Genomic DNA, 57671 nt, shown 5'->3' with positions numbered 1-57671 from the left:
TTTACGCTCTCTGGCGACGATCCGGAAGGCGTATTCCCGGCGGTACTTGGCCATGAAGGTGGCGGCATTGTGGTTGAAGTAGGCGAAGGTGTCACCAGTCTGAAACCGGGCGATCATGTGATCCCGCTGTACACCGCAGAGTGCGGCGAGTGTAAGTTCTGTAAATCGGGTAAAACCAACTTGTGTCAGGCCGTACGTGCGACCCAGGGCAAAGGTCTGATGCCGGATGGCACAACGCGCTTCTCGTATAACGGTGAGCCGATTTATCACTATATGGGCACCAGCACCTTCAGCGAATACACCGTTTGCGCGGAGATCTCTCTGGCGAAGGTTAACCCGCAGGCCCCGCTGGACAAAGTGTGTCTGCTGGGTTGTGGCGTGACCACCGGTATCGGAGCAGTCCATAACACCGCAAAAGTGAAAGAAGGCGACACCGTCGCCGTATTTGGTCTGGGCGGTATTGGTCTGGCGGTAATTCAGGGCGCGGTGCAGGCGAAAGCCGGGCGTATTCTGGCCGTTGATACCAATCCGGAAAAATTTAAGCTGGCAGGTGAAATGGGCGCGACCGATTTCATCAACCCAAAGGATTACGACAAACCGATTCAGGATGTGATCGTTGAGCTGACCGACGGCGGCGTGGATTTTAGCTTTGAATGTATCGGCAACGTTAACGTGATGCGCGCGGCACTGGAATGTTGCCATAAAGGATGGGGCGAAAGCATCATCATTGGCGTGGCGGGAGCAGGGCAAGAGATCAAAACTCGTCCGTTCCAGCTGGTTACCGGGCGTGTCTGGCGCGGTTCCGCGTTTGGCGGTGTGAAAGGGCGTACTCAGCTTCCTGGCATGGTTGAAGAAGCAATGAGCGGGAAAATTCAGTTGGATCCCTTTATTACCCACCGTTTACCGCTGGAGCAGATTAACGAAGCGTTCGATTTAATGCACCAGGGTAAGTCCATCCGTACCGTTATCCACTTTGGCGATAACTGATTCATTGGCCAGCGGATTTAACCGCTGGCACTTTCCTGAATTTTTTAGAATTATGTTGTGAAAGTGTGACGAATCCGGCGCTTTTCACGGTAAGTAAACTTCCCGGATTGCCGATGACTATCTAACGGGCGTGTTTTCACGCATAAACCCTACAAGAGAGTCGACGGTCATGGACAACACTACATCGATGCAAGCCCAGCATAAACTGGGCTTTCTGCATCAAATCCGGCTGGTTCCGCTGTTTTCCTCCATTCTCGGTGGCATTCTCCTGCTGTTCGCCCTAAGTTCTGGGCTGGCAAGCTATTTTCTTATGCAGGCCGATCGCGATCAGCGCGACGTGACCGATGAGATTCAGGTCAGGATGGGGTTATCTAACAGCTCTAACCATTTACGTACCGCACGTATCAACATGATCCACGCCGGCGCGGCGAGCCGTATTGCCGAAATGGATGACATGAAGGCCAATATTGCCGAGGCCGAAAAACGGATCAAGCAGTCGCAGGACGGTTTCAATGCTTATATGTCACGCGCGGTAAAAACGTCTGCCGATGAAGCGTTAGATGCTGAACTGAGCGCCAGCTTCAAAGCCTATATCGATGGCTTACAGCCTATGTTGAAGTACGCTAAAAACGGCATGTTTGAAGCGATCATCAACCATGAAAATGAACAGGCCAGACCGCTGGATACTGCTTACAACAAGGTATTGTTGAAAGCGATCGACATCCGTACCGCAAGGGCGAACCAGTTAAGCGAACAGGCGCATCAGCGTACACAACTCGGCATGGCTTTTATGCTGGGCGCATTTGTCCTGGCGCTGGCGCTGACCGTAATGACGTTCATTGTTCTGCGCCGCACGGTCATTCACCCTCTGCTACGCGCGGCCAAGCGTATTGAGCAAATTTCCGCGGGCGATCTGACGATGCAAGATGAACCGACCGGGCGTAGCGAAATTGGCCGTCTGAGCCGTCACCTACAGACAATGCAACGATCGTTGGGGAAAACGGTGGGTACGGTACGTCAGGGTGCGGAAGAAATATACCGCGGTACCAGTGAGATTTCGGCGGGTAATACCGATCTGTCTTCACGTACTGAACAACAGGCCGCAGCGATTGAACAAACGGCAGCCAGCATGGAAGAGCTGACCGCCACGGTGAAGCAAAACGCCGACAACGCGCATCACGCAAGCAAACTGGCGGAAGATGCTTCCGGTAAGGCCAGCCGCGGCGGTCAGATGGTTTCTGGCGTGGTGAAAACCATGGGTAATATCTCAACGAGTTCGAAGAAAATCTCCGAAATCACAGCCGTGATTAATAGCATTGCTTTCCAGACCAATATCCTGGCGCTGAACGCGGCGGTTGAGGCGGCGCGGGCAGGAGAGCAGGGGCGTGGATTTGCCGTGGTCGCTAGTGAAGTCCGTACGTTGGCCAGCCGCAGCGCTCAGGCGGCAAAAGAGATTGAAGGATTGATCAGCGAATCGGTCCGACTGATTGACCAGGGCTCCGGAGAAGTCGTCGCGGCGGGCAATACGATGACGGATATTGTCGACGCGGTAAAACGCGTGACCGATATCATGCTGGAAATTGCGGCGGCCTCTGATGAGCAGAGCCGGGGTATCGTACAGGTGAGCCAGGCGATATCAGAAATGGATAAGGTTACGCAGCAAAATGCCTCGCTGGTTGAAGAAGCATCGGCTGCGGCGGCCTCTCTCGAAGAGCAGGCGGCGCGCTTAACGGAAGCCGTAGGTACATTTCGCTTAACGGGAACGAGTGCAATTAAACGCCCTCCCGTAAGCACTACGCCTGACCAATCGCGTCCGCAGACGGCAACGGCCAGTGGCGATAACTGGGAAACGTTTTAACAATAAATTAAGGGACCTGATGGTCCCTTAATATTTGGCATCAAAACGGTACGGTTTTGCGTATTGCGGCGATAAGGATTTGCGCGGCCTGAGAGAGTTGCACATCGACACGGGTAAGAATACCGATGGGTTCACCCGCACCGTGGGTTGGTATCGGCAACGACACCAGCGTCGCCTGGCGTAAATCCTCTCTAACCGCACCTGAAGGGACAAACCACACATAGTCGTAATCAACCGTCAGCTGGCGGGAAAGCGATGCTGACAGCGTTTCAATGCAGCCTGGCGGCATTTTACAACCCTGACTTTGCAACAATGCTTCTGCGTGCTGGCGAGGCGCGGTTCCTTTTGGCGAAACCACCACCGGCCACTCCATTACCCGACTTAACGTGATGGTTTCCTGCAACAGCGGATGGTTAGGGCGCACGACCAGTTTAAGTGATTCCAGAAACAACAATTCATAATTCAGACCGACCATCAATTCCGGATCGGCCATGCGACCAATGCCAAGGTCGATTTCCCCGGATTTTAAACCTGCCAGAATCATCGGATTGCTCATGGTGGCGACCTGTAGCGTGGTCTCCATTTGCTGCTTGTGGAAAGGACCAATTACCGCAGGCAGAATGCCCAGTGCCGCGGTGGGTAAGGCCCCGATCCGTACGACATCAGTCTGCGACTCTTCGCGCTGATTTAACGCTTGTCCGGCGGTATTGAGCGCATCCAGCACTCTTACCGCGTGGGTAAGAAACTGTTCTCCGGGCAGCGTTAACTGCGCGCCAAGGCGGCCACGCTCAAAGAGACGGGTACCGGTCAGTTGCTCCAGTTCATTTAGCGTTTTGGAGAGAGCCGGTTGGCTCAGGTTAAGGGTCTCAGCCGCGCGCCCCAACGTTCCCTGCTGTGCAACGGCGACAAAAGTATGAAGGTGGCGCAAGCGAATGCGCTGATTGAACAGAACATTTTTTTCCATAAGCGATGTTAAAAACAGAGCCGTATCGGTGACAAGTAAAGTTGTTTGTTTTTGATAACCTGATAGCAAAATATTATTAACATTTATCATGTTTTACTTACAACTGATTTATTTTGCTTATGTTTTGTACAGCATTGCTGGGTGGTGGGATCATGGAAGGGAGTGTGGCCAGTCGTTATACTTTGGTGATTGTTTACTTTTGAACGATTTCTCTTCACAAGGCACTGATGAATGATACATGTAATAGGGCACCTTAATCCCGATAGCGATGCCATCTGCACCGCCGCAATGACGGCGCGTTGGCTTAGTTTACGTGGCCAGCAGGCGACGGCATGGCGTTTGGGCGAGCCTAACCGCGAAACGCAGTTTATCTTTGAGCATGCGGGGCTGACGATGCCTGAACGGTTGACGTTTGAACTGACCGATCGTGATGTCTGGCTGGTCGATTTCACCGAGCCGGCCCAGGGACCGGAATCGTTAACAGAAAGTAACGTGGTGGGAATTATCGATCATCACCGACTTGGTGGGTTAGTCACCCGTCTGCCACCGGAAGTGTGGGTGAAGCCCGTCGGCAGTAGCGCAACCCTGCTGTGGCAACTGATGACGGAGGATCAACGCAACCAGTTATCTTCCGCTGAGGCTGTTTTACTGCTCGGCGCCGCATTGAGTGACACTGTCACGCTTCGTTCACCAACGACCACCTCTGACGATCGCCTGGCGGTTGATGCGCTGGCTCAAAAAACCGGAGTGGATCTTGACGCTTTCAGTCGCGACCTGCTGTCAGCTAAAACAAGTGTGGAAGGGATGAGCGCCCGGGAACTTTTGCAGAAAGACATTAAAACCTTCACCATCCATGGACATTCAGTCTGTGTAGCGCAGCTCGAACTCTATGCGCTGCAACAGGTGGATGCGGTGCTGGACGATCTCCGTCAGGAAATGGCGCGCTATGCAGAAGAAAAGAACGCTGCGTTAGTCGTGCTGATGCTCACTGACATCAATCTGGGTGATACCAGCTTATGGTTTGCTGGATCAGAACTTTCAGACATCCCGCAGCCTTGCAAGGTCGAAGGTATGCTTAGCCGTAAAAAACAGATGCTGCCCTGGCTGGAAAGTCATTTGAAACCACGCCAGTAGGTACTGTTCATCTTTTGTATGGGTGGGAAGTTTACGCGGGTCACACTTTGTAAATTCTTCCCACCGGAGTCAGCGGCGTTTTCTACACTCCAGGTAATATTCACTGGAGGCATGACATTATGGCGAACACCATCACGGCAGATGAGATTCGGGAACAATTTTCGCAGGCAATGTCAGCAATGTACCAGCAGGAAGTCCCGCAGTATGGCACGTTGCTGGAACTTGTCGCTGATGTGAATCTGGCGGTACTGGAAAATAATCCGACGCTGCATGAAAAACTGGCGAATGCGGATGAACTGGCCCGGCTAAACGTTGAGCGTCATGGCGCCATTCGAGTGGGTACCGCGCAGGAGCTTTCTACGCTGCGCCGGATGTTTGCCGTTATGGGCATGTATCCGGTGAGTTATTACGATCTCTCCCAGGCGGGCGTCCCCGTACATTCTACAGCCTTTCGTCCCATCGACGATGCCTCGCTATCGCGCAACCCGTTTCGGGTATTCACCTCGTTATTACGGCTCGAACTAATCGAAAACGCCGCGCTGCGGCAAAAGGCCGCTGAGATCCTCGCGAAACGCGATATTTTCACTCGCCGTTGCCACGAACTACTGGATGAATTTGATGCGCAGGGCAGTTTTACATCTGAACAGGCGCAAGAATTTGTGCATGAAGCGCTGGAAACATTCCGCTGGCATCAGCACGCCACGGTCGATGAAGAGACCTATCACGCATTACATAACGAACACCGGCTGATTGCTGATGTAGTGTGCTTCCCCGGTTGTCATATCAACCATCTGACACCGCGAACGCTGGATATTGACCGGGTGCAGTCGATGATGCCGGAATGCGGCATTGAGCCCAAAATACTGATTGAAGGGCCGCCGCGCCGCGAGGTGCCGATTTTATTACGTCAGACCAGTTTCAAAGCGCTGGAAGAGCCGGTGTTGTTTGCCGGTGAAATGCGTGGCACTCACACGGCACGTTTTGGTGAAATCGAACAGCGCGGCGTGGCCCTGACGCCGAAAGGCAGAGCGTTGTACGACGAATTGCTGAATAAAGCGGGAACGGGGAAAGACAATCTGACGCACCAGCTACACCTTCAGGAAGTATTCAAGGCCTTTCCGGACAGCGAATTCCTGCTGCGCCAGCAGGGGCTAGCCTGGTTCCGCTATCGTCTGACGCCATCGGGTGAAGCGCATCGGCAGGCGATTCGCCCTGATGACGATCCGCAGCCGCTTATTGAACGGGGCTGGCTGGTTGCGCAACCCATCACCTACGAAGATTTTTTACCGGTGAGCGCCGCAGGAATTTTCCAGTCCAATTTGGGCAATGAAACACAGGCTCGCAGCCACGGAAATTCCAGCCGCGACGCGTTTGAACAGGCGCTGGGTTGCGCGGTTTATGATGAGTTTGCGCTGTATCAGGAGGCTCAAGAGCGAAGTAAACGTCGGTGTGGTTTACTTTAATGGAATTTACATGGGATTCGGTCTGTTCCCATCGACATAAAATATTTTCGATTTTGTACAGATAATCGGCGACCAACAATTGGATTATTAATGAATTTTGTCTAGAGTGAGCGGTCAGAAATGTGCACTCTCTTGCCGCTGATTTTGACCGGCGCGGGACCATTTACACGACCAGAAGGACTCACTTTCAGGCATGAATCGCAGACGATTTATTAAAGGTTCAATGGCAATGGCCGCCGTGTGCGGAACCAGTGGTATTGCATCACTCTTTTCCCGCGCCGCCTTTGCGGCAGAGTCTGACATTGCAGACGGAAAAACCGTACGTTTTGATTTTTCCGTTCTGCAATCGATGGCCCATGACTTAGCACAGAAGCCCTGGGGCGGCGCACCGCGCGCGTTACCGGAAACGCTGGCGAAACTGACGCCGCAGGCCTACAACAGCATTCAATATGACGCAGAGCAGTCTCTGTGGAACAATGTTGAAAATCGTCAGCTTGATGCGCAGTTCTTCCACGTGGGAATGGGCTTCCGTCGCCGTGTACGCATGTTCTCGGTTGATGGTAGTACGCATATGGCGCGTGAAATTCACTTCCGTCCGGAACTGTTTAAATACAACGACGCGGGTGTGGATACCAAACAATTGGAAGGGCAGACTGACCTCGGATTCGCTGGATTCCGCGTGTTTAAAGCGCCAGAACTGGCCCGCCGCGATGTCGTTTCTTTCCTGGGCGCCAGCTATTTCCGCGCCGTGGATGACACCTATCAGTACGGTTTATCGGCCCGTGGTCTGGCGGTAGATACCTACACCGACAGCAAAGAAGAGTTTCCTGATTTCACCTCTTTCTGGTTCGAAACGGTTAAACCGGGCGCAACCTCCTTTACCGTGTATGCGCTTCTCGACAGCCCAAGCGTAACCGGCGCATTCAAGTTCGTGATCCACTGCGAGAAAACGCAGGTGATTATGGATGTACAAAACCACATCTATGCGCGCAAAGACATCAAGCAGCTCGGCATTGCGCCGATGACCAGCATGTTCAGCTGCGGCAACAACGAGCGTCGGATGTGCGACACTATTCACCCGCAAATCCATGACTCCGATCGTCTGGCGATGTGGCGGGGCAATGGCGAGTGGATCTGCCGTCCGCTGAATAACCCGCAAAAGCTGCAGTTCAACGCCTATACCGATAACAACCCGAAAGGGTTTGGCTTGCTGCAACTCGATCGCGACTTCTCCCATTATCAGGACATCATGGGCTGGTATAACAAGCGCCCAAGCCTGTGGGTCGAACCGCGCAACCAGTGGGGCAAGGGGACCATCGGTCTGATGGAGATCCCGACGACCGGCGAAACGCTGGATAACGTTGTCTGCTTCTGGCAGCCGGACAAGAAGATCAAAGCTGGCGATGAGCTGGAATTCAAATATCGCCTGTACTGGAGCGCTCAGCCGCCGGTGCGTTCACCGCTGGCTCGCGTGATGGCGACCCGGACAGGCATGGGCGGTTTCCCGGAAGGATGGGCACCGGGCGAGCATTACCCAGAAAAATGGGCGCGTCGTTTTGCCGTTGACTTCGTTGGTGGCGATCTAAAAGCGGCTGCGCCGAAAGGCATTGAACCGGTGATTACGCTCTCCAGCGGTGAAGCGAAACAGATTGAGATCCTCTACGTGGAGCCTATCGACGGTTATCGCATTCAGTTTGACTGGTATCCGACCTCTGACTCAACCGATCCGGTAGATATGCGTATGTTCCTGCGTTGTCAGGGTGACGCCATCAGCGAAACCTGGCTGTATCAGTACTTCCCGCCAGCGCCGGATAAACGTCAGTACGTTGACGACCGCGAGATGCGTTAAGCCCCCCCTTTACGGCTCTCCTGATGGGGAGCCGTATCTGCATTCATCCTCATAACGACTCTGTACACTATTTACTCGATCCTGTTCGCATTTTTCTGTATGGCAAATGGGTACTCTGTGGGTGTGTATTTCTTATACACGTTCTTGTCCACTAACAGGGAGAAAGTATGTTTCCAGAATACAGAGACCTTATTTCCCGACTGAAATCCGAGAACCCTCGCTTTCTGTCCTTATTCGAAAAACACAACAGCCTTGATCATGAGATCTCCAGACTGGAAGGTTCGGATGGTCGGGGGTATAGTTTGGACATTGTTCGTCTTAAGAAACAGAAACTCCACCTGAAGGAAGATCTGCTCAAAATATTGCAAAAAGAGAGTGTCAGTGAGAGCTAAGTAGAACGGCGCTTGCTGTGTAAAAGGGCTTCCTGCGAGAAACGGAAGCCCTTCCTGTTTTAGGTGTTAATCGACCATCACGCGTTTGTTCGTCGCCCCCCAGAGGATCGACATTTCAGTGAACAACGCGCCGCTAATTTCTTCGACTTCTTCTGCACTAACCTGCGCATTTCCCTGTTTACCGAACAGCACCACTTCATCACCGGATGCAACCTGCGGCAAATCGGTTACATCGACGATCACGGTATTCATGGATGTTTTACCCAGTACCGGAACCCGCTGGCCGCGGATCAGCACGTGCCCCGCATTACTGAACACACGCCGATAACCATCGGCATAACCTGTCGGGATATTGGCCAGAACGGAATCACGTTTAAGGGTATAGGTTCTGTCATACCCGACGGTGTTTCCTTTGGGGTAATGGTTTACCGACGCGATGGCAGATTTAAACGTCATGACGCGTTTGTATTCGGTGCTGGCGATGGTATCGCCATAGAAAATACCGCCAACACGCACCATGTCGAGCCAGGATTCTGGAACGGTCAGGGTAGCGAACGTATTCGCGACATGCAGGGTGACATCTTCGCGCTTAAGCCCGGTAATTTTCAGTACCTGGGCTGATTGCGTATTGAAACGGGCCAGATCGCGTTTTACCACTGCCGCATCTTCTTCCGGGAAATGCGACATGATGCCGACAATTTTCAGGCCGGGTAATGCGGAAATAGCGCGTGCTTCTTCCAGACCTGCAGCGGTACTGACTTCCAGACCGTTACGCGACATACCGCCAGAGTTCAGCGCCAGATGGATACGAATAGTTTTACCTTTCTCTTGAGCGATTGCACTTAGACGCTTAGCCATATCCAGATTACCAATAAGCTCTTCGGTATCGAAATCCGCCGCCTGGTGCATCTCTTTTTCCGTCGCGTTACGCACGCGCATGAGCTGCGATGTATAGCCTGACTGGCGAACGGTACTAATCTCCTCGTTGCTGGCGATGCCAATACATTGTACGCCGTTTTGCATCATCACCGGTGTTACCAGTGAGAGATCGTGGCCATACGCGTCGCCTTTAAGAATGGCGCACATCCGGGTTTTATCTCCCAGCAGTTGCTGAACTTTATGAATGTTATATTCCAGCGCGCTACGGGAAATTTCCAGCGTGGTATTATCCACGACCTGTTGCTTATTGACGGCAAAGGGAACGGGGCCCGCTTGCGTGGTAGAAACAGGTTGGTGACAGGCGGTAATCAGTAAAAGCGGAATAAGTGCTAAACGACCCAAAGGTGCTGCCATGCTTGCTCCTTAGCAATAGAATGAAAGTGTTATTGTCATCATTACGGTCTATCCATGAGGGGATACCCGGATCACCAGAGTAACGGGTTCCACGCCAGAGATTCTTTCTAAGTGATTGCTGTTACAGCATAAAAATAAGACATTCCCGGCGCTAAACAGAGTAATATCGGCTACTGCCAGTCAGAAATGCCCCGTTTACGATCGCAAAGGAGATAAACATGTCAGAAATAATTATCGTTAGTGACGCGCTGGAACTGCGGGCGGTAGAAGAACACCACGTCACCCCTCTGCATCAGTTGGTGCTTAAAAATAAAACCTGGCTCCAACAGTCACTGAACTGGCCGCAGTTTGTCGAATCTGAGGACGACACGCGTAAGAACGTGCAGGGGAATATGATGTTGCACCAGCGCGGCTACGCCAAAATGTTCCTTATTTTCGAACAAGGGGAGGTGGCTGGCGTTATCTCGTTTAACCAGATAGAGCCGCTGAACAAAGCCGCTTATATTGGTTATTGGCTGGGTGAAGAGCTCCAGGGCAAAGGCATTCTGTCTCAGGCGCTACAGGCAATGATTCATCATTATGCGCAGCGCCAGGAGATTCGCCGCTTCGTGATTAAATGTCGTGTAGATAACGTCAAGAGCAACCAGGTTGCACTGCGCAATGGCTTCCGACTGGAGGGATGTATGCAACAGGCGGAGTTCCTTAATGGCGATTACCATGACGTGAATCTCTACGCCCGCATCATTGATGGCTCTTCAGAATAAACCGGCGATAGGGGTGCGCGTGATACGTTGTTCGCCGTTGATCACTTTTGGCCCGCGCAGATGGATCGCATCGCCATCAAAGGCTTCAACTTGGGCCTGATCGGTTATCTCAATATGATGCTCGATCAGCACTTCACCCAGAATACAGGCATAGCCTTCAATCAGGATGTGACCGTCAAGCTGGAGCGGTCCGCCACGTAATTGCGCATGCCCCCCAACCAACACGTGGTGTTTCAGCACGCAGTTACCTTCAACCACCGCGTGTTCCGCCACCTGCGAGCTGTAGCGCAGGGTAGGAATGGCGTCTTCATCCGTTCCGGCGATGACGCGTGCATGCCCATAGACTTTGGCGCAATCGCAGATCCAGACATTATTCTCTTCGTTGCCTTCTATCCGTGCAAAATCAAAAACTTCAGCCCGATGTTCTATAAAGGCATAATTGATCATCGCATCGCCATAGATTTGCGCCTGATGCACCACGCGTGAATTGCTGACTGCCGCACGCTCGTAAATTTGCAGGAGCTGGTCGCTTTCACGGGTTAACCCTCTGGCTGCAATGATTTCAGAGTCACACACAATGCGTGCATCACCGCAGATGAGGCACTCACCGCGAACAACAGAATCCTGAATGGTGACGTTGTCACGTATTTGCGCGTTATGGCTGATTTCTGCTCGGTCAATCCAGACGGCATCACCAATCTGCGCTCCATCTCTGACCACGCTTGCCTGTGTAATACGGGCGTCTCCGGTTATCGTCGCGCCGCAAAACGCGAGCGCATTCTCATCGTATATCCAGCAATTACCGCTTTGCGACAGAACGCTTTCATCATCAATCCAGCCACCGAGCGTACCGGATCTAACATCATTAAAATCAATGAGTGCGATGATTTGGCGTAGTAATACACTTTTTTTATTGCCATTATCCAGGTAACTAAAGGAGCGAGATTCATCGCTTAGACGGTATTTGGTCATAGCTCATTTCCATGTTGCGCACCTTAGTTAAACGTAGCAAAGTTTTCTGCACTGGCTAAACCGGCAGATATTCCATAAAATGCATTTCAAATATACTTTAAAAAATAAACAAAATGAGTAAGAACAAACAGAGTGAACGGGTCCTCAATCTTCCGGCCGGTTATTTTGGCATGGTACTGGGTACAATTGGGATGGGATTTGCGTGGCGTTACGCCAGCCAGGTGTGGCCGGTGAGCCACTGGATTGGTGATGGCTTAGTCATCCTTGCAATGGTCATCTGGGGATTGCTGACGCTGGCCTTTCTGAGCCGTTTACTGCGTTTTCCGCATAGCGTACTGGCGGAAATTCGTCATCCGGTGATGAGTAGCTTTGTCAGTCTGTTTCCGGCCACCACGATGCTGGTCGCGATTGGATTTGTTCCGTGGTATCGACCGCTGGCGTTAGGATTGTTCAGCATTGGTGTGGTGATACAGCTCTCATACGCCGCCTGGCAAACGGCAGGGCTGTGGCGTGGGGAGCATCCGGAAGAGGCCACCACGCCGGGTCTGTATCTGCCGACCGTTGCCAATAACTTTATCAGCGCCATGGCCTGTGGTGCACTTGGGTTCAACGATGCCGGGTTGGTGTTTTTAGGCGCCGGGGTATTTTCCTGGCTCAGCCTGGAGCCGGTGATTCTGCAGCGTTTACGTAGCTGCGGTGAACTACCGACGGTTTTACGTACTTCACTTGGTATACAGTTGGCACCCGCGCTGGTGGCCTGTAGTGCCTGGCTTAGCGTCAACGGCGGCGAGGGGGATACGTTAGCTAAAATGCTATTTGGTTATGGTCTGCTGCAACTTCTGTTCATGCTACGCCTTATGCCGTGGTATTTGTCACAGCCATTTAATGCGTCATTCTGGAGCTTCTCGTTTGGCGTGTCTGCGTTGGCGACAACGGGATTGCATCTTGGACACGGCAGTGAATCAGGATTTTTTCATACGCTGTCTATCCCACTGTTTATTTTTACCAATTTTATCATTGCATTATTACTGATACGTACGTTTGCATTGCTGATGCAGGGGAAACTGCTCATCCGCACGGAGCGTGCTGCATTACTGAAATCTGAGGATAAATAATGACCCTTTGCGACGAAAACTACTTTACTGAAAAATATGATTTAACCCGTACGCATTCCGATGTCGTTGAAGCGGCAAAAGTGGTTGCACCAGGTAAAACGTTAGATCTGGGCTGCGGTAACGGCCGAAACAGCCTGTACCTGGCGGCAAACGGCTATGACGTTACTGCATGGGATAAAAACCCCATGAGCATCGCTAACCTTGAGCGCATCAAAGCGGCTGAGGGGCTGACCAACCTGAACGCGAAGGTCGCTGACCTTAATGCGTTACGTTTTGAGGGTGAATACGATTTTATTCTATCTACCGTTGTGTTGATGTTCCTTGAAGCCAAAACAATCCCTGGCCTTATTGAGAATATGCAACGTTGTACTAAACCGGGTGGATACAACTTAATCGTCGCGGCGATGGATACCGAAGATTTTCCGTGCACCGTTGGTTTTCCGTTTGCGTTTAAATCTGGAGAATTACGTCGTTATTACAGCGGGTGGGATCTGCTGAAATATAACGAAGACGTAGGTGAACTTCATCGTACAGATGAAAACGGTAATCGAATTAAACTGCGCTTTGCCACCATGCTGGCACGCAAAACTTCCTGAACCTCCCGTTTGGGTTAACTCTTTCTGCGTTCAGCATTTTTTGTGCTGAACGCAGAGATAAAATTGTGCGGTGCTTACCATTTTTAGTACATCCAAAATGAAACTGTTTTGCTATCCTTTTTAGGCATCATTGCGAAAACTAAAGGGATCGTTTCATGCGTACTCAAACTTTATTTAAAGTTGCAGTGCTTACTGGCTTGTTGGCATTATCCGGCTGTGCGTCAAAAGTGACCGAGCCGGATAAATATTCTGGGTTTTTAAAAAATTACTCTGATCTGAAGGAAACAAAATCAGCATCGGGACAAACGGTACTCCGTTGGGTTGATCCGAGCTACAACGAATCCAAATATGACAACATCGTGTATAACCCGGTAACGTATTATCCGGTTCCTAAACCTACTACACAGGTAGGGCAGCAGGTTCTTGATCAATTACTGACCTATACCAATACACAGTTGAAATCCGCCATCAGCAAGCGTAAGCCTCTGGTTACGACCCCTGGACCGCGTAGCCTGATTTTCCGCGGGGCGATTACCGGTGTAGCGACCAGCAAAGAAGGACTGCAGTTCTATGAAGTGGTCCCGGTTGCACTGCTCGTTGCGGGAACGCAAATGGCGACGGGTCACCGTACCATGGATACCAACCTCTATTTCGAGGGTGAGTTGATTGATGCAGCGACCAATAAACCGGTGATTAAAGTTGTACGTAAGGGTGAAGGTAAAGACCTGAACAACGAAAGCACGCCGATGGCGTTCGAAACGTTGAAGAAAGTTGTTGATGACATGGCGACCGATGCCTCCATGTTTGATGTGAACAAAAAACCACAATAAAAATGATGAACGCACCATCTCAGGATGGTGCGTTTTTTTATGCCACACGACGACGATAGAGTAGTTTACCCATCAGCGCTTCCGGTCGGGCAAACATCACCAGATTTCCCAGTAAGATCAACACCAATCCGGCAATCGCATTAACTTGCCAGATGTATCCTTCATACAATGTTGACAGCGTCAGCGCCACCAACGGGAACAGCAGCGTGCTGTATGCCGCCTTACTGGGACCAATGCGACCTACCAGCGTGAAATAAGCGCCAAAGGCAACCACTGAGCCGAAAATAGCCAGATATAACAGCGCGCTAAGATAGCTGAATGTCCACTGTGGCGTGAAGTTGTCGCCGCGCACCAGCGCAATGGCCGCGATCAGCAATGTGCCGTACAGCATGGCCCAGCTGTTGGTCGTTAACACTTCTAACCCTTTTTTCTGGTGACGCAGACTGATCATATTTCCCAGTGAGAAGCCGAAGGTTCCCAGAGCGCTCAAACCGATGCCCAGTAACAGTGAATGATTAAACCCGCTGTTGAGCAAATCCTGCCAGAACAGAGTCACGATGCCCGTCAGTCCCAAACCCGCTGCAATATAGAAGCGCAGCGGTGGTTTTTGCCCAAAAAAGATGAAGCTATTGATTGCATTGAACAGGACGGCCATCGAGAAAATCACCGACTCCAGGCCGGTATTAATCCACGCCGCAGCCGTATAAAAACACCAGAAGTTGAAGCAAAAAACGCATCCGCCCTGTAACAGACAAAACAGATGATCGCGGCCAGACAGTTTGCGTAATTTACCGCTTAGCAACAGGATCACTATCATCACCGAGCTGGCAACGGCGAAGCGCCAAAAGATAGAAACCGGTGCAGAAACCGGACCTTGCTGCAAATAAATCGCAATCCATGTCGTTCCCCAAATAACCACTACCAGGCAGTACAACAGTGCGTTCATACGACTCTCTCTTTATTCATTCAGACTTACACTGTGTCACGACGGAATGCAGGAGGCTTTCATCGGCTTGCGGTGGACTTGCAAAATCTTGCGCTTTTTTTAGCGTAATAGTGAAAAGGCAGCTGTTAACGATATGTAGCTGATATAGACTGAAAGCCTGCTAACTTATTTTGAATGTGATGGTATGTCTCAGCCCTACGGTGCCTTTGAAAACTTGCGCAAACATAATGCCGTGCTGCATGAATCGGTTGCGTTACATTCAGGTATCCAACTGGCGGCCTGGTCGAACAAACGCGATACCATCACCCAATATTGCGATCACCATACGCTCAGTTTATACATCGCAGATGGTTACGAGAGTTACCACAAGACGGCGGGAGGCTGGAAGAATGGCGGGGGACCAGACCGTTTTTGCCTGATGCCGAAGGAGAGTGAGTCCAGTTGGGATATTCGTGACGATCTTTCCTTTGTTCATCTCTATTGTACAGACGCCCATTTGCGCGAAGTGGGTGAAAAAGTCTGGGACAAAAGCCCCTATAGTTTCACGCTGGACGAGCATACGTTTGGCAGTGACCCGGGGATCACGGCGGTTTACCGTCAGTTTTTGCTTGGTAATGACTGGCAGCAACCGGCCAATCACCTCACGCTTAGCGCAGCATCTTCACTACTGTTAACGCATCTGATCCAGCATTACAGCAATGTGCAATGGCGACTTCCCGTTGTCACCGGAGGGCTTGCGCCTGCCACATTGCGCAACGTGCTGGCCTATATTGAAGCACATCTGGCGTATCCCATAACGTTGAGCGATCTGGCAGGTGAAGCAGCGCTAAGTGAATTCCATTTTGCCAGAATGTTTCGCCAGTCGATGAATATGGCGCCTCATCAGTACGTCATGCAACGCCGTATGGCGCTGGCGCAGCAACTGGTCTGTTGTTCATCACGCAGCCTGTCGGATATTGCAATGGCCTGTGGGTTCAGTTCGGCGAGCCATTTCAGTAACCGGTTTAAACAAGTGACGGGTAAAACGCCAACGCAGTTACGCGCGGCGAAATAACGTCAACACTGAGTAGCAGATACCGCCGACGATCAGCCCCCAGAATGCAGACCCAACACCAAATACCGTCAGACCACTGGCCGTAACCAGAAAAGTCACGATAGCCGCATCGCGTTCTGCTTCATTATGTAAGGCTTGAAATAAACTACCGCTAATCGTGCCGAGTAATGCCAGACCAGCAAGCATCTGGATCCAGCTTACGGGCAGGGCTGCCATCAGTCCTGTGACCGAACCGCCAAACACCCCAGCCAGAATGTAAAAGACACCCGCTGCGGCTGCGGCGAGCCAGCGTCGATTTACATCTGGATGGGCTTCGGGGCTTTGGCAAATTGCGGCGGTTATGGCGGCGATGCAGATGGAATAGACGCCAAACGGCGAAAATAGCAGTGCCAACAGACCCGTAAAAACAATCAGGGGTGAAACGGGTAACGAATATCCAGATGCTTTCATGGTCGCAATACCGGGGGCATTTTGCGAAGCCATAGTGACCAGAAACAGCGGTAGCGCAATACTGATACTGTGGGCTAATGAAAAGTGTGGTGCAATAAACGCTGGCAACACCGGTGACAGATTAACACCATCGGTGACAATGTCACCTTTAACCAGGGCGATGGCTATACCTACCAACATTGCGGCGATAACGGCATACCGTGGGGCGATTACTTTTAGTACCAACCACGCCAGCAGCATGCTGCCGCACAAGATAAGCTCACTGTTCAGGCTATTGAACGCCTGCAAACCAAAACGCAGCAAGATCCCGGCCAGCATGGCCGATGCCAGCGAGTGGGGAATAATTTTCATCAGGCGGGCAAACAGCCCGGTTATACCGCACAGCACAATCAATGCATTAGCTACGATAAAAACACCGATAGCATCCTGAATCGATACCCCTTGCAGGCCCGTCACCAGCAGCGCGGCACCGGGCGTTGACCATGCGGTAAGTACAGGGGCGCGATACCACAATGTCAGCGCCAGCGTACTGACCCCCATTGCTAGCCCTAGTGCGGTCATCCAGCCTGCGATTTGTCCGGTCGTCGCACCTGCGGCGAGCGCCGCTTGCCAGATAATGGCCGCTGAACTGGCGTAGCCGACCAGGACCGCCACAAAACCCGACAAAACTGTAGGCAGGGGGATGGAAAATGTGCGCATAGCAACTCCGCGTGCGTTATAACGGTCAGTCACTGTAACACTGTGCGTTATAGCGTACAAGTGCTAAGCTGTAGCCCTGAGAAAGGAGAGCGACGAAGGAGAAAAATGGACAACTTAACCCACTATTTGGCCACAACGCTCAAGACGCTACGTCACCAGCGTGAATGGAGCCTTTCGCGTCTGGCGGAGGAAACTGGCGTGTCAAAAGCGATGCTGGGGCAGATTGAGCGCAACGAATCCAGTCCAACGGTGGCAACATTGTGGAAAATAGCCACCGGACTGAACGTCCCGTTTTCAACGTTTATTTCACCACCAGAGTCAGACGGCACGCTAACATTCGATCCCCAGCAGCAGGCGATGGTCGTCACACCGTTGTTCCCGTGGGATCCGCAACTGTGCTTCGATCATTTTTCGATACTGCTGGCACCCGGCGCGCTCAGTGAATCTACTCCGCATGAAACCGGCGTAATTGAGCACGTGGTGGTGATTAGTGGTCTGCTGGATATGTGTATTGAGGGGCAGTGGCGCACCTTTAAATCCGGTGAGGGTGTCCGTTTCGCCGGAGATACGGCACATAGTTACCGTAACAGTAGCGAGCAAACGGTTCATTTTCATTCGCTGATCCATTACCCACGCGGTTAATCGGGAAAACTATTCCGAAACGCCGCGCTTGTGACTACAATAACCGCCATTTTTACCGCTTGTGGATGGTAACAACTGTATGCGCCAGCAGCCTCATCACCTTGAATTGTTAAGCCCGGCTCGGGATACCGCCATTGCGCGCGAAGCCATTTTGCACGGCGCAGACGCCGTTTACATTGGTGGACCAGGTTTTGGCGCGCGTCATAACGCCAGTAATAGCCTGAAAGATATAGCCGAATTAGTGCCTTTTGCCCATCGTTACGGGGCAAAAATCTTTGTGACGCTAAACACGATCTTGCATGATGATGAGCTGGAGCCCGCACAACGGTTAATTACCGATCTGTATCAGACCGGCGTTGATGCCTTGATCGTGCAGGATATGGGGATTCTGGAACTGGATATTCCCCCGATTGAACTGCACGCCAGCACCCAGTGCGATATTCGCAGCGTTGAGAAGGCGAAATTTCTATCCGATGTGGGATTCACCCAGATTGTGCTGGCGCGCGAACTGAGCCTTGAGCAGATTAACGCTATCCATCAGGCTACCGATGCGACCATTGAGTTTTTCATTCACGGTGCGCTGTGCGTTGCCTATTCAGGGCAGTGTTATATTTCACATGCACAAACAGGACGCAGCGCTAACCGCGGCGACTGTTCCCAGGCTTGCCGTCTGCCGTATACCCTGAAAGACGATCAGGGGCGCGTGGTATCCTATGAAAAACATCTGCTGTCGATGAAAGATAACGATCAGACCGCCAACCTGGGTGCGTTGATTGACGCAGGTGTGCGTTCCTTCAAAATTGAAGGGCGCTATAAGGACATGAGTTATGTGAAGAATATTACCGCGCATTATCGCCAGATGCTCGACGCCATCATTGAAGAACGCGGCGATCTGGCCCGTTCATCAGCGGGACGTACCGAACATTTCTTTACCCCATCCACAGAGAAAACCTTCCATCGCGGCAGCACCGATTATTTTGTGAATGCCCGTAAAGGGGATATCGGCGCATTCGACTCACCAAAGTTTATCGGTTTGCCGGTCGGCGAAGTCCTGAAGGTGGCGAAAGATCATCTCGATGTTGAGGTGACTGAAGCGCTGGCAAACGGGGATGGCCTGAACGTGTTAATCAAACGTGAGGTTGTTGGATTTCGCGCCAACACCGTGGAAAAAACGGGGAACAATCGTTATCGGGTATGGCCAAATGAAATGCCTGCCGACCTGCACAAAGTGCGTCCGCATCATCCGCTGAATCGCAACCTCGATCATAACTGGCAGCAAGCGTTAACAAAAACTTCCAGCGAACGCCGTGTTGCGATCGATATTGAGCTCGGCGGCTGGCAGGAGCAGTTGATTCTGACGCTCACCAGTGAAGAGGGCGTGAGTATCACCCATACGTTGGACGGCCAGTTTGAGGAAGCGAACAATGCGGAAAAAGCGTTGAGTAACCTACAGGACGGACTGGCAAAACTTGGTCAGACGATGTACTACGCCCGCAATATTCAGGTGAATCTGCCGGGCGCGCTGTTTGTGCCAAACGGTCAACTAAATCAGTTCCGGCGTGAAGCCGTTGATATGCTGGATGCAGCGCGCCTGCAAAGCTATCAGCGCGGTAGCCGCAAACCGGTATCTCAGCCAGCGCCGGTTTATCCACAAACGCACTTGAGTTTCCTGGCTAACGTCTACAACCAAAAAGCGCGTGAGTTTTATCACCGTTATGGCGTTCAGTTGATTGATGCAGCCTATGAAGCACATGAAGAAAAGGGCGAAGTGCCGGTGATGATCACCAAACATTGCCTGCGTTTCGCCTTTAACCTGTGTCCGAAACAGGCGAAAGGTAACATCAAAAGCTGGAAAGCAACACCGATGCAACTGGTTAACGACGATGAAGTCCTGACGCTGAAATTTGATTGCCGACCGTGCGAAATGCACGTAATCGGCAAGATGAAGCACCACATTCTGAAGATGCCGTTGCCGGGCAGCGTCGTGGCTTCGGTCAGTCCAGAAGAACTGATGAAGACACTGCCAAAGCGCAAAGGTTAATCGTTAGCTCAGATGTGTATCGGGTTTGCGTGATTTTTGCCAGTGATGGTGCTCACGAAGATCGGCGGCGGATTCTTCCGCCGTCACTCGAAGTTCATCGCTGTCGGCCGTGTGTCGTAGTAAATGATCGGCATCCTGCACCTGAAGATATTCATGTCCCTGATTAGTAGCGAAAAGTTGACCGGAAAAAAGCGCGCTGGCCAGCAATAACACTGTTAACCCTTTCTTAAACATCATGCACCCTCTGGTACGTTAGCTGCGGAATTGGCGATAATTTCGCCCGGTGACTATTCAATATTTTAATCGGGTTAATGACAATCTCTGTTTTGCCATTTCGATGTTTTTTACATTTTTGTTTAGTCGATGTTGGGATTTGTAACACCCGGGCAGTGCAGCGCGCTGACCGGGTGTTATCAGGGCGAGATTCAGGACTTAAATCCGGCGGCCGTCATCAGGAGACGAAAGAACATGCCGACAGCGGCGAGGGCCAGCACGCTGCCGCCCCAGAGGATCACCAGCCACATCAGGCGTTTCCAGATTGTTTGTTGCATCAATGATACCCCTCACCATGTTGAACTTTGCCGCGGAAAACGTAGTAGCTCCAGAAGGTGTACACCAGGATTATCGGGATAATCAGCAGTGCGCCAACCAACATAAAGCCCTGACTTTGTGCCGGAGCCGCCGCCTGCCAGAGCGTAATAGACGGTGGAATGATATGTGGCCAGATACTGATCCCCAGCCCGCTAAACCCGAGAAAAATCAGCCCCAGCGTTAATACAAAAGGCAGCGTATGGCAGTTATGTTGCCCCAGCGAACGCCACAGCCAGAGACTGATAAGCGCAACCAGCAGCGGAACAGGCATCAGGAACCAAAGGTTGGGCAGGCTAAACCAACGCTCGGCAATCGCGCTATGTGCCAGTGGTGTCCACAGGCTGATAATGGCAATCACAACTAACATTGCCAGCAGCAGTTTTTTGGCCACACTGCGCATTTTATCCTGCAACGGATTTTCGCTTTTCATCACCAGCCATGTTGCCCCCAGCAGGGCGTAAGCCACGACCAGACCAATGCCGCAGAACAACGTGAACGGGGTCAACCAGTCGAAAGGACCGCCGCTGTAGCTGCGTCCGGTAACGGAAAATCCGTTGAGTACGGCACCCACCACGACACCTTGCGTGAATGTCGCGAGGATTGAACCGCCGAGAAAGGCTTTATCCCAGAATGGTCGGTGAGCCGGTGTGGCTTTGAAGCGAAACTCGAACGCGACGCCGCGAAAAATTAGGCCGATTAGCATCAGGGTCAACGGGATGGTCAGCGCATCGACGATCACCGCATAGGCCAGGGGGAAAGCGCCGAATAATCCTGCGCCGCCCAATACCAGCCAGGTTTCATTGCCGTCCCATACCGGGGCTACGCTGTTGACCATAACATCGCGGTCGTCAGCGTCCTGAATCGCTGGGAATAAAATGCCAATCCCGAGATCAAAACCGTCCATCACGATATACATCAGCGTGGCGAAGACGATAATTACAAACCAGATAACTGATAAATCGATACCCATTAGCGATGTGCCTCCGGTTGAGAATCGAGGACGGCGGCTGAAAGCGGCCGGGCAGGCGTGCCTGTTGGCGGAATAGTCGGGTCATCTTCCTGTGGCCCTTTACGGATCAGGCGGATCATGTAGCTGTAACCCACGCCAAACACTGAGCTGTACACCACAAAGAAGGACAGCAGGCTGATGCTCATATGTAAATCGCCATGTGCAGAAACCGCATCCGCCGTACGTTGCAGACCGTAAACCACCCACGGCTGACGGCCAACTTCAGTGGTCACCCAACCGGCAAGGATGGCAATCAGACCGGAAGGACCCATCCATAAGGCAAAGCACAGAAAAGGGCGCGAGGTGTATAAACGCTGCTTATAGCGCAGCCACAGGGCAAACGCGCCCAACAGGATCATCAGCATGCCTAGCCCGGCCATTATGCGAAACGACCAGAACACCATGGTGGAGTTGGGCCTGTCTTCTTTAGGAAACTCTTTTAGGGCCGGGACCTGTTTGTCCAGACTATGGGTCAGGATCAGACTGCCCAGCGCCGGGATTTCCAGCCCATAGCGGGTGCGTTCCTGCTCCATATCCGGCCAGCCGAACAGCAGCAGCGGAGTCGGTTCACCGGGGCGATTTTCCCAGTGTCCTTCAATCGCAGCAATTTTTGCCGGCTGATGCTTCAGCGTATTCAAACCGTGCATATCGCCAATCAAGGCCTGCAGTGGAGCGACGATTAATGTCATCCACAGCGCCATCGAAAACATCGCTCGAATTGCTGGTGTGTTATTCCCGCGCAGCAAATGCCATGCCCCCGAGGCAGCAACAAACAACGCGCTGCTCAGGAAGGCGGCAACCGACATATGCAGCAGACGATAGGGGAATGAGGGATTGAAAATAACGGCGAACCAGTCGACGGGAACGACCTGGCCGTTAACTATTTCATAGCCTTGCGGTGTCTGCATCCAGCTGTTGGAGGCGAGGATCCAGAAGGTTGAAATAATGGTACCCAGTGCGACCATGCAGGTGGCAAAGAAATGAAGTCCTGGACCAACCCGATTCCAGCCAAACAACATCACCCCAAGGAAACCAGCTTCGAGGAAGAAGGCGGTTAATACTTCATAGGTCAGTAACGGCCCAGTGATACTCCCGGCGAACTCGGAAAAACCACTCCAGTTGGTGCCGAACTGATAAGCCATCACCAGCCCGGAAACTACACCCATACCAAAATTTACGGCGAATATTTTCGACCAGAAATGGTAAAGCGATCGCCAGGTGGGATTTTTCGTTTTTAGCCATAGCCCTTCCAGCACAGCCAGATAACTGGCGAGCCCGATAGTAATAGCCGGAAAGATGATGTGAAAGGATACCGTAAACGCGAACTGGATCCTTGCCAGGTGAAACGCGTCAAGACCGAACATGCTTAACTCCGCAGGCAAAATTGATTTAGCGCAATTCTAAGTCTGAGGAGCAATAGAAGGCAGAAACAGAACAGTTCTTTTTAACCATAACAGTTACCCGACTGTTATGGGCCTTCCCCAAAACTCCTCCCCAATAATGGCTAAAATTAAATTGCCAGAATCACCCAACTGTCATTCCTTTCATCGTGATATTTCTCGGTCATTTTGGCCGATTTATGACCCAGCAGTCCTGCGTGCCGCGTTGTCCTTGCATTACCGCCAGCTAGCTGGCATAGCGACGACGGCATTCATACGGTTGAGTTCTCATGACGGTGTAGTGAGGGAAAGAGGGCGAATGGCATCACTGAGCTTCGGGTGACATCCGGTTATCGTGTCAATCAGACTGAAATGAACATGGTGATCCGCGACCAACAGCGGAACCGCCGGTACCTGCCTGGAATTTTTATCGCTGGTGAGCATTATTCTTAAAATGGACAGTCACGAGCTGTCTAATTATGGAATGTACATAAGATGATCTCTATGATTGTGTTTAAAATAATACCACATGGACCTTAAGGGATGGGATACGCAAAAGATTTGGCAAAGGAAATGCTCTCAGCTCTGAATTTAGAAAATGAAGGGATGCTGGTTGCATACATTAAAGGCTTGATTCACTTTCCTGTAGACTTGTATTCTCTCGCATCCGATTTTATCCATACCGATGATAGGCGGCAAAATATGGATGATAATATGAGGATTGCGGGACTAGTGAAGCGGGCAACATCAACGAAAAATATTAATATTGTGGAAAAAGCGGTCAATGTATTCATTGATGGTTTCATGCAGCACGTTAATTTATCTGATATCGTAACAAATGTAGCAAAAGACACTGTAGCTTCTACATTGGGTAGTCATACTTTCGGTGAACTTTCTGGTTTAAAAATTGGAGCCTTAATCTCTTCACGGATCACCGTGTCTATTGCTTTTAGTATGTCGGTAAGCACATTGTTAATGATTGGTGGTGGAGTATCAAGTGCTATACATGCTTCGAGATACCTAAAAATATCAAACTATGAAGTTTACCGGAAGCTTAAGGACTTGGGAGATTTAGACCTTCTCTATTTTGCTATTCAGGAGCGGGTTGAGCCATTTGAGAAAGCAACCAGATTATCAAAAGAAAATCCGGCTTTGTTCAAACAGGCGGTAGAGTATTTTTTCAAGGGGGTGTAGCTCATCAATTTTTTGACAGGCGATAAAGCAACCAGCAAGTAAGAATCATTGCCACAGTAAATGTCCAACGTCCAAATATAAACATGTAAGCATATTTATCCCCGATAGAATCAGGATAAGCACTAAACATTAGTATTACATTTGATAATGTTGATGTTATTGCTAAGAATGCTGCTAAAGCGATCCCAACCCAGATTAAGAAAGATAATACTTGTTTCATTTACTAATCTCTTATCGGTTGCCAGACATTTTCATCTGGCAGTGTACTGAATCGAAACTAATGAGTAAATAATTAGATGTAACAAATTCATTTAGCCTAATTAATTGAATTTTCATGCTGGTAACTCTCTGGTTATCTGTGGATATTTTTCCGCAAACTCCATCGGCAACCTCTCACTTTCGGTGTGTTGTTAAATACTCCCTGTGGGATTTGAAGAAATTGCAGTTGCTTTGTTCCGGTTACTGCGAAAACCACAAAAGCGAAAGCAGGTTACGTTATAGAAAGCAAAAACTCCGGTAGGAATCCCTATGGTGTCAAATGGCGCAGGCTGCGCAAGCCGCATTGGTCACTTCGACGATAACGAACCGATTCCTTTACCTTCTGCAGTAGGTACTGAAACTGACTATGTGGAAATACCACTGAGCGTTGCGTCTAAGGTTCTGTTGTTAAATGCCTTTCTTGAATCCAATATCATCCAGCAGGAGTTGGCAAACAGGATCGGCAGGTCTAAGCAGGAAATTACTCGCTTATTCGATTTAAATCTCGCGACAAAAATTGATGCAGTGCAGATAGCTGTGCGCGCCGTAGGCAAAGAACCGTCATTGACGATGTTGTAAAACTGTTAACTATAACAGTTAAATAAAATACCCTGATTATGTAAACTGATATACACAGTGGTTGTCACCGACACCGGTAATCAGGACGAAAAATGAAAAAGTACCAGCGACTGGCAGAGCAAATTCGCGATCAAATTACGTCTGGCGTATGGCAGCCAGGCGATCGCTTGCCATCCTTGCGTGAGCAGGTGGTCAGCAGCGGAATGAGTTTTATGACCGTCGGACACGCATACCAGTTGCTGGAAAGCCAGGGGCGGATTATTGCCCGACCGCAGTCTGGCTATTATGTCGCCGCGCGCCCCGAACGTGAATTTGCTGCGCCGCAGGTGCAGGTCATGCGCGATGAAGCAGTGGATATCAATACCTACATTTTTGATATGTTGCAGGCCAGCCGGGATGCGTCAGTGATGCCCTTTGCCTCCGCATTCCCCGACCCGCGGCTGTTTCCACTTCAGCAGTTGAATCGCTCGTTGGCGCAGGTGAGTAAAACTGCCACCGCCATGAGCGTGATTGAAAACCTGCCGCCGGGGAATGCTGAGCTGCGTCATGCCATTGCCCGTCGCTATGCTCAACAGGGGATGACCATTTCACCTGATGAAATCGTCATCACCACCGGCGCGATGGAAGCCCTCAACCTGAGCCTGCAAGCAGTCACCGAACCGGGTGATTGGGTAATTGTCGAAAACCCCTGTTTTTACGGGGCGTTGCAGGCCCTGGAGCGATTACGTCTGAAGGCGCTTTCGATTGCCACCGACGTAAAAGAGGGGATCGATCTCACCGCGCTGGAGCAGGCGTTGCAGGAGTACCCGGTAAAAGCTTGCTGGCTAATGACAAACAGCCAAAATCCACTGGGTTTTACGCTCAGCGCAGAGAAAAAGGCGCGTCTGGTTGCCTTGCTGGAAAAATACCACGTAATACTGATTGAAGATGATGTTTACAGCGAGCTGTACTTTGGCCGCGAAAAACCGTTGCCCGCCAAGGCCTGGGATCGCGCCGACAGCGTTCTGCATTGTTCGTCCTTCTCGAAGTGTCTGGTACCAGGATTTCGTATTGGCTGGGTGGCAGCAGGGAAACATGCCCGGCGTATTCAGCGACTCCAGCTAATGAGCACCTTATCTACCAGTTCGCCCATGCAGCTTGCCCTTGTTGATTATCTTTCAACCCGGCGCTATGACGCGCATTTACGGCGCTTGCGTCGGCAACTGGCGGAACGTAAACAACAGGCCTGGCAAACGCTGCTGCGTCATCTTCCGGCGGAAGTCAAAATTCACCACAACGACAGCGGTTATTTTCTATGGCTGGAACTGCCGGAACCGCTTGATGCTGGTGTGCTCAGTACCCATGCGCTGGCACACCACATCAGTATTGCGCCGGGGAAAATGTTCTCGACCTCGGGAAGCTGGACACGTTTTTTTCGTTTTAATACTGCATGGCACTGGGGAGATCGCGAAGAGCAGGCCGTAAAACAGCTTGGTAAATTAATTCGTGAAATGATGAAATAAACCATAACGTGCTATTCAATATAAATGAATAGCGCGTTCTTATTTTCGAAATAGTGAATGCTGAACCACGGTATTATTTATATCGGGTGCGTCTATACAAAATATCAATAGTTAATACTATTGCCACCTCTGCATCTAACTCCTTGTCTATACTCCAGAAGATTACCCCCAGGTCAGAGTCTGTAGCGTAATGAGCGTTAGCTCACAACCTGATTAAATTTCCTTGCGCCAGCAGGAACGCTTACAACACCCCGACTATTTTTAGAAAAGGACATATATTTACGGCAAGGCTGCCGCTCAATATTTTTTAGACAGGAGTAAGACGTTATGAGCAAGCAGTTTGCCCTCAGTAGCCTGTGCGCACTCAGTATGACGCTGATGACTGCGCAGGCAGCCGAACCCCCCACATCATTAGATAAACCGGAAGGCCGCCTGGATATTATTGCCTGGCCGGGTTATATCGAACGTGGGCAAACCGATAAACAATATGACTGGGTCTCGCAGTTCGAGAAAGATACCGGCTGCGCGGTTAATGTAAAAACGGCAGCCACATCTGATGAAATGGTCAGCCTAATGGCAAAAGGCGGCTACGACCTGGTTACCGCTTCTGGTGATGCCTCACTGCGCCTGATTATGGGAAAACGCGTTCAGCCAATTAATACCGCGCTGATCCCTAACTGGAAAACCATCGATCCACGCGTGGTAAAAGGAGAATGGTTTAACGTTGGCGGAAAAGTTTACGGCACACCGTACCAGTGGGGACCAAACCTGCTGATGTATAACACCAAAATTTTCCCAACGCCGCCGGATAGCTGGAGCGTGGTGTTTGTTGAGCAAAAACTTGAGGATGGGAAAAGCAATAAAGGGCGCGTTCAGGCCTACGATGGCCCGATCTATATTGCCGATGCCGCGTTATTCGTTAAAGCCACTCAGCCGCAGTTGGGTATTACCGATCCCTATCAGCTCACTGAAAAACAGTATCAGGCGGTGATCAAAGTCCTGAGCGATCAGCACGCGCTGATCCATCGCTATTGGCACGATACCACCGTGCAAATGAGCGATTTCAAAAACGAAGGCGTGGTAGCGTCAAGCGCCTGGCCTTATCAGGCTAACGCCTTGAAAGGCGAAGGTCAGCCAATTGCCACGGTCTTCCCAAAAGAAGGGGTTACCGGATGGGCGGATACCACCATGCTGCACAGTGAAGCGAAACACCCGGTTTGTGCTTACAAATGGATGAACTGGTCATTAACCCCGAAAGTACAGGGCGACGTAGCGGCCTGGTTTGGTTCTCTGCCAGTGGTGCCTGAAGGTTGTAAAGCCAGCCCACTGTTGGGTGAAAAGGGTTGTGAAACCAACGGCTATAGCTACTTTGACAAAATTGCCTTCTGGAAAACGCCGATTGCCGAAGGTGGAAAATTCGTTCCTTACAGTCGCTGGACGCAGGATTACATCGCCATTATGGGCGGTCGTTAATTCCGCTGGGGGTTTTATGACGTACGCAGTGGAGTTTCATAACGTCTCGCGTTTGTATGGGGATGTTCGTGCAGTAGATGGGGTGAGTATTGCGATTAACGACGGTGAGTTTTTCTCTATGCTGGGGCCATCCGGCTCCGGCAAAACCACCTGTCTGCGCCTGATTGCCGGGTTTGAGCAACTGTCAGGCGGCGCAATTACCATTTTTGGTAAGCAGGCCAGCGAATTGCCGCCCTGGGAACGGGACGTCAATACGGTATTTCAGGATTACGCGTTGTTCCCGCACATGTCGATTCTCGACAACGTCGCCTACGGGCTGATGGTCAAAGGCATCGATAAAAAACAGCGCCACGCGAAAGCACGTGAAGCGCTGGATAAGGTTGCACTTGGTTTTGTGCATGAGCGTAAACCGTCGCAGCTTTCCGGTGGGCAACGTCAGCGCGTGGCGATTGCCCGGGCGCTGGTCAATGAGCCGCGCGTCCTGCTGTTGGATGAGCCGCTCGGGGCATTGGATCTTAAATTGCGTGAACAGATGCAGCTGGAACTGAAAAAATTACAGCAATCTCTTGGCATCACGTTCATTTTTGTTACCCACGATCAGGGGGAAGCCCTGTCGATGTCCGATCGTGTGGCGGTGTTTAATAACGGTCGCATTGAACAGGTAGATTCTCCGCGTGAACTGTATATGCGTCCACGTACGCCGTTTGTGGCAAGTTTCGTCGGGACGTCCAATGTCTTCGATGCGACGATGTCGGCGAACGTTTGCGGGTTACAGGGGATGTTCTCCCTGCGCCCGGAACATATTCGTTTGAATGATGCCGGGGGAGAAGTCCAGGCTACGGGAGTTATCCAGGCGGTGCAGTACCAGGGCGCGGCGACGCGGTTTGAGCTAAAACTCGCCGGAGGGGAAAAATTGCTGGTTAGCCAGGCGAACCTGACGGGAGAAATGCTACCGTCAACGTTGTCGCCAGGTCAGCAGGTGATGGCATCCTGGTCACGCGACGTGATGGTACCGCTGGTTGAGGAGAGGTGAATGGCTATGAACGTCTTACATTCGCCTCCACAGTCGACAAGCCTGAACCGGATCTCAGGTTACTTCTGGCGTAATCCGGGGTTGGGGTTATTTTTGCTGCTCCTCGGACCGCTGATGTGGTTTGGCATCGTCTACTTTGGCTCATTACTGACGCTGTTGTGGCAAGGTTTTTATACCTTCGACGATTTCACCATGTCGGTCACACCAGACCTGACGCTGGCGAATTTGCAGGCGCTGTTTAATCCCGCTAACTACGACATCATTTTGCGCACTCTGACGATGGCGGTAGCAGTCACCATCGCCAGCGCGATTCTGGCGTTTCCGATGGCGTGGTATATGGCTCGCTATACCAGCGGCAAAATGAAGGCTTTTTTTTACATTGCCGTAATGTTGCCAATGTGGGCCAGCTACATCGTTAAAGCCTATGCGTGGACGCTGCTGTTGGCTAAAGACGGCGTGGCGCAGTGGTTTTTAACCCACCTTGGGCTGGAGCCGTTGCTGCTTTCGTTCCTGACATTGCCTGCGGTAGGCGGCAATACGCTGTCGACTTCAGGGTTAGGGCGTTTCCTGGTGTTCGTCTATATCTGGCTGCCGTTTATGATCCTGCCGGTACAGGCCGCGCTGGAGAGACTTCCGCCGTCGCTGTTACAGGCTTCTGCTGATTTGGGCGCGCGTCCGCGTCAAACCTTCCGCTATGTGGTGCTTCCATTGGCGATACCGGGTATTGCAGCGGGTTCGATCTTTACCTTTTCTCTGACGTTGGGTGACTTTATTGTGCCGCAACTGGTGGGACCGCCGGGCTATTTCATCGGCAACATGGTGTATTCGCAACAAGGGGCGATCGGCAATATGCCGATGGCGGCGGCATTTACTCTGGTGCCGATTGTGTTAATCGCACTGTATCTGGCGTTCGTGAAGCGTCTGGGAGCTTTCGATGCACTCTGAACGCGCACCCTGGCTACTCAAACTGGCGGCATGGGGCGGGGTTATTTTCCTGCACTTTCCCATCCTCATCATCGCCACCTATGCTTTTAATACTGAGGAGGCTGCTTTTAGTTTTCCACCCCAGGGATTAACGCTGAAGTGGTTTAGCGTTGCTGCGCAGCGTAGCGATATTCTGGAGTCTGTGACGTTGTCACTTAAGATCGCTGCGTTGTCGACAGCTATTGCCCTTGTTCTGGGGACGCTGGCCGCGGCCGCGCTGTGGCGTAGGGACTTTTTTGGCAAAAGTGCAATATCGCTGTTGCTACTGTTGCCGATCGCGCTGCCGGGCATTATTACCGGCCTTGCGCTGTTGACCGCGTTTAAAACCATCAACCTGGAACCGGGTTTTCTCACGATCGTGGTGGGCCATGCGACATTTTGCGTGGTGGTGGTGTTTAACAACGTTGTGGCGCGTTTTCGCCGTACCTCATGGAGTCTGGTCGAAGCGTCTATGGATCTTGGCGCCAATGGCTGGCAAACCTTTCGTTATGTCGTGCTGCCAAACCTGGCATCGGCACTTCTGGCGGGGGGGATGCTGGCGTTTGCCTTGTCGTTTGATGAAATCATCGTGACAACGTTCACCGCCGGACATGAAAGAACACTTCCTCTGTGGCTGCTCAATCAATTGGGCCGTCCACGGGATGTGCCGGTCACCAACGTTGTGGCATTGCTGGTAATGCTGGTGACAACACTGCCAATTTTAGGGGCCTGGTGGCTAACGCGTGAAGGCGACACTCTCGCCGGAAACGGTAAATAAACGACGATATGGGAAATTGCTATGCAACATCAATTACTGATTAATGGCGAGCTGGTCAACGGTGAAGGTGAAAAGCAGCCAGTCTATAACCCTGCCACTGGTGAACTCATTCTGGAGATTGCTGAGGCGTCAGCCATGCAGGTTGATGCCGCTGTACGTGCGGCAGACGCCGCGTTTGCCACCTGGGGGCAAACCACGCCGAAAGTCCGCTCTGAACTGCTGCTGAAACTGGCGGATGCTATTGCTGATAACGCGCAAACCTTCGCTGAGCTGGAATCACTTAACTGCGGTAAACCGCTGCACTGTGTTCTCAACGATGAAATTCCCGCTATTGTCGATGTTTTCCGCTTCTTTGCCGGTGCGGCGCGTACCCTGCAAGGACAGGCGGCCGGTGAATATCTGGAAGGGCATACCTCGATGATTCGCCGTGATCCGCTGGGCGTGGTGGCTTCTATTGCGCCGTGGAACTATCCGCTGATGATGGCGGCGTGGAAGCTGGCTCCAGCGTTGGCGGCGGGGAACTGCGTGGTGATTAAACCGTCAGAAATTACTCCGCTGACGGCGCTTAAATTGGCCGAATTTGCCAAAGACATTTATCCGGCTGGCGTGATTAACGTGCTGTTTGGTCGCGGTAAAACGGTGGGCGATCCGCTGACCGGTCATGAAAAAGTGCGCATGGTTTCGCTGACCGGCTCCATTGCAACCGGTGAACACATTATTCAGCACACCGCGCCGTCAATTAAACGTACGCATATGGAACTGGGTGGAAAAGCTCCGGTGATCATTTTTGATGATGCCGATCTGGATGCAGTAGTGAGCGGTGTGCGGACCTTTGGTTATTACAACGCTGGGCAAGACTGTACCGCCGCTTGCCGAATTTATGCCCAGAAAGGCATTTATGATGCACTGGTCGAAAAACTTGGCGCCGCCGTTGCCAGCCTGAAAATCGGTCCGCCGAATGATGAATCGACCGAGCTGGGACCAGTGAGCTCGCAGGCACATCTCGATCGCGTGACTAAAGCGGTCGATGAGGCTAAAGCGTTGGGCCATATTAAGGTCATCACCGGCGGTAAAAAAGTGGATGGTTCAGGCTACTATTTTGCCCCGACGCTGCTTGCTGGGGCGAAGCAGGACGATGCCATCGTACAGCGGGAAGTTTTCGGTCCGGTGGTCAGCGTGACCGTATTTGATGATGAAGATCAGGTGCTGGCATGGGCCAACGATTCGAAATACGGCCTGGCATCCTCCGTCTGGACCCGGGATGTTGGGCGAGCGCATCGCTTTAGCGCTCGCCTGCAATATGGTTGCACCTGGGTCAATACCCATTTCACGCTGGTTAGCGAGATGCCGCACGGTGGGCAAAAACAGTCCGGCTATGGCAAGGATATGTCGGTTTATGGGCTGGAGGATTACACGGTTATTCGCCATGTTATGATCAAGCATGAGTAATATCTTAAGCGCGATCGGCGAATGGGGCACGGATAGCTAAATATTGGCATACGTGTGTCTATACTATTCGCGCCACTGGCCTCGTCGCCATCGGACGGCGGTAAGTTGGAAATATCCGCGAGGTCAGGCTAATTGATACAACAAAGCCCCAGCATATAGCCGGGGCTTTGTGCTTTCAGGATCGCCATCGGGTTTATCTGCGGCCCAGGCTGCAAAGCCAGGCGAGTAGGGCACAGACGCTCAGAACCAGCCCCAGTTGCTGCACCATGCCGGCTAAACCCAGCATCATCCCAAGTAACAGGTAATAGCTTAATCCGAACAAAGCACCAGCGGCACCGGCCTGTTCACGGTAGTGACGCAGCGCCTGACTCAGCACATTGGGAATGGCGATACCATAGGCAATCACCACGCCGAACACCGGAATCAGGATCCACTCGGAGTGCTGTAAACACCACGCGACGAGACCTGACAACGCTGCCAGCACACAGGCATAACGTACCAGTCGCTCCGGCGTCAGACCTGTCGTTAACAGTCTTCGGTTCAGCAGGCTACCTGACAGAGAAGCAAACGCAAGTAGCAACCCCGTCCAGCCAAAGGCTCTGGAGCTCCATCCTAATTGCCCAAAAAGAAACGGTGCCAGGCTGTAATAGCTAAACAGCATGGTGTTCAGCAGGGCAACCAGCATGGCGTTTTTCCGCAACTCACTGTCCCGCATCATGCGGGAAAATAGCGCGGCAAGCTTCGGGCTGAGCGTATGTTCGGGCCGGGTTTCTGGCAGCATGGTCGCTGTCAGTATTAGCAGTAGCAACGCCAACAGCACAAGGGCAACAAAGACACCGGTATGGCCGTACAGACTCACTAACCAACCTCCGCTTAGCAGGCCAAAAACCGGACTCAATGCCAGCGCGGCCCCCATCACGGAAAAGACGCGGGATAGCGCAGTTGATTCATAACTGTCCCTTAGCATGGTCTGTACCACGACCGACCCCGCAGCCGCACCGACGGCGGAGATCATCCGTGCCAGCAGCAAAACGCTGAAGTCGGTGGCAACAACGGCCAATACGCAACCTGTTCCATAGCAGATAAGCCCTGCCAACATCGCCCAACGTCGTCCGATGCAGTCACTTAGCCAACCCCACATCGCTACGCCGACGGCAAAGGCAACAAAATAAACGGAGAGTGTTTGAGCCGCGCGCTCACTGCTTACGTGAAAAGAGGTAGCGATACCCGGCAATGCCGGGCTGTAAATGGTTTCCACCAGTTGTGGAAACATAATCAGTAGCGTAAGAAGCCACAGCGATGGGCGACGAAGTGTGTTCATAGCAATATCCAGAGAGACAGAAAACAGGCGGGCATTATTGCTGAAAGGGATATGTCGTATTACCATTATCAGGACTTTAAATATCAAATATCAGATAGATAATGAAAATTGCCCCTGATGATGCTTTTGATGCGGATAGCTTTGATAAACCGGTAATCGGTATTGCTGCCGATATGGGGGTACATGATTCCGGGCGGCACAGTCATCTTCGTCATCAGCTACTTTTTTCGGCAGCGGGAAGTATTACGATTGAGCTGGAGCAGGCCCTGTGTCTGCTACCGCCACGCCGTGCGGTTTGGATCCCGGCAGGCACGGTACATCGCGCCATAATGCGTGGTGTGATGGCTTATCGCTCTTTGTACTTTTCTACCGCATTGCCGTTATCTGAGTTACCGCTGCAGATAGTCGAAGTTAATCCGCTGTTTTTTGAAGTGATAGAACGTATGGCCTTCTGGCCATGGGAAATGCCTGCCGCACAGCAGTCCAGCCTCATTACCGTTTTTTGTGAGGAAATGCGTGCCGCCCGCACTGAAAACTGGACATTGCAGTATCCCTCAGATCCGCGGCTTAACGTGTGGCTCAAGGGATTACGCATGGGGGAATTGCCACCACGACTGAATCAATTGTCCCGACAGGTTGGGGCATGCGAGAGGACGATCAGCCGAATATTTATCAGGGATACCGGGATGAATTATCAGGACTGGCGGCAGCAATTTAGGCTGTTAAAAGCCATGGAGATGTTGGCTGACGGAGGCCATATCAGCCAGGTCGCGCAATATCTGGAGTTTGTCAGCGACAGTGCTTTTATTGCGTTCTTCCATCAACATACCGGCACAACACCTGGCCGATATTCGGGCAATATAATGCCGCAGAAGGATTAGGGTTATTACATATTAAGGATAATTTACCCAGTGATAGCAGAGTGGGAAGATCGTTTACTGATGGCAGAGAGAAGATCCTCTCTGCCAGCGGACGCTGCAATTAATCAAGAAGAGTTACATCAAGCAAACCAGCCGAACCTTGCGGATATCAGACTGAAAAGTCCTACAGCAGCAAATATATTTATCAGCACCACAGTTTTACTGGAAACATTCATTTTTGCCACCTTTCGTTTTAACCCTTATGGGTATAGTACGGCTTATAACTATCCGCAATAGTACGAATTCTGAACATAATGAAAATGGGTTGTTTTACAGCCGTTTTTCTTAAATTAATTAATAAAACTTGATGTGAGTCATGAAAAAGAGCATATTGCGCGCGATTTTCCCTTCTGGCCAGGATGCCTTAAATGTCCCTATACCAAAAAATGTTGGTTTTTTATGCGGTGATGGCCGTCATCACGGCAATCATCACCTGGTTTCTTTCCCGCGATAAAAAGCGGATCCGCTTTCTTAGCGCGGTATTAGTTGGGGCGACCTGGCCGATGAGTTTTCCCGTTGCGCTGATGTTTTCTCTTTTCTGATGACGGCGTATTCGCCGTTTCAGGAGAAAAGCAGGGCATCTAATCGTTTTTTGTCGGTTTCAGAGACATCCTGTGGGTGCTGATATCCCGCATTCTCATTCGCACGGGTGTACAAGGCAACCAGCCAGTCGTAAACGTAACGGCTTGCACCATGCGAGGGTTGTTCATCCAGCTTCGTCAGGCGTAACATCGGCGATTGCTTCGGCGCGCTAAAAATAGGCGATCCTTTTTGGATCCTGCTGGCAGGGCGCTGTTCCTCAGCAACGTCGGCAAATCCAAGCCAGGTAATAAAATCACCAATATCGGCGTGTAACTGCGCGGCACAGACATTTTCTCGCTGCATAATGCGCTGTAAGCGTTGTGGCATCTCCAGGCGATAGCTGGTGGTGACGAGAATGTCGGCAACCAGCCTTAACGTACGGGGATCGAGTCGTAAACGGCGGGCATTATTTTCATCGCGACACCACTGGCGCACGTGGTTAATCCACATTTTGTGTGCCTGATATCCGGTCTCCTGACTTTCCGGCGAGTGTAGTGTGTCACGCACTTCGGCAAACAGGTCAATCTCTTCATTAAATAAACCGCTTACCTGCTCCTCGCGCGGTTGCTGAATACGCAGCAGCGACTCAAAAATGCGCATCGGCGGGAGCAAACCATCCAGCAGTTCGCCATGTTTTGCCGCTTGCGCCTGTAACTGGCGGATCACCGACTCGTGGCTATCCGATTCAGCTTGAGCGGGATTAATCCAGCTTTTCAGAGTTTCGCGGATGCGCTGTTGATGCTGCTCGCGTAGAGAAGTCAACCTGGCCTGGCGCTGCTGTGGTGAGGTTGCCTGAGTCAGCCATTCGACAAGACGTTGTAAGCTATGTTTATCCAGCGCCTGCAACGTACCCCAATGCAGCCCGGGCTTGCCCATCAATTGCTGCACGGATTCATCAAGGTTTTGCTGGGTACTAAAACGCGCATCCTGTGGGGTGATGGCCCAAACCACGCCCGGTAATGCGGCATCATGAACAGGTTGGGTATCGTTGACCCAGCCCAACAGCTTGCGGGTGATGGCGGGCGTCTGGGCGCGGGCAGAGACCGCGTTGCAGATTAAGAGCACATCCGGTTGCAGGTGCTGGCGATAATGTTCCAGCATCCAGCCTAATTTTGCCTGCCACAGTGGGTTAGGATGAGCATCCGGGGCGAGGGGAATATCGAGCAGATCGACATTCTCCAGCACCGAGTCTTCAACCGTCAGGACCAGCTCGCGCGTGAGCAGCGCCAGTGACGACAAAGAAAGACTGACCGCATTGAGCAACTGATGATTTTCAATCGGATGAACCACCACATCGCTTTGCGTCTCATTATTGCTGGTCAATGCCACCTGGGTCAGGAAACTTTCGGCCGGTAAACCAAAATGATCAACCAGCAGACTCAGCGGGGCCGCTAATTCTTGCGCGTGTCCGGTTTGTTGCAACGTGTGCGCCAGCGCCAGCCACTGCTGCGTCAGCTCTGGTTGTTCTCCCCACAGTAACGCCCAGGCGTTTGCCCGGGTAGTCAGGTCCAGTGCAGGCAGCAACGTGGCAAACTGATACCATAGTGCATCGTCAATTTGCTGCTGGTTTGCCGGTACGCAGGAGCGCCAGAAACGACCAATTGCCGCAACATCATGTGCGGTAATGCCCGGCACCGGGTGACGCTGACGAAGCGTTTGCCATTTTTCCAGGCGCGCCTCAATAATCGATTTCTCGACCTGTCGGTTGCCCGGGAGCGCGCTGAACTGGGCGATAAATAGCTGTACCAGTTCGGCTTCACTGAGTAATCGCAGACGCAACGGCCATTCGCTATCATGCGGATTTTCATCGCGCGTAAAGCGGATCGCCATATTGGTTGGTGCATGGCCCGGATTAATATGCGAGAAATAATCAAAGCTGCGATCCGGGGTAACAATATTCACTTTGCCAGTGGCATTGCAGCACAATGCCGCCAGCAGATGTGCTTTTGCCGATTGTGAGTGTCCGTATAACCCTATACATCCTTGCGATGAAAAGGTCTCCTTCAACGCAGATTCACTCACTGCGGCTAGCGTAAGCTGTGCCAGCAGGGCATCCGCTTCATCATCAAGACGCGCCGCACGTTGACGGGTATCTACCACCCACTCGATGGCGGCCTGCGCGGTATTTAACATCTTACTCATTTCAGGTACACGCTCCCGCTATCAATCCAGTAATGGCTTCCGCTATGGCGACGGTCTGCCAGCGTATTCAGTTTTAACGTTAAGGCATTGGCGGCAACGGGGGTGCCATCCTGTAACCAGGCATCACTCAGGATGAAGAATTCCGGGCCACTTTCTTTGCTGCCGCCGCGTAGCTGCAGCCGAACATTCAACACGCCATCTCCGGCGATAGTTTTTGCCAGTTCGGCAGAGTTTATGCTGAGCGTATACAGCGGCGTGGCAGGCCAGCGGCTGTTTGCCAGTTGCCGAAATCCTAACGTCACGTTGCCACGTAACGGGAAATGCAACCGGGCATCCAGCTTCGCCCCAGGTTTATCCAGATCAATATCGTGATACCAGATGTTCTCATCGCGCAGGGTATTGACCGTATTATCCAGCACACCGAGAAAGCGTACGGTCGAGTAAGCGCCTATATCGGCAGCTTTAAAGTTAAAACGTGGCAAACGCAAATCCAGCGCCAGGCTGCACAGCATAGCGCCTACAGCAGCGGTGGATTTAGGGTTACCAATCCGCCCCTGTTGGCTGAACGGATACCACTCATGCACGCGGTAGTTATCCATCCAGATCATACGGTTAACCGGAACAGGTTGCAGATGGCGGATCAACGCCTGTACACCCGGTAAACAGGCGGGCCTGCCGGTCACTAATAAGATATCGCAGCGATAGTGTGAAATGGCCTCACAAACCGCGTGCAGTGGGGAAGTCAGGGTAAATTGCCCCGCCAATAGTGCTTCTTGTAACTGCCTGAACTGTACCTGTAACGGCACGCTCAGAACATCAAACGCTGGCGACCCTGCTGGCAACGCATGATCGATAGCCTGTTGGATGTAGTTCATCACGTTGCGCGTGGGTTGTTGACTCAGGAGTTCGCCAAAGGTGGCATGTAGCCCGGCGACCGGATCGTTAATATCGCTTTGTTCCCAGGCAGAGAGGACCGCATGACCGAGCGGCATAAAGAGCTGCAACGCCGTTTGTTGACGCAAAATCGCCTGGGTGTCAATGCGACCAGAATCGCCAAATAGCGTGGCCAGCAATGCGGCGGCGTCGGTCACGCCAGCCTGTTGTAAGCGGGTTTGCAGCGCAGGCAACACGCAGCGCTGAATCACGTCCAGCAGCATGTCATCGCCAGCCACCTTAAAACCTTCACGGAACAGCAGATGCGGGGTAATTTTGACGTTCGCGCCAACGCCGTCATCAAGCTGGTAATGAACGACGGCCATATCCGTTGTCCCGCCGCCAATGTCGATCGATGCCACGCGCAGTGCACGGCCTTTAGTCTCACCAGGCTCTGGCAAACGGTCCGGGCGGGCAAGAGCGTTAAAGAACGATTCGGTGTGGCCATCGTAGTGTGAGATAGCCTCGTTATACAGCCACACCAGTTGCCCGCAACTGGCTTCATCCCATTCCATCTGAATTTCAGGTACGGGAACCACACTCTTTTCCTGCTGCTTACGGGTGGTGAAGTCTTCATCCTGCGGGTGCCAGCCCATCGCTTTCCAGACCAGGGCAATAGCTTCAAACATGCGCAGGCGGAAAATCTCGCGCTCCTGTTTGGGCATCGCCGACGGTAGGGTCAGGATCAGCGTCCGCAACTGACGAGGAGACGCCGGGAATCCGAGGCGCAAACGCGTCGCTACGCTGTTAATTTGCCCCAGCGCCTGGGCCAGTATTTCGCACAGCATATGCGTCATCAGCGTGCTGCGGCTGTATTGTGGTGAGAACACTGGCAGACGATCGTCCTGCGGCAGGCTGAACAGCGGCTGCCCGTCATCGTTCATCAGGTTCATCAGCGGGAAGGCGGTAGCCAGCGGTTCGCGCTGGGTTTTGCCATTCATCTGGCTAAAGCGCCAGTCATGTAACACCGGCGTTTCATCCCACAGATAGCGGCGCGGGCTTGAGATCCCACTGTTGCCCTCGGTGCCCATACGCTGCATCGCCAGCTTACGGGCTTCATCACCCACACGCACAATCGACGGCCAGATAAAGGCGTCATCACGTCCGCTCTCAACGGAAAAGTGCTGCTTACCAAAGCGTGCTTCGGAAAACTCCAGCCGACTGGTGAATAGCGGATTGTTGAGGAACTGCGGCTCGCTTAACGAACGGACCTGCAATTCAGCGGTCTGACGCAGCCCGTCATTGGCATCCCCGTGATCTTCAATCAGGACACCACAGGTATGGGTATTACCGATATCCAAAATAAGATCGACGGGAATGGCGGGTGTGCTAAGGGTGTGCGTAACCAGTTTCACTTCCGGGACGGAAAGCTGCTCACCTAACAGGGTCAGCACATTCAGCCAGTGCGCCTGGTATTCAAAGTTACGCAGCGCCTGCTGGATCTCTTGTTCTGAGCGGTTCTCATGTTGGGTGACATGGTGCATAAAAGATTCGCGCAACCAGCCGTCAATCCAGGTCTGGTCAAGGAAATCAGCAATTTCGTTGTCATGCCAGGCCAGCGCAAACCGTGTACCGTTAAGCAGATCATTTTCGTTGGGGGTTAACGTCGCAGGGGCATTTTCAGTAAGCTGGCTGTCCAGCGCTACGGTAACACGGTGGGTGTTGCCTGCGCTGTCCGACTGCGGCAGCTTTCGCACCTGCACGCGTGCCCAGTTATCCGGACCTTCAACAAACGTACGCGGCGGGTTAAAGCGCAAAAACGGCAGTGGCAGCCAGACGCCGTCGAGCACGTCCAGCGAATAGTGCAGCGTCTGAGTACTTTCCGGCTTCACCACTTCGGGTTGCGCGCCGGTGCTGCCCGGTAGGGTATAGCGTCCTGACGTCAGATCGAAGTCTAGTCTCAGTAGCGGACCGTTTGCCGTTTTGCGCACAAAGCGTCCATGGTGCGCAGATTCCTGCGGCGTGAGGCCGAAATCCAGAAATTGCACACCGCTATTGGCGATGAGCGTCACGCTCTGTTTGTAATCACACAGATTCACCAACATAAAATCAGGCACCTATCTTTTTGATCGTCAGAGGGATTTCCGCGTGATCGTCATAACGCGCGGTACAGGCGGCGACGTCATTGGTTCCCGCTTTGCAGGTAATTTCAGGCATCGGATAACGTGAACCGTCGGTACAACGGGCATTGCCGCGACTCTTAATCATTAATTCACCCGACTGGTGCAAACCAGAGAAAATCTCGGCACGACAAACAATGTTGTCACCATGAACCACGCGCGCAGTGCCTTTATTGGCCTGGATCTGATAGCGCAGCGACGGCGCTTTGCCGCTCACCGGATCTTTAACATCGACCATGACGCGCCAGTTACCGTTGAGAAAACGCGTCGTTCCTGCCTTCATCTGGTTGGCATCCATCACCAGCGCATCTTTTGGAATCGCGGCGATCACCACCGGTCCTTCGACAGGTTTCTCTTTCTTCGCAGCGGGAGTCACTTCAGCACGATGCAGGGGCAGTGCAGATGTCAGTGCTGGTAGCGGTGCCATATCAACCTTAGCGACTTCAATAGCGGCTACTGCGGGTACGGGCTGGGTGGTCTGTTGCTTCCACAGCAGCGGCCCAACGATGGCTGCAATAATCACTGCGGCAACGGGGAGGCTCCACAGCGGCAGGCGGCGTATGGGCTTTTCATGTACCGGCGGGGCAGTGACTTCAGGTTCGCTAACAATAACCGGGGGGTGAGGTTCAGGTTCAACCGGTTTTGGCAGATCAACGACCGGCGTCAGTAAGGGGACATCGGCCTCGGCAAAGGTAATTTCCGGTGCGATTTCTTCTTCCTGTTCTGGCTCTGCTACGGTAACCACAGGAGGAACATCGGCAATGCGCAGGCAGTCGAGCACATCGTCGCGGGGATTTTCATTCAGATTGACGAAGCCCCAGAACGTAATAACGGGTTTGCCATCAACCAGAAACACGTGATTTTCACCGGGAAATTGGATGGCTTTTTCGAGCAGTGAGCCAAACAGCTGTAGGGAAGTTTTCCCCGATTGCAGGCTTTTACGGCTCAGGGTCGCCGCATTTTCCAGCGTGCTCCCCAGATAGCGCAGCGCACGAAAACGTGCTTCTTCATCAGCGGCTTTCCACGCCACGGCTTTCCCTTCTATCGGGGAATACCAGTCAACCCGATCGCCGTTGTCGTTAATTTGTGGGATCGCCAGACAATCCACCATCGCCTGCTGTTTACGCAGACGAAGCGTTTCACGAATTTGCAATGCTGAATCAAACACGGCCTGACCACCGCCGCCCACGGCCTGATAGTCATCCAAATTGCCGCTGCGCAAGAGAGTTTTTGCCACGTTGTTACCCCTTAGACTTCTTCACGTATCTACTTTACGTTTTATAAAAACGAGCAAACGGCGAAAGAGAGGCAAAAAGGGGCTAATTTTCATGGCATAGAGTGCCGGGAAAAATCTTGACGTTTTGAAAAAGACTTAAGGGAAATTAATTCGCTTGGAGTGATGAATTATTCAGCGAAATACACCGGATTAGAATAACCTGATAGTGATTTGTTATTGGTCAGTTTTTGTCAGCTATGCTCTGATATCTCGGTTAATAATAAAATAAGAAGGCTTATAACCATGATTGCAAGGAAAACGTTACTCGCGCTGGCTCTCAGCGCCGTCTTACCGTCAGGCGCTGCGTTCGCGGCCAATACTGACACCATCATCTATTGCTCTGAAGCATCTCCGGAGTCATTTAACCCGCAAATCGCCAGTTCAGGTCCTTCATTTGTGGCCAGTTCACAGGTGCTCTACAACCGACTCATCAACTTTGATCCAGTAAAGAATACCCCGATACCGTCTCTGGCAACGGACTGGACGATTTCCCCGGATGGTAAGACTTACACGTTTACCCTGCGTCAGGGCGTGAAATTCAACAGTAATAAATTCTTTAAACCGACCCGCGACTTCAACGCTGATGACGTGATTTTCTCGGTATTACGGCAGAAAGATGCCGATCATCCGTATCACAAGGTTTCTCAGGGAAGCTACGAATACTTTAACGATGTTGGTCTGGATAAACTGATTAAAGAAGTGAAGAAGCTCGATGATTATCACGTTCAGTTTGTCCTCAATGAACCTAATGCCGCGTTTCTTGCCGACTGGGGTATGGATTTTGCCTCCATCCTTTCTGCGGAATATGCCGACGCGATGCTGAAAAAAGGCACCCCGGAAAACGTCGATAACTGGCCGATTGGCACCGGGCCTTACGTGTTGCAACAGTACAAGCAGGACTCGCAAATCCGCTATCTTGCCAACCCTAACTACTGGGATGGCGCCGTTCCAACGAAGCACCTGATCTTCTCCATCACGCCAAACGTCCAGACGCGCCTGGCAAAACTGCAAACCAATGAATGCCAGATAATCCCGGCGCCAGCCCCCGTACAGTTTGACGAGATTAAAAAGAATAAAGATTTGACGCTGCATTCAGTTGAAGCGCTAAACGTCGGGTATCTGGCGTTTAATACCGAGAAAAAACCGTTTGATAACGTACTGGTGCGTCAGGCGCTAAACTACGCGACCGATAAAAAGGCCATTATTAACGCCGTCTTTTTAGGTTCCGGTACGGTGGCAAAATCACCGATTCCGCCGAATATGATGGGCTTCAATAAAGATCTGCAGGATTACGCTTACGACCCGCAAAAGGCAAAAGACCTGCTGAAGCAGGCGGGGCTGGAAAACGGCTTTGAAGCGACGCTGTGGTCAATGCCGGTTCAGCGCCCTTACAACCCGAACTCCCGACGGATTGCTGAGATGATCCAGAGCGACTGGGCAAAGGTGGGCGTGAAGGCGAAAATTGTGTCGTACGAGTGGGGGGAATATCTCTCCGGAATGCGTAAAGGTGAGCATGACACCGCGTTGTTTGGCTGGATGTCAGACAACGGCGATCCGGATAATTTCGCCGATGTGCTGCTGGGCTGCGACAGCATAAAAACCGGATCTAACGCCGCGCGCTGGTGCGATAAAGAGTATAATTCGCTGGTTCAAAAGGCGAAGCTGGTGAGTAAACCGGAAGAGCGCGCCGCGCTTTACCAGCAATCGCAAGAGATTTTCTACCAGCAGGCTCCGTGGATAGCCCTGGCAAACGGTAAAACGTTCTATGCTACGCGCAGCAACGTTAGCGGATACAGCGTCAGCCTGATGGGCAGTGATTTTTCAAAAGCAAAATTAAATTAATGAGTTAAGGAGAGGTTATGTCGCATCTGGATGAGGTCAGCGCACGTGTTGATGCCGCCATTGAAGAGAGCGTCATTACGCATATGAATGAATTGCTGATTGAACTCAGCGATGATGTCGCGTTGAGCCGGGAAGACCGCTATACCCAGCAACAGCGTTTGCGTACGGCTATCGCACATCATGGCCGTCAGCATAAAGAAGATATGGAAGCCCGTCGCGAACAGTTGACCAAAGGCGGCACAATCCTCTGATATTTCCCTTATCCGACCTACAGGCACGTTCTGTAGGTCTGATAAGCGAAGCGCCATCAGGCAATTAAAATGAACGTCTCGCCACCAGCCACGCCCCGATGACCAACAGCACCGCGCCACAGACCGGGCCTACCAGCGCCCGCAGCGGCACGCCGTGACTACGTAGAATATCCAGCACCAGCCCGCCGATTAACTGGCTAGCCACCAGTACCGCAATCGTCGTGGCGGCGCCTACATTTTGGTATCCACTAATACTGGCGAAAACAAAGAACGATCCCAACAAGCCGGGGATGAGCGTCCACCAGCGCACGCTGGATACCAGTTCACCAAACCCTGCCAAACCTTGCTTAAACCACAGTATGCTGACAAACAGCACGATCCCAACCAGCGAGTTAAGCAACATGGCGATGAGGATCGTCGAGGATGTCTGGGTGATGCGTACCATCAAGGTATTTTGCACCACCAGACCAATACCTGCGGCAATCAGAAAGGAGAGGGTCAGCGTCTGGTTCATCTACGGGCATCCGGATCGCGGCGATCGTCTAGCTGTAACTGCATGAAGGTCAGATCCAGCCAACGGCCAAATTTAGTGCCAACCTGCGGCATTTGCGCGGTGGTTTTAAAACCCAGCAAGCTGTGCAGATGCAGTGATGCCTGATTCTGAGACTCAATACCTGCCACCATCACATGCTTGCCGCATGCGCGGGCTTCGTCTATCAGTCTGCTGAGCAGTGCCCGTCCTAGCCCTTTTCCCTGATGTTCAGGATGAACATACACCGAATGTTCAACGGTATGACGGAAGCCATCAAAGTTACGCCAGTCGCCAAAGGAGGCGTATCCCGTAACCACGCCATTCTCTTCACTCACCAGCACCGGATACCCCATCAATTGGCGGGCTTCATACCAGGAAATACGATTTTCGGCATCGACCGTTTGATCGTTCCAGATAGCCGCCGTATGCAGTACCGCATGGTTGTAGATTTCTGCAATGGCGGCGCAGTCTTCTTTGCTGGCAAATCGAATTGACATGTTGAACCTCAGGGCTTGTTCACTATAGTATTACAATATGAATACTATTGAAGACAGCATAAATCAACGGATCAGTGCAAGAATTCGCATTGAGCGGGAATCTCGCGGTTGGTCACTCACGGAACTTGCCGAGCGCGCGGGTGTGTCGCGGGCCATGATCCATAAAATAGAGCGCGGCGAGAGTAGTCCAACGGCTACGCTGCTGGGCAGGCTTTCCGGCGCGTTTGGCATCAGCATGTCTACCCTGATTGCACGAGCTGAAATGCAGGAGGGCAAGCTCCTGCGCTTCGTCGATCAGCCTGTTTGGCACGATCCACAAAGTCACTATCTGCGCCGCCATGTTTCACCGCGCAGCGATCTGCCTATCGATCTGGTGCAGATCGAATTACCCGCCGGAAGTGATATCCCGATGCCAGCCTCTTCCTATGTGCAGGCCAGACAACTTATCTGGTTACAGCAGGGGGAATTAGTCTTTGTCGAAGGGGACGTACGCCATGAAATGCAGGCAGGTGATTGCCTGGAACTTGGCCCGCCGAATGACTGTCGGTTTATCAATGAAACCGCGCAACCTTGCGTTTACCTGGTTGTGCGGTTAAATCACGTCGTCAGCTAAATAGCAGGAACGGGCTGCTACTATTGATGGATTCATGCCAAAAGCAGAGGAGCACATCATGGGTCAACAGACTAATCGTAACCGTCGTTGGGTACTGGCTTCCCGTCCACATGGCGCGCCAGTCCCAGAGAACTTCCGTCTTGAAGAAGATGAAGTCGCAACACCGGGCGAAGGCCAGATGTTGTTGCGCACAGTTTATCTTTCCCTCGATCCCTACATGCGTGGCCGCATGAGCGATGAGCCATCTTACTCACCACCAGTAGATATTGGTGGTGTCATGGTTGGGGGTACCGTAAGTCGCGTGGTGTCATCCCACCATCCGGACTACCAGCCAGGCGAATGGGTATTGAGCTACAGCGGTTGGCAGGACTATGACATCTCCGACGGTAACGGGCTGGTGAAGCTTGGCGATCATCCCGAGCATCCCTCCTGGGCGCTGGGTGTTATGGGTATGCCGGGGTTTACCGCTTATATGGGCCTGCTGGATATCGGTCAGCCAAAAGCGGGGGAAACGCTGGTGGTAGCTGCCGCAACCGGGCCGGTTGGCGCAACGGTCGGGCAGATCGGTAAGCTTAAGGGTTGTCGGGTGATCGGTGTGGCGGGTGGGGCAGAGAAATGCCGACATGCCACCGAGGTATTGGGTTTTGATGTTTGTCTCGATCACCACGCACAAGATTTTGCGCAACAACTGGCAAAAGCCTGCCCGCAGGGTATTGATATTTATTACGAAAATGTCGGTGGAAAAGTATTTGATGCCGTTCTGCCATTGCTCAATACCTCAGCGCGGATTCCGCTTTGTGGCTTGGTCAGCGGTTATAACGCAACGTCGCTTCCGGCCGGACCTGACAGATTACCGCTGTTAATGGCAACGCTGCTGAAAAAGCGTATCCGCATGCAGGGTTTTATCATTGGTCAGGATTATGGACACCGTATTCATGAGTTTCAGCGGGAGATGGGGCGCTGGGTTAAAGAGGGCAAAATCCACTACCGCGAGCAGGTGACCGACGGTCTGGAAAATGCACCACAAACCTTTATCGGTCTGCTGACTGGCAAAAACTTCGGCAAGGTAGTGATTCGTCTTGCTGAGGAGTGATGCGTAAAAACTGATGGCGGGAGTCATTCCCGCCAGTGTTACTCAAAACGCCAGGCCAGATTAATACCTACGCCATAGTTTCGTCCTGGCGCCGGTTCGTAGTATCTGCCATTTGACTCATTCACAATCACCGAGCCGACATATGTTTTATCGAACAGATTATCCACCCGTCCGAACAGGTCTACCATGAGATTGCTGTAATAAAATTTATAACCGGTATTCAAGCCAACAACGGAATATGACGGGGCTTTCGCCGTATTTTCATCATTGGCCATAATGTCGCCCATATAACGCACATCTGCTCCCGCATACCAACCTTCATCAGGAACGTAGCCCAGTGACGCAAATCCCATGTTTTGCGCTATGCCGGGCAGTCGGTTGCCGTTGCAGTTTTGATCCCCACAGACGTTGCTGCGGTAGGTTGCATCCAGCCAGGTCCATGATGCTTTTGCTCGCCAGTTTGCGGCAAAGCGTTGATCCCAGGATAATTCCCCTCCCTGACGGCGAGTTTTTCCGGCGTTTTTATAAGTTGTCCGTCCGCCGTTGCTGCTGTCAACGACGATTTCGTCGTCTGTGTTAGTCTGGAACAAGGCCACGGTAAACAACCCATCGCCAACACGTGTTTTGCTACCGATTTCAACGGTGTTATTTGTGGACGGCTGTAAACCAAAATTCATGCCGCTTTGGCCGTCGGAACGGTAGGACAGTTCGTTAATGGTGGGTGTTTCGAAACCGCGACCCGCGGCCAGATAGACGTTCCAGGCATCGGTGATGGCATATTTTAACGATCCGGCTGGCAGCCATTGGTGATAGCTGGCGTCACCGCTGTCATCTCCGTTACCGGGCGTAATATAGCGATCGTTAGAATCAAACCACACCGAACTGTAACGAACGCCAGCATCCAGTGAGAGTTTCTGCGTTAATTGCCACTGTGTTTGCAGATAGGGGTCGACATTCCACATCAGGTTACGTTCGTTACGTCGTAAGTCGCCTTTCTGCCCATACTCCGGCACGCCATCATCAAGACGGAAGTTGTTGTAGCCTTTACGGTTTTCGCTCATGTTTTCATAATTCAGACCGGTGGTGAAGGTCACGGGGATGCCCAACTCACCCCGATGAGTCCAGCGGTTGTCTATCCCCTGATAATGACGTTGCAGGGTAATGACGCCTCCGGCATGAGACGGTTTTAACTGTGGTGCCATCGGGATCGACTGATACTGAGTAGTTTCACGTTCTCCTGCATAGGTCATGATACTGATATCATCCTGCTCGCTAAGCTGGCGTTCATAGCGCAATCCCGCCTGGGTCTGCTTGATGGTTTTTCGCGTATTGAATTGCTCAGCACGGGGTGATTGCTGTGGATCAACCAGCCATTCCGACTCGGTAAGACCGCCGGGATCGGCGGCTTTACTGTCAACACTATTGAAAATCAGAGTTAGTTTGCTCGCATCGTCTATGCGCACGCCAAGTTTGGCATTGGCCAGATTTTTTTGCGCGCTACTGTGATCGCGATAACCGTGGGTGGTAAACCGGGTTGTCGAAACGGTGTAATCCACATCGCCTTGCTGAGTACCATCTCCCAGAGCTCCCGTTGCTTTTAACCCGTAGCGCCAGGTGCCAAAACTGCCGTAATAACTGCTGGCCTCAATGGTTGGCGGCTCATGTCCTGTCTCAGTACTGACATTCATTACCCCGCCGGACGCATTGCCATACAGAGCAGAGAAGGGGCCGCGTAAAACCTCAATGTTTTGTACGCTGCTAATGTCAATATTGGATGTTTGACCTTGTCCATCCGGCATGGTTGCTGGAATACCATCGACGTACAAACGAATACCGCGGATACCATAAGTGGTTCGCGAACCAAATCCACGAATCGATAGCTGGAGGTCCTGGGCGTAATTTTGTCTGTTTTGTACCTGTAACCCCGGGACGCTGGTTAAGGATTCAGACAAGTTAATGCGCGGCGTTGCCAGACGCATATCCTCTCCGTCAACAACGCTGACGGCAGCAGGGGTGTCTAGCTCAGAAACGGACTGTGGCGTCGCACTCACGATCAGCGTTTGATCGTTTATCTCACTTTCTGCCAGGGCAAAAGGCGAGAAGAAGGCAGGCAATAAAGAAACAGGAACAACGGTATAGCGGGCTGAAAAAATCGTCATGAACAAGGCCAGTTAGGATGCTTGCGTCGAAAAATGAACGGTAAGCATGTGAATTTTATTTATAAAAAATGAATTTTAGCGCTGCGTAATTGCGGTAATTTTTCGGGCAATGAAAACGATTGTAGTCAATATGTGAAGAAGTGCTCCACTTTGAGATGAATAATGATTACTATTCTCATTCCTAAAAAGGCAAAACCATGATTTTGCTCATTGAAGCTATGTGAAGCAGTAACAAACGAATTTATCAAAGGGAGTCGTCATGTCTTTACGTCATCTGTTTTCGCCGCGTCTGCGTGGTTCTTTACTGTTAGGTTCACTGCTCGTTGCATCATCTTTTACTACGCAGGCTGCAGAAGAACTGCTGCGCAAAGCCGTCGGCAAAGGTGCCTATGAAATGGCGTACAGCCAGCAAGAGAACGCGTTGTGGCTGGCGACCTCACAGAGCCGCAAACTGGATACCGGCGGGGTGGTTTATCGTCTTGACCCGGTCACCCTCGAAGTGACCCAGGTGATTCATAACGATCTCAAACCGTTTGGTGCCACCATCAACAACGCCACGCAAACGCTGTGGTTCGGCAATACGGTAAACAGCGCGGTAACGGCGATGGATGCCAAAACGGGTGCGGTGAAAGGACGTCTGGTGCTGGATGCGCGTAAACGTTCTGAAGACGTTCGCCCGCTGCAGCCGCGTGAGCTGGTCGCCGATGATGCTACCAACACGGTATACATTAGCGGTATTGGTAAAGAGAGCGTGGTTTGGGTGGTGGACGGTGAGACGATCAAGCTGAAGGACACCATCCAGAATACCGGCAAAATGAGCACTGCTCTGGCTGTCGACAGCAAGGCTAAACGCCTGTACACCGCCAATGCGGACGGTGAATTCATTACCATTGACACCGCCACTAACAAAATTCTCAGCCGCAAAAAACTGCTGGATGACGGGAAAGAGCATTTCTTTATCAACCTGAGCCTGGACACAGCGGGCAACCGCGCATTTGTCACCGACTCTAAAGCGGCGGAAGTGCTGGTAATCGATACCCGTAATGGCAATGTACTGGCAAAAGTAGCCGCGCCGGAATCCCTGGCCGTGTTGTTCAACCCAACGCGTAATGAAGCCTACGTGACTCATCGCCAGGCCGGTAAAGTGAGTGTGATCGACGCGAAAAGCTATAAAGTCGTCAAAACATTCGAGACCCCAACGTTCCCGAATAGCCTGGCTCTCTCCGCCGATGGTAAAACCCTGTATGTCAGCGTGAAACAGAAATCTACCCGCGAGCAGGAAGCCACCCAGCCGGACGATGTTATTCGTATTGCGCTATAAAACATCCGGAGGGGGAAACCCCTCCTGTCATTTCTCTAAACCCCACGATACGCCTCGTTACACCCCGGCGGTAGCCCGAGCCACTTCAGGGACTTACACTACGCCCTCAACGGCTAACTGAATAACACGGGAATACCATGAAAAAGCCATTTATCTGTCTTTGTGCAGGCGTAATGCTGTTTACCCTTGCAGGATGTACCACCGATTACGTCATGACGACCAAAAGCGGACAAACCATCACCACCCAGGGTAAGCCAAAACTGGATAAAGATACGGGAATGACCAGCTATACCGATCAGGATGGAAATGCGCGGGAAATTAACAGCAACGATGTAGCGCAGTTGATTGAAGCGAACTAAAAATGAAGGCCTGAAGGGTTAACCAGTCAGGCCTTCAGCCATTACGGCGCGGTGCGGTGGATTTCCGCGACGCGTTTACGCACGCCGAACCACCCTGCAACCAGCAGGATGGCAATCAACGGTAATGACGCGATGGTGTAGGTGCCGTTTGGATAGTCAAACGCCATCAGCACTAGCACGCTCAGCAGGAATAGTAGGGTTAGCCACGAGGTAAACGGAGCGCCCGGCAGTTTAAAGCTGACGTCTGCCGTTTTACCTTCTTTTATGGCCCGGCGCAGACGCATCTGACAGACCATGATAAAGCCCCACGACGCAATAATGCCCAACGACGCGAAGTTCAACACGATCTCAAACACCTGCGACGGTACCAGATAGTTCAGAAATACCCCGACGACATAGACGACCAACGTGGCGAGGATCCCAGCCCAGGGTACTTGTTGACGGCTCATTTTAGCCATGAATTTAGGCGCCGATCCGCCCATCGACATGGAACGTAAAATACGCCCGGTGCAATACAGCCCAGAGTTAAGGCTGGAAAGCGCCGCGGTGAGCACCACAATATTCATGATACTGCCGATATACGGCACGCCCAGTTTGGAGAAGAAGGTAACAAACGGGCTTTGCCCCGCCTGATAGGCATTCCACGGCAGTAACAGAACCAGCAGAACGACAGAACCCACATAGAACAGACCAATACGCCAGATAACGCTATTGATCGCTTTTGGCACCATGGTTTGCGGATCTTTGCATTCTCCAGCAGCGGTGCCCACCAGTTCAATGGAGGCAAACGCAAAAACTACCCCCTGAACCAGTACCAGCGCTGGAAGCAGACCATGTGGGAAGAATCCACCGTTGTCGGTGATTAGGTGAAAACCGGTGGCGTTACCATCCAGCGGCTTTCCAGTGCCTAAAAAGACGGTACCCACCACCAGGAAAATCACAATCGCCAGCACTTTGACCAGCGCAAACCAAAACTCCATCTCCGCGAACCACTTCACGCCGATCATGTTCATGGTGCCGACAATGGCCAGCGCGCCGAGGGCGAACACCCACTGCGGTACATCACCAAATGCGCCCCAGTAATGCATATACAACGCCACCGCGGTGATATCGACAATGCCGGTCATCGCCCAGTTGATGAAGTACATCCAGCCAGCCACATAGGCGGCTTTCTCACCTAAAAATTCGCGAGCATAGGAGACAAAGCTGCCGCTGGAAGGGCGATGTAAAACCAGTTCACCAAGCGCACGCAGTATAAAGAACGAAAAAATACCGCACACCAGATAAACCAGCGCCAAAGCAGGACCCGCCATTTGCAAGCGTGCGCCAGCCCCTAAAAACAACCCGGTACCGATTGCGCCGCCAATGGCGATCATTTGTACCTGTCGATTACCCATCGCTTTGTGATACCCCTCTTCGTGGGCATTCAACCAGCGACGTTTCGCCGCATGTTGTTCCGCGGCTTGCGTGTTGTTTGTGTTCATTACTTTTCCTGTTGACCTGACAAAAATACAAAATCCTTTTTGCCGCACCTGCTGCGGCGAAAACAGCCTTACCCTTCATTGTGTTACGGGGGAAAACTGCCGGCCGAGCATCCTACATTCAATTGTTCGGTTCCGCAAAGCCCCGATAACAAGAATTCAGCATTTTTGTACAGCCAGCACTGGCGCGGTGTGGCCTCGATTCAGCCAATAAAAGAGAAGGGCGTAAATACGTGGAGAGGTGTGCGCTTATCGAGACATTCACCCGATAAGCGCCGTAAGGTTATGCTGAGACGCCAAAGACCTGAACGGCCTGCTGTAAGCGCGATGAACGCTGAGTCAGATCGGCGGTAGCATCGGTGACACGCTCCACCATCTCGGCGTTATTGTGTGTCATGGTGCCAACGCGTGAAATCGAATCGTTAATCAGATCCAGCGCCTGGGTTTGCTCACGCGTCGCCAGACTAATATCTTTGATCATCATCGACATCTGCAGGACATCGCCAATCATCCCAGTGAGATGCGTTTCCGTTTGCTCCACCATTTTGACGCCGCTATTGACGTTGGCGACGTTCTTCTCAATCAGCTGTTTGATCTCTTTTGCTGCAGACGCCGAGTGCTGCGCCAGATTACGGACCTCTGCCGCCACAACGGCAAAACCACGCCCGGACTCCCCGGCCCGCGCGGCTTCAACCGCGGCATTGAGCGCCAGAATATTAGTCTGGAAAGCAATACTGTCGATAACGCCGATGATGTCGACTATCTGCCCGTTGTCACGCGATATCGCCTGCATCATGGCGATAGTTTGTTTCATAATATCGCCGCCTTCTGCCGCATTGGCGCTGGTTTTATCGGCCATGGTCATAGTATGAGCCGCAGTCTCAGCAGTTTGCTGTACCGCGCTACCAATTTCTTCAATGGCGGCAGCGGTTTGTTGCAGGTCGGCGGAGGTTTCTTCTGAACGCTTGTGCAGCGCCGTACCTTCTTTTGATACCCGCTGACTGATGGCGCGAATACCGGATATTTGCGTACTGACATCATCGACCAGGGAATTCAGATTAAGCCCGGACTGATTAACCAGACGCATCAGCATTCCGATCTCATCCACCCGATTTAAATGACAGTTATCAGGTTTTCTCCCGGATACCACTTTCTTCATTTGCGTCAGTAGCGTATTAACTGGCTGACAAATTTGATACTTAAGGTAAATAGCAAGCATCAGAAATAAGAACAATAACCCTCCCGCCTGAATAAATGGATTAACAGGAGCGAAGAGAAATAGCACAGCGAGCAGGGCGATTACCCCTAAAGAATAATTGACGCGCTGGCTAATACTCAGCCATTTAAACATTGATGCCCATGACAATATTCCGCGACGAATGATAATGCCTTTAAAAAGACGAAACCCTTTAAGCTGCTGATTATTAATTTTTTGATATAAGTTTTCGCTTTGAGTTATTTCATCGCGCGAAGGAACGGTACGCACCGAGATGTAGCCGGTGAGTTTTTCATTGTGCCAGACTGGCGTAACGTTGGCGCGAACCCAGTAATGGTCGCCATTCTGTCGACGGTTTTTCACCATCCCCGTCCAGCTGTCTCCCTGCTGTAGCGTGTACCACATATCGGCGAACGCCGCGGGAGGCATATCGGGATGGCGAATAATATTATGTGGTTCGCCCATTAACTGGTGTTCGTTAAATCCGCTGGCATCAATAAACGCGGAGTTGGCGTAGGTAATATGACTTTCTTTATCCGTCGTAGAAAGCAGCGTCGCTTTATCGTTAAGTGCGTGCTCAATTTGTGTAACGGGCATGTTACTTTTCATAGAGGTCCCATGGTGCTATGTATAATCCATACAAAAATCCCCGCAATAAAATCGGGGGATATTAAAATCTGTTTTAAACCGTTTTAATAAGAAACGTTGCATTCTCTACTAATCATCAATTCTGTGGAAGTAGTTAAAATAAAAATTCCTATGTAAATCATTCATCCTGTGTCATAAAAGTGAAACAATTAATACAAGCGCATAACGTGACAAGTCGTTTAAACTGACTTAACGTAAATCGCGTTAAAAAACCTTTTCGTAAAAAGAAAACTGGCATGAAATGATTTTGATGTTATTACCGTGATTCCAACGACCCTATTATATTTTGTAGGCTATTAATTGCGGGTGTTTTTCTGTTTAGCGTTACAACCAGTACTGGGCGATCCAAATTTTAACCCTGGCAGCGACAGGGGCTGTTATCTACTTTTTAGCTGAGCAAATGTGAATTAAATGTTTCAGTATAGCTATTTGATAAATTAATAATAAAGACATGTTAACAAACATAGGCTCGTAACATGTCATATCGCCTGAGTATTCTGGATAAAAGCCCCATCGGGGAAGGTGAAACTGCCGCGACCGCGCTTTCCCGTATGTTGCGCCTGGCGCAACTGGCAGAAGAGTGGGGATACCATCGTTTCTGGATCGCGGAACACCATAATACGGCACAGCTGGCCAGCCCATCGCCGGAGCTGGTGATCGCCTGGATCCTCGGGCAAACCCAGCATATCCGCGTAGGTTCCGGCGGCGTAATGCTGCAACATTACAGCCCGTACAAAGTGGCGGAAAACTTCAATCTTCTGGCATCGCTGGCTCCTGGACGTGTCGATCTCGGCGTAGGGAAAGCCCCTGGCGGCTTACCGCTGTCGACCCAGGCGTTACAGCATGGGCTGCATCAGGAAGAAAAAGGCAGTTTTGCCGACCAGCTTTCTTTGCTTAACGATTGGCTGGCGCTGAGCGGAACGGAAAGCGGGGAAACGGTATTCCCAACGCCAATTCCACCGATTTCACCGGAAAAGTTTGTACTGGGAGCCAGTGTGCAAAGCGCGCAGTTAGCAGCGCAATCCGACTGGGATTTCATCTTCGCAGCGCACCTCAATGGTGACAAAGCGTTATTGCATGACGTTTTGTCCTTCTGGCAGACCCACAGTGCACGCCCGACGATAGTCGCCGTGCAGGTAATTGTGGCTGACAGTTACGACACCGCTGCGCAACTGGCGGAAAACGTACAAATCTGGGGCGTGGAGCTGGAAGATGGTCAACGTGTCACGGTAGCCAGCGAAGAACAGGCGCTGGCGTTTGCCGCTCAGTCTGGCAGTCCACCACGCAAAATCGCGCGTCGTGAGCAGGCGTTGCTACATGGCACCGCTCAGGAGGTGATGGCAAAGCTGAATGCTCTGCATACGCAATTTGGCATTGACGAGTTCATTATCGACACGCCAGTGGCGCAAGGGCATGCGCGTCTGACATCGCTGCGTTTGTTGGCGCAAGCCCATAACGCCGTGGAGGTGCTCTGATGACTCTCGGCTCAACGCTTATCGACTGGCGTCGTGAACTACATCAGCATCCGGAGCTTTCCCTGCAGGAGGAAGCAACCACGGCGCGCATTCACGCCTGGTTGCACGCTGCGGACGTCGACATTCTGCCGTTCGAGCTGAAAACCGGTCTGGTCGTGGAAATTGGTCAGGGAGAAGATGTCATCGCGCTGCGGGCGGATATCGACGCGCTACCGATAGAAGAAAGTGCCGACGTTCCGTTTCGCTCCCTCACGCCGGGCGTGATGCATGCCTGCGGGCATGACGTCCATACCAGCGTCATGCTTGGTGCAGCACTGCTGCTAAAACAGCAGGAAATAACCTTACCGGGGCGAGTACGTATTTTGTTTCAGCCTGCTGAAGAGAGTTTCGACGGCGCAAAAACGTTGATCCGCGCCGGTGCGCTGCAAAACGTAGCGGCTATTTTCGGTATGCACAATGAGCCCGGTTTGCCAGTGGGCGAATTTGCCACACGCGGCGGCGCATTTTATGCCAATGTCGATCGCTTCGTGCTGCGCATAAATGGCAAGGGCGCACATGCGGCGCGTCCGCATGAAGGTAAAGATGCCATCCTGCTCGCCAGCCAGTTGGTAACGGTGCTGCAAAGCGTTGCCAGCCGCGACATAAACACGCTGGATTCGGTGGTGCTCAGCGTGACCCGTATTCAGGGGGGAAACACATGGAACGTACTGCCGGAGTCCGTTGAGCTGGAAGGGACACTCAGAACGCACCGAACCCAGGTACAGCAGCAGGTTAAGGCTCGGGTTAATGACATTGCCGCCGGATTTGCCCACGCCTTTGGCGCACAAATCGACGTAATCTGGCATGCGGGACCAACCGCGTTGGTAAATGATGATCGTTGGGCCGATATTGCCACCGCGGTGGCGAAACAGTCAGGCTATACCACCCACCATGCCGACCTGCATATGGGCGGGGAGGATTTTGCCGTCTACCTGCAAAATACACCTGGCGCATTTGTCAGTATTGGCAGCGCCAGTGAATACGGATTACATCACCCGGGATTTAATCCGGACGAGCGTTTAATTGAACCTGCCGCGCACTACTTTGCGCAGTTAGCAAAAACGGCATTCGCACACCTTTAAGTTTACCTGTTGGGTAGGGGTTATTATGGCTGAAAATCGGCAACTACGGCTCGGCACTATTCTACATGGCGCATCGGGAAATATGTCCGCGTGGCGCCATCCGGCGGCTCAGGCTGATGCCAGTATTAATTTTGATTTTGTCAAAGAGACAGCGCTTATTGCGGAAAAAGGGAAACTGGATTTTATTTTTGTCGCCGATGGTCTGTATATTAATGAAAAATCAATCCCGCACTTTTTAAATCGTTTTGAGCCGCTGACGGTATTATCCGCTCTGGCCAGTATCACCCAGAATCTGGGGCTGGTTGGCACGGTGTCCACATCATACAGCGAGCCGTTTACGACCGCACGGCAGTTCGCTAGCCTGGACCATCTCAGCCAGGGGCGCGCCGGGTGGAACGTGGTTACGTCGCCTCTGGAAGGATCGGCAAAAAACTACTCTCGCGCTCAGCATCCAGAGCATGCCCAGCGTTATCGTATTGCTGATGAATATTTACAGGTAGTGAAAGGACTGTGGGATTCCTGGGAAGACGATGCTTTTACCCGTAATAAAACAAGCGGGGAATTTTTTAATCCGCAAAAAATGCACACGCTTAACCATCATGGAGATTATTTCCAGGTTGCCGGGCCCTTAAATATTGGGCGTACACCACAAGGTCGTCCGATTATATTTCAGGCGGGAGCTTCAGCAGATGGCAAGAAATTAGCGGCGCAGCATGCTGATGCCATTTTTACCCATCAGGAGTCGCTGGCAGAGGCTAAAGCGTTCTATCAGGATGTAAAAAGCCAGCTGGAAGTCGCCGGACGACATCCCGATCAACTGCATATATTCCAGGGCGTCAGCGTTATTGTTGGCGACAGCGCAGAAGACGTTGAGCAGCAGTATCAGACTACCGCTGCGCTGGTCTCCGTTACTGACGCGCTGAACTATCTTGGCCGCTACTTTGAACATCATGATTTTGCCCAATATCCGCTGGACGCACCGTTCCCGGATCTGGGCTCTCTCGGACAAAACAGCTTTCGCAGTACGACTGATGAGATCAAACGCAACGCACGCGAGCGTGGTTTAACACTTCGTCAGGTTGCTCTGGAAGCGGCCAGCCCACGTCCGCGTTTCAGCGGCACGCCACAACAGGTTGCCGACGGCCTGCAGCAGTGGTTCGACGAAAAAGCCGCAGACGGTTTTATCATCCAGGGCGGAACGCCGGATACCTTCCCGCGTTTTGTCGAACAGGTTGTCCCCGTGCTTCAGGCGCGCGGCCTGTTCCGCCATGAATATCCCGGTACGACCCTGCGCGCAAGCCTGGGATTAGCGACACCTGCAAATCAATTCACACAATAAGAGAAAAACGCTATGCAGAAAAAATCAGTATTTCTCGCGCTGTCACTGGCTTTCAGCGCGACCGTTTGGGCAAATGAGGTGACGATTAACGGCACCGGCGTAAGCCTGGAAGCCAATAAAGCGCCAATCAATACAGCAAAAAACCCGCAGGCGATCGCGCAGTTGCCCGCAAA

The 57671-nt window shown here is 51.9% G+C and carries 52 protein-coding genes and 1 pseudogene (2 of these 53 cut by a window edge); 33 read left to right on the top strand and 20 right to left on the bottom strand.

Translation table 11 applies throughout. The features are described 5' to 3' along the window. Both OGY10_RS12385 and OGY10_RS12380 read left to right on the top strand, forming a co-directional pair. Nucleotides 1-987 carry the 3' portion of an S-(hydroxymethyl)glutathione dehydrogenase/class III alcohol dehydrogenase gene (locus tag OGY10_RS12385; RefSeq protein WP_008784862.1) on the top strand. Its footprint begins 132 nt before the window's first position, so the window shows 987 of its 1119 coding nt (coding positions 133-1119); its start codon lies beyond the left edge, outside the window; its stop codon occupies nt 985-987. 169 nt (nt 988-1156) lie between these two features. Then, entirely contained in the window at nt 1157-2845 is a 1689-nt protein-coding gene (locus OGY10_RS12380) for a methyl-accepting chemotaxis protein (protein WP_286576813.1), read from the top strand. Between the two features lie 40 nt (nt 2846-2885). On the opposite strand, the gene pcaQ is transcribed toward OGY10_RS12380, so the two are convergent. After that, nucleotides 2886-3809 carry a pca operon transcription factor PcaQ gene (gene pcaQ, locus OGY10_RS12375; RefSeq protein WP_003020288.1) on the bottom strand — a complete coding sequence of 308 codons (924 nt, stop codon included), beginning with the start codon at nt 3807-3809 and terminating at the stop codon, nt 2886-2888. 231 nt (nt 3810-4040) lie between these two features. On the opposite strand from pcaQ, the gene OGY10_RS12370 reads away from it, so the two are divergent. The 4 genes from OGY10_RS12370 (at nt 4041) to OGY10_RS12355 (ending at nt 8647) form a co-directional block, all read left to right on the top strand. Then, nucleotides 4041-4943: a manganese-dependent inorganic pyrophosphatase gene (locus OGY10_RS12370; protein ID WP_267441858.1), complete on the top strand. Its 903-nt coding sequence runs from the start codon at nt 4041-4043 to the stop codon at nt 4941-4943. 119 nt (nt 4944-5062) lie between these two features. Next, complete coding sequence (hglS, locus tag OGY10_RS12365; protein ID WP_003020282.1) at nt 5063-6406, top strand: 2-oxoadipate dioxygenase/decarboxylase HglS; 1344 nt, start codon at nt 5063-5065, stop codon at nt 6404-6406. A 193-nt stretch (nt 6407-6599) separates the two neighbouring features. Next, a complete protein-coding gene (locus OGY10_RS12360; RefSeq protein ID WP_103015377.1) occupies nt 6600-8255 on the top strand; it encodes a glucan biosynthesis protein D in 1656 nt (551 codons plus the stop codon). A gap of 167 nt (nt 8256-8422) precedes the next feature. Next, on the top strand, nt 8423-8647 hold the full coding sequence (locus OGY10_RS12355; RefSeq protein WP_003833168.1) for an HP1242/YdcH family protein: 225 nt from the start codon (nt 8423-8425) through the stop codon (nt 8645-8647). A 66-nt stretch (nt 8648-8713) separates the two neighbouring features. Here OGY10_RS12355 and alr read toward each other — a convergent pair whose 3' ends face one another. Beyond that, nucleotides 8714-9940, bottom strand: a complete 1227-nt coding sequence (gene alr / locus OGY10_RS12350; protein WP_286576809.1) for an alanine racemase — start codon at nt 9938-9940, stop codon at nt 8714-8716. Between the two features lie 218 nt (nt 9941-10158). On the opposite strand from alr, the gene rimL reads away from it, so the two are divergent. Then, nucleotides 10159-10704 carry a 50S ribosomal protein L7/L12-serine acetyltransferase gene (gene rimL / locus OGY10_RS12345; RefSeq protein ID WP_234096133.1) on the top strand — a complete coding sequence of 182 codons (546 nt, stop codon included), beginning with the start codon at nt 10159-10161 and terminating at the stop codon, nt 10702-10704. On the opposite strand, the gene ydcK is transcribed toward rimL, so the two are convergent. Beyond that, the gene (ydcK, locus tag OGY10_RS12340) at nt 10696-11676 is read right to left on the bottom strand and encodes a YdcK family protein (RefSeq protein ID WP_032943537.1); all 981 of its coding nucleotides are present in this window, start codon (nt 11674-11676) and stop codon (nt 10696-10698) included. The genes rimL and ydcK overlap by 9 nt on opposite strands. Before the next feature lie 113 nt (nt 11677-11789). On the opposite strand from ydcK, the gene tehA reads away from it, so the two are divergent. The 3 genes from tehA to OGY10_RS12325 all read left to right on the top strand — a co-directional run bounded on the left by tehA (nt 11790) and on the right by OGY10_RS12325 (nt 14217). Continuing rightward, the gene (gene tehA / locus OGY10_RS12335; protein WP_286576808.1) at nt 11790-12791 is read left to right on the top strand and encodes a dicarboxylate transporter/tellurite-resistance protein TehA; all 1002 of its coding nucleotides are present in this window, start codon (nt 11790-11792) and stop codon (nt 12789-12791) included. Then, complete coding sequence (gene tehB, locus OGY10_RS12330) at nt 12791-13387, top strand: tellurite resistance methyltransferase TehB (RefSeq protein ID WP_204192517.1); 597 nt, start codon at nt 12791-12793, stop codon at nt 13385-13387. The genes tehA and tehB overlap by 1 nt, the downstream gene beginning before the upstream one ends. A 155-nt stretch (nt 13388-13542) precedes the next feature. Continuing rightward, the gene (locus tag OGY10_RS12325) at nt 13543-14217 is read left to right on the top strand and encodes a DUF3313 domain-containing protein (RefSeq protein WP_153687273.1); all 675 of its coding nucleotides are present in this window, start codon (nt 13543-13545) and stop codon (nt 14215-14217) included. 37 nt (nt 14218-14254) lie between these two features. Here the strand turns inward: OGY10_RS12325 and OGY10_RS12320 are convergent, their stop codons facing one another. After that, nucleotides 14255-15163, bottom strand: coding sequence for a DMT family transporter (locus OGY10_RS12320; protein ID WP_286576806.1), 909 nt, complete (start codon nt 15161-15163; stop codon nt 14255-14257). A gap of 184 nt (nt 15164-15347) precedes the next feature. On the opposite strand from OGY10_RS12320, the gene OGY10_RS12315 reads away from it, so the two are divergent. After that, nucleotides 15348-16217: an AraC family transcriptional regulator gene (locus OGY10_RS12315; protein WP_048214144.1), complete on the top strand. Its 870-nt coding sequence runs from the start codon at nt 15348-15350 to the stop codon at nt 16215-16217. Here OGY10_RS12315 and OGY10_RS12310 read toward each other — a convergent pair. Beyond that, on the bottom strand, nt 16200-17366 hold the full coding sequence (locus OGY10_RS12310) for a benzoate/H(+) symporter BenE family transporter (protein WP_286576805.1): 1167 nt from the start codon (nt 17364-17366) through the stop codon (nt 16200-16202). The two genes, OGY10_RS12315 and OGY10_RS12310, sit on opposite strands and share 18 nt — an antisense overlap. Nucleotides 17367-17471: 105 nt before the next feature. On the opposite strand from OGY10_RS12310, the gene OGY10_RS12305 reads away from it, so the two are divergent. Continuing rightward, on the top strand, nt 17472-18008 hold the full coding sequence (locus OGY10_RS12305; RefSeq protein WP_071446326.1) for a helix-turn-helix domain-containing protein: 537 nt from the start codon (nt 17472-17474) through the stop codon (nt 18006-18008). 79 nt (nt 18009-18087) lie between these two features. Then, nucleotides 18088-20049, top strand: coding sequence for a 23S rRNA 5-hydroxycytidine C2501 synthase (gene rlhA, locus OGY10_RS12300; RefSeq protein ID WP_286576804.1), 1962 nt, complete (start codon nt 18088-18090; stop codon nt 20047-20049). Between the two features lie 3 nt (nt 20050-20052). Here rlhA and OGY10_RS12295 read toward each other — a convergent pair whose 3' ends face one another. The 4 genes from OGY10_RS12295 to OGY10_RS12280 form a co-directional block, all read right to left on the bottom strand. Continuing rightward, the gene (locus tag OGY10_RS12295) at nt 20053-20283 is read right to left on the bottom strand and encodes a DUF2554 family protein (RefSeq protein WP_003020233.1); all 231 of its coding nucleotides are present in this window, start codon (nt 20281-20283) and stop codon (nt 20053-20055) included. Nucleotides 20284-20474: 191 nt separating this feature from the next. Then, a complete protein-coding gene (locus OGY10_RS12290) occupies nt 20475-20600 on the bottom strand; it encodes a DUF2474 domain-containing protein (protein WP_003020230.1) in 126 nt (41 codons plus the stop codon). Beyond that, complete coding sequence (cydB, locus tag OGY10_RS12285) at nt 20600-21610, bottom strand: cytochrome d ubiquinol oxidase subunit II (RefSeq protein ID WP_164562762.1); 1011 nt, start codon at nt 21608-21610, stop codon at nt 20600-20602. The genes OGY10_RS12290 and cydB overlap by 1 nt, the downstream gene beginning before the upstream one ends. Further along, a complete protein-coding gene (locus OGY10_RS12280) occupies nt 21610-23013 on the bottom strand; it encodes a cytochrome ubiquinol oxidase subunit I (protein ID WP_008784844.1) in 1404 nt (467 codons plus the stop codon). Before OGY10_RS12280 ends, cydB begins: the two co-directional genes overlap by 1 nt. Before the next feature lie 558 nt (nt 23014-23571). On the opposite strand from OGY10_RS12280, the gene OGY10_RS12275 reads away from it, so the two are divergent. Next, entirely contained in the window at nt 23572-24222 is a 651-nt protein-coding gene (locus OGY10_RS12275) for an Ssp6 family T6SS pore-forming effector (protein WP_191227155.1), read from the top strand. Nucleotides 24223-24226: 4 nt separating this feature from the next. On the opposite strand, the gene OGY10_RS12270 is transcribed toward OGY10_RS12275, so the two are convergent. Beyond that, on the bottom strand, nt 24227-24442 hold the full coding sequence (locus tag OGY10_RS12270) for a hypothetical protein (protein ID WP_139762106.1): 216 nt from the start codon (nt 24440-24442) through the stop codon (nt 24227-24229). A 347-nt stretch (nt 24443-24789) separates the two neighbouring features. Here OGY10_RS12270 and OGY10_RS12265 point away from each other — a divergent pair. The 7 genes and pseudogenes from OGY10_RS12265 to patD all read left to right on the top strand — a co-directional run. Continuing rightward, nucleotides 24790-25059 (top strand): annotated as a pseudogene (locus OGY10_RS12265) (type II toxin-antitoxin system HicB family antitoxin); the annotation flags it as partial. 92 nt (nt 25060-25151) lie between these two features. After that, a complete protein-coding gene (locus OGY10_RS12260; RefSeq protein WP_191227156.1) occupies nt 25152-26561 on the top strand; it encodes an aminotransferase-like domain-containing protein in 1410 nt (469 codons plus the stop codon). A 327-nt stretch (nt 26562-26888) separates the two neighbouring features. Further along, the gene (ydcS, locus tag OGY10_RS12255; RefSeq protein ID WP_008784842.1) at nt 26889-28034 is read left to right on the top strand and encodes a putative ABC transporter substrate-binding protein YdcS; all 1146 of its coding nucleotides are present in this window, start codon (nt 26889-26891) and stop codon (nt 28032-28034) included. Nucleotides 28035-28050: 16 nt separating this feature from the next. Continuing rightward, nucleotides 28051-29067 carry an ABC transporter ATP-binding protein gene (locus OGY10_RS12250; RefSeq protein ID WP_125363256.1) on the top strand — a complete coding sequence of 339 codons (1017 nt, stop codon included), beginning with the start codon at nt 28051-28053 and terminating at the stop codon, nt 29065-29067. Next, nucleotides 29068-30012: an ABC transporter permease gene (locus OGY10_RS12245; RefSeq protein WP_008784840.1), complete on the top strand. Its 945-nt coding sequence runs from the start codon at nt 29068-29070 to the stop codon at nt 30010-30012. Further along, nucleotides 30002-30808, top strand: coding sequence for an ABC transporter permease (locus OGY10_RS12240; protein ID WP_003020204.1), 807 nt, complete (start codon nt 30002-30004; stop codon nt 30806-30808). Before OGY10_RS12245 ends, OGY10_RS12240 begins: the two co-directional genes overlap by 11 nt. Nucleotides 30809-30829: 21 nt before the next feature. Next, nucleotides 30830-32257 (top strand): aminobutyraldehyde dehydrogenase, encoded by a 1428-nt coding sequence (gene patD / locus OGY10_RS12235; protein ID WP_003833127.1) that lies wholly within the window; start codon nt 30830-30832, stop codon nt 32255-32257. A 193-nt stretch (nt 32258-32450) separates the two neighbouring features. On the opposite strand, the gene OGY10_RS12230 is transcribed toward patD, so the two are convergent. After that, nucleotides 32451-33578 (bottom strand): multidrug effflux MFS transporter, encoded by a 1128-nt coding sequence (locus tag OGY10_RS12230; RefSeq protein ID WP_286576802.1) that lies wholly within the window; start codon nt 33576-33578, stop codon nt 32451-32453. 101 nt (nt 33579-33679) lie between these two features. Between OGY10_RS12230 and OGY10_RS12225 the strand changes: the two genes are divergently transcribed. Further along, nucleotides 33680-34459 carry an AraC family transcriptional regulator gene (locus OGY10_RS12225; protein WP_048214153.1) on the top strand — a complete coding sequence of 260 codons (780 nt, stop codon included), beginning with the start codon at nt 33680-33682 and terminating at the stop codon, nt 34457-34459. A gap of 119 nt (nt 34460-34578) precedes the next feature. On the opposite strand, the gene yncL is transcribed toward OGY10_RS12225, so the two are convergent. Then, nucleotides 34579-34674, bottom strand: coding sequence for a stress response membrane protein YncL (yncL, locus tag OGY10_RS12220; protein ID WP_071524268.1), 96 nt, complete (start codon nt 34672-34674; stop codon nt 34579-34581). Nucleotides 34675-34866: 192 nt separating this feature from the next. On the opposite strand from yncL, the gene OGY10_RS12215 reads away from it, so the two are divergent. After that, nucleotides 34867-35040 carry a GhoT/OrtT family toxin gene (locus tag OGY10_RS12215; protein WP_003020198.1) on the top strand — a complete coding sequence of 58 codons (174 nt, stop codon included), beginning with the start codon at nt 34867-34869 and terminating at the stop codon, nt 35038-35040. Nucleotides 35041-35059: 19 nt separating this feature from the next. Here the strand turns inward: OGY10_RS12215 and OGY10_RS12210 are convergent, their stop codons facing one another. Genes OGY10_RS12210 through OGY10_RS12200 form a run of 3 tightly spaced genes read right to left on the bottom strand, consistent with a single transcriptional unit; the run spans nt 35060 to nt 41512 of the window. Beyond that, nucleotides 35060-37222, bottom strand: coding sequence for a virulence factor SrfC family protein (locus OGY10_RS12210; RefSeq protein ID WP_286576801.1), 2163 nt, complete (start codon nt 37220-37222; stop codon nt 35060-35062). After that, complete coding sequence (locus OGY10_RS12205; protein WP_286576800.1) at nt 37219-40200, bottom strand: virulence factor SrfB; 2982 nt, start codon at nt 40198-40200, stop codon at nt 37219-37221. Before OGY10_RS12205 ends, OGY10_RS12210 begins: the two co-directional genes overlap by 4 nt. A 4-nt stretch (nt 40201-40204) precedes the next feature. Beyond that, the gene (locus tag OGY10_RS12200; protein WP_286576798.1) at nt 40205-41512 is read right to left on the bottom strand and encodes an SrfA family protein; all 1308 of its coding nucleotides are present in this window, start codon (nt 41510-41512) and stop codon (nt 40205-40207) included. 282 nt (nt 41513-41794) lie between these two features. Between OGY10_RS12200 and OGY10_RS12195 the strand changes: the two genes are divergently transcribed. Further along, nucleotides 41795-43393 (top strand): ABC transporter substrate-binding protein, encoded by a 1599-nt coding sequence (locus OGY10_RS12195; protein WP_103014863.1) that lies wholly within the window; start codon nt 41795-41797, stop codon nt 43391-43393. A 17-nt stretch (nt 43394-43410) separates the two neighbouring features. Then, complete coding sequence (locus OGY10_RS12190; protein WP_003020183.1) at nt 43411-43644, top strand: YdcY family protein; 234 nt, start codon at nt 43411-43413, stop codon at nt 43642-43644. 64 nt (nt 43645-43708) lie between these two features. Here OGY10_RS12190 and OGY10_RS12185 read toward each other — a convergent pair whose 3' ends face one another. After that, entirely contained in the window at nt 43709-44158 is a 450-nt protein-coding gene (locus OGY10_RS12185; RefSeq protein WP_008784831.1) for a DMT family transporter, read from the bottom strand. Then, the gene (locus OGY10_RS12180; RefSeq protein WP_048235335.1) at nt 44155-44673 is read right to left on the bottom strand and encodes a GNAT family N-acetyltransferase; all 519 of its coding nucleotides are present in this window, start codon (nt 44671-44673) and stop codon (nt 44155-44157) included. The genes OGY10_RS12185 and OGY10_RS12180 overlap by 4 nt, the downstream gene beginning before the upstream one ends. A gap of 37 nt (nt 44674-44710) precedes the next feature. On the opposite strand from OGY10_RS12180, the gene OGY10_RS12175 reads away from it, so the two are divergent. Together OGY10_RS12175 and curA are read left to right on the top strand one after the other, a co-directional pair. After that, nucleotides 44711-45286: a helix-turn-helix domain-containing protein gene (locus OGY10_RS12175; RefSeq protein ID WP_003833097.1), complete on the top strand. Its 576-nt coding sequence runs from the start codon at nt 44711-44713 to the stop codon at nt 45284-45286. 58 nt (nt 45287-45344) lie between these two features. After that, nucleotides 45345-46379, top strand: coding sequence for an NADPH-dependent curcumin/dihydrocurcumin reductase (gene curA / locus OGY10_RS12170; RefSeq protein ID WP_218659235.1), 1035 nt, complete (start codon nt 45345-45347; stop codon nt 46377-46379). Between the two features lie 38 nt (nt 46380-46417). Here curA and pqqU read toward each other — a convergent pair whose 3' ends face one another. Then, nucleotides 46418-48538, bottom strand: a complete 2121-nt coding sequence (gene pqqU, locus OGY10_RS12165) for a TonB-dependent receptor PqqU (RefSeq protein WP_267454511.1) — start codon at nt 48536-48538, stop codon at nt 46418-46420. Between the two features lie 259 nt (nt 48539-48797). On the opposite strand from pqqU, the gene yncE reads away from it, so the two are divergent. Continuing rightward, complete coding sequence (yncE, locus tag OGY10_RS12160) at nt 48798-49859, top strand: 7-bladed beta-propeller protein YncE (protein WP_032943509.1); 1062 nt, start codon at nt 48798-48800, stop codon at nt 49857-49859. A gap of 137 nt (nt 49860-49996) precedes the next feature. Then, nucleotides 49997-50218 (top strand): YgdI/YgdR family lipoprotein, encoded by a 222-nt coding sequence (locus tag OGY10_RS12155; protein WP_003020157.1) that lies wholly within the window; start codon nt 49997-49999, stop codon nt 50216-50218. A gap of 41 nt (nt 50219-50259) precedes the next feature. Here OGY10_RS12155 and ansP read toward each other — a convergent pair whose 3' ends face one another. Then, a complete protein-coding gene (ansP, locus tag OGY10_RS12150) occupies nt 50260-51702 on the bottom strand; it encodes an L-asparagine permease (RefSeq protein ID WP_003833088.1) in 1443 nt (480 codons plus the stop codon). A gap of 280 nt (nt 51703-51982) precedes the next feature. Then, entirely contained in the window at nt 51983-53524 is a 1542-nt protein-coding gene (locus tag OGY10_RS12145; protein ID WP_208744289.1) for a methyl-accepting chemotaxis protein, read from the bottom strand. A gap of 515 nt (nt 53525-54039) precedes the next feature. On the opposite strand from OGY10_RS12145, the gene OGY10_RS12140 reads away from it, so the two are divergent. The 4 genes in view from OGY10_RS12140 to OGY10_RS23805 are tightly spaced (at most 25 nt apart) and all read left to right on the top strand, a layout consistent with a single transcriptional unit that may run on beyond the window. Beyond that, on the top strand, nt 54040-55038 hold the full coding sequence (locus OGY10_RS12140) for an LLM class flavin-dependent oxidoreductase (protein ID WP_286576796.1): 999 nt from the start codon (nt 54040-54042) through the stop codon (nt 55036-55038). Beyond that, a complete protein-coding gene (locus OGY10_RS12135) occupies nt 55038-56159 on the top strand; it encodes an amidohydrolase (RefSeq protein ID WP_125363267.1) in 1122 nt (373 codons plus the stop codon). Before OGY10_RS12140 ends, OGY10_RS12135 begins: the two co-directional genes overlap by 1 nt. Before the next feature lie 25 nt (nt 56160-56184). Beyond that, nucleotides 56185-57498, top strand: a complete 1314-nt coding sequence (locus OGY10_RS23810) for an LLM class flavin-dependent oxidoreductase (protein WP_502873677.1) — start codon at nt 56185-56187, stop codon at nt 57496-57498. A 12-nt stretch (nt 57499-57510) separates the two neighbouring features. Continuing rightward, on the top strand, nt 57511-57671 hold the start of the coding sequence (locus tag OGY10_RS23805; RefSeq protein WP_100272441.1) for an ABC transporter substrate-binding protein. 772 nt of this gene lie beyond the right edge of the window; the window shows 161 of its 933 coding nt (coding positions 1-161); the start codon lies at nt 57511-57513; its stop codon lies beyond the right edge, outside the window.

Source organism: Citrobacter sp. Cpo148 (assembly GCF_030332375.1).
Classification (GTDB): domain Bacteria; phylum Pseudomonadota; class Gammaproteobacteria; order Enterobacterales; family Enterobacteriaceae; genus Citrobacter; species Citrobacter portucalensis.
The sequence above is the reverse complement of the archived record's forward strand: the minus strand, read 5'-3'. Positions and strand labels throughout refer to the sequence as shown.

Coding starts and splice junctions, on each gene's coding strand:
- OGY10_RS12380 (WP_286576813.1), top strand. CDS start 1,157: ATGGACAACACTACATCGATGCAAGCCCAGCATAAACTGGGCTTTCTG.
- pcaQ (WP_003020288.1), bottom strand. CDS start 3,809: ATGGAAAAAAATGTTCTGTTCAATCAGCGCATTCGCTTGCGCCACCTT.
- OGY10_RS12370 (WP_267441858.1), top strand. CDS start 4,041: ATGATACATGTAATAGGGCACCTTAATCCCGATAGCGATGCCATCTGC.
- hglS (WP_003020282.1), top strand. CDS start 5,063: ATGGCGAACACCATCACGGCAGATGAGATTCGGGAACAATTTTCGCAG.
- OGY10_RS12360 (WP_103015377.1), top strand. CDS start 6,600: ATGAATCGCAGACGATTTATTAAAGGTTCAATGGCAATGGCCGCCGTG.
- OGY10_RS12355 (WP_003833168.1), top strand. CDS start 8,423: ATGTTTCCAGAATACAGAGACCTTATTTCCCGACTGAAATCCGAGAAC.
- alr (WP_286576809.1), bottom strand. CDS start 9,940: ATGGCAGCACCTTTGGGTCGTTTAGCACTTATTCCGCTTTTACTGATT.
- rimL (WP_234096133.1), top strand. CDS start 10,159: ATGTCAGAAATAATTATCGTTAGTGACGCGCTGGAACTGCGGGCGGTA.
- ydcK (WP_032943537.1), bottom strand. CDS start 11,676: ATGACCAAATACCGTCTAAGCGATGAATCTCGCTCCTTTAGTTACCTG.
- tehA (WP_286576808.1), top strand. CDS start 11,790: ATGAGTAAGAACAAACAGAGTGAACGGGTCCTCAATCTTCCGGCCGGT.
- tehB (WP_204192517.1), top strand. CDS start 12,791: ATGACCCTTTGCGACGAAAACTACTTTACTGAAAAATATGATTTAACC.
- OGY10_RS12325 (WP_153687273.1), top strand. CDS start 13,543: ATGCGTACTCAAACTTTATTTAAAGTTGCAGTGCTTACTGGCTTGTTG.
- OGY10_RS12320 (WP_286576806.1), bottom strand. CDS start 15,163: ATGAACGCACTGTTGTACTGCCTGGTAGTGGTTATTTGGGGAACGACA.
- OGY10_RS12315 (WP_048214144.1), top strand. CDS start 15,348: ATGTCTCAGCCCTACGGTGCCTTTGAAAACTTGCGCAAACATAATGCC.
- OGY10_RS12310 (WP_286576805.1), bottom strand. CDS start 17,366: ATGCGCACATTTTCCATCCCCCTGCCTACAGTTTTGTCGGGTTTTGTG.
- OGY10_RS12305 (WP_071446326.1), top strand. CDS start 17,472: ATGGACAACTTAACCCACTATTTGGCCACAACGCTCAAGACGCTACGT.
- rlhA (WP_286576804.1), top strand. CDS start 18,088: ATGCGCCAGCAGCCTCATCACCTTGAATTGTTAAGCCCGGCTCGGGAT.
- OGY10_RS12295 (WP_003020233.1), bottom strand. CDS start 20,283: ATGTTTAAGAAAGGGTTAACAGTGTTATTGCTGGCCAGCGCGCTTTTT.
- OGY10_RS12290 (WP_003020230.1), bottom strand. CDS start 20,600: ATGCAACAAACAATCTGGAAACGCCTGATGTGGCTGGTGATCCTCTGG.
- cydB (WP_164562762.1), bottom strand. CDS start 21,610: ATGGGTATCGATTTATCAGTTATCTGGTTTGTAATTATCGTCTTCGCC.
- OGY10_RS12280 (WP_008784844.1), bottom strand. CDS start 23,013: ATGTTCGGTCTTGACGCGTTTCACCTGGCAAGGATCCAGTTCGCGTTT.
- OGY10_RS12275 (WP_191227155.1), top strand. CDS start 23,572: ATGGGATACGCAAAAGATTTGGCAAAGGAAATGCTCTCAGCTCTGAAT.
- OGY10_RS12270 (WP_139762106.1), bottom strand. CDS start 24,442: ATGAAACAAGTATTATCTTTCTTAATCTGGGTTGGGATCGCTTTAGCA.
- OGY10_RS12260 (WP_191227156.1), top strand. CDS start 25,152: ATGAAAAAGTACCAGCGACTGGCAGAGCAAATTCGCGATCAAATTACG.
- ydcS (WP_008784842.1), top strand. CDS start 26,889: ATGAGCAAGCAGTTTGCCCTCAGTAGCCTGTGCGCACTCAGTATGACG.
- OGY10_RS12250 (WP_125363256.1), top strand. CDS start 28,051: ATGACGTACGCAGTGGAGTTTCATAACGTCTCGCGTTTGTATGGGGAT.
- OGY10_RS12245 (WP_008784840.1), top strand. CDS start 29,068: ATGGCTATGAACGTCTTACATTCGCCTCCACAGTCGACAAGCCTGAAC.
- OGY10_RS12240 (WP_003020204.1), top strand. CDS start 30,002: ATGCACTCTGAACGCGCACCCTGGCTACTCAAACTGGCGGCATGGGGC.
- patD (WP_003833127.1), top strand. CDS start 30,830: ATGCAACATCAATTACTGATTAATGGCGAGCTGGTCAACGGTGAAGGT.
- OGY10_RS12230 (WP_286576802.1), bottom strand. CDS start 33,578: ATGAACACACTTCGTCGCCCATCGCTGTGGCTTCTTACGCTACTGATT.
- OGY10_RS12225 (WP_048214153.1), top strand. CDS start 33,680: ATGAAAATTGCCCCTGATGATGCTTTTGATGCGGATAGCTTTGATAAA.
- yncL (WP_071524268.1), bottom strand. CDS start 34,674: ATGAATGTTTCCAGTAAAACTGTGGTGCTGATAAATATATTTGCTGCT.
- OGY10_RS12215 (WP_003020198.1), top strand. CDS start 34,867: ATGTCCCTATACCAAAAAATGTTGGTTTTTTATGCGGTGATGGCCGTC.
- OGY10_RS12210 (WP_286576801.1), bottom strand. CDS start 37,222: ATGAGTAAGATGTTAAATACCGCGCAGGCCGCCATCGAGTGGGTGGTA.
- OGY10_RS12205 (WP_286576800.1), bottom strand. CDS start 40,200: ATGTTGGTGAATCTGTGTGATTACAAACAGAGCGTGACGCTCATCGCC.
- OGY10_RS12195 (WP_103014863.1), top strand. CDS start 41,795: ATGATTGCAAGGAAAACGTTACTCGCGCTGGCTCTCAGCGCCGTCTTA.
- OGY10_RS12190 (WP_003020183.1), top strand. CDS start 43,411: ATGTCGCATCTGGATGAGGTCAGCGCACGTGTTGATGCCGCCATTGAA.
- OGY10_RS12185 (WP_008784831.1), bottom strand. CDS start 44,158: ATGAACCAGACGCTGACCCTCTCCTTTCTGATTGCCGCAGGTATTGGT.
- OGY10_RS12180 (WP_048235335.1), bottom strand. CDS start 44,673: ATGTCAATTCGATTTGCCAGCAAAGAAGACTGCGCCGCCATTGCAGAA.
- OGY10_RS12175 (WP_003833097.1), top strand. CDS start 44,711: ATGAATACTATTGAAGACAGCATAAATCAACGGATCAGTGCAAGAATT.
- curA (WP_218659235.1), top strand. CDS start 45,345: ATGGGTCAACAGACTAATCGTAACCGTCGTTGGGTACTGGCTTCCCGT.
- pqqU (WP_267454511.1), bottom strand. CDS start 48,538: ATGACGATTTTTTCAGCCCGCTATACCGTTGTTCCTGTTTCTTTATTG.
- yncE (WP_032943509.1), top strand. CDS start 48,798: ATGTCTTTACGTCATCTGTTTTCGCCGCGTCTGCGTGGTTCTTTACTG.
- OGY10_RS12155 (WP_003020157.1), top strand. CDS start 49,997: ATGAAAAAGCCATTTATCTGTCTTTGTGCAGGCGTAATGCTGTTTACC.
- ansP (WP_003833088.1), bottom strand. CDS start 51,702: ATGAACACAAACAACACGCAAGCCGCGGAACAACATGCGGCGAAACGT.
- OGY10_RS12145 (WP_208744289.1), bottom strand. CDS start 53,524: ATGAAAAGTAACATGCCCGTTACACAAATTGAGCACGCACTTAACGAT.
- OGY10_RS12140 (WP_286576796.1), top strand. CDS start 54,040: ATGTCATATCGCCTGAGTATTCTGGATAAAAGCCCCATCGGGGAAGGT.
- OGY10_RS12135 (WP_125363267.1), top strand. CDS start 55,038: ATGACTCTCGGCTCAACGCTTATCGACTGGCGTCGTGAACTACATCAG.
- OGY10_RS23810 (WP_502873677.1), top strand. CDS start 56,185: ATGGCTGAAAATCGGCAACTACGGCTCGGCACTATTCTACATGGCGCA.